Origin of the sequence: Geobacter sp., assembly GCF_027327745.1 — a bacterium.
GTDB lineage: Bacteria > Desulfobacterota > Desulfuromonadia > Geobacterales > Geobacteraceae > Geobacter.
Window position 1 is genome coordinate 1 of sequence record NZ_DAHVYG010000065.1, and the last position, 52,449, is coordinate 52,449.

General features: G+C 63.7%; 40 protein-coding genes, 1 tRNA gene, 2 pseudogenes and 4 riboswitches. Of the genes and pseudogenes, 11 read left to right on the top strand and 32 right to left on the bottom strand.

Annotation, left to right across the window (positions count from 1 at the left end; translation table 11 throughout):
* From M6689_RS12235 to recC, 17 genes and pseudogenes are all read right to left on the bottom strand, one after another.
* A pseudogene (locus tag M6689_RS12235) lies at nt 1-274 on the bottom strand (citramalate synthase); the annotation flags it as partial.
* A gap of 110 nt (nt 275-384) precedes the next feature.
* Entirely contained in the window at nt 385-1,602 is a 1,218-nt protein-coding gene (locus tag M6689_RS12240) for an aspartate kinase (RefSeq protein ID WP_298272125.1), read from the bottom strand.
* A gap of 78 nt (nt 1,603-1,680) precedes the next feature.
* Complete coding sequence (gene tsaE, locus M6689_RS12245; protein WP_298272213.1) at nt 1,681-2,148, bottom strand: tRNA (adenosine(37)-N6)-threonylcarbamoyltransferase complex ATPase subunit type 1 TsaE; 468 nt, start codon at nt 2,146-2,148, stop codon at nt 1,681-1,683.
* A gap of 14 nt (nt 2,149-2,162) precedes the next feature.
* Complete coding sequence (locus M6689_RS12250; RefSeq protein ID WP_298272127.1) at nt 2,163-2,612, bottom strand: CBS domain-containing protein; 450 nt, start codon at nt 2,610-2,612, stop codon at nt 2,163-2,165.
* Nucleotide 2,613: 1 nt separating this feature from the next.
* Nucleotides 2,614-4,170, bottom strand: a complete 1,557-nt coding sequence (locus tag M6689_RS12255) for an NAD(P)H-hydrate dehydratase (RefSeq protein ID WP_298272129.1) — start codon at nt 4,168-4,170, stop codon at nt 2,614-2,616.
* Nucleotides 4,167-4,547 carry a holo-[acyl-carrier-protein] synthase gene (locus tag M6689_RS12260; protein WP_298272131.1) on the bottom strand — a complete coding sequence of 127 codons (381 nt, stop codon included), beginning with the start codon at nt 4,545-4,547 and terminating at the stop codon, nt 4,167-4,169. The genes M6689_RS12255 and M6689_RS12260 overlap by 4 nt, the downstream gene beginning before the upstream one ends.
* A 7-nt stretch (nt 4,548-4,554) precedes the next feature.
* Nucleotides 4,555-5,274, bottom strand: coding sequence for a pyridoxine 5'-phosphate synthase (locus tag M6689_RS12265; RefSeq protein ID WP_298272133.1), 720 nt, complete (start codon nt 5,272-5,274; stop codon nt 4,555-4,557).
* Nucleotides 5,275-6,630, bottom strand: a complete 1,356-nt coding sequence (gene glmM, locus M6689_RS12270) for a phosphoglucosamine mutase (RefSeq protein ID WP_298272136.1) — start codon at nt 6,628-6,630, stop codon at nt 5,275-5,277.
* A 22-nt stretch (nt 6,631-6,652) separates the two neighbouring features.
* Nucleotides 6,653-7,048 carry a CdaR family protein gene (locus M6689_RS12275; protein WP_298272139.1) on the bottom strand — a complete coding sequence of 132 codons (396 nt, stop codon included), beginning with the start codon at nt 7,046-7,048 and terminating at the stop codon, nt 6,653-6,655.
* Nucleotides 7,045-7,809 (bottom strand): diadenylate cyclase CdaA, encoded by a 765-nt coding sequence (gene cdaA, locus M6689_RS12280; RefSeq protein WP_298272142.1) that lies wholly within the window; start codon nt 7,807-7,809, stop codon nt 7,045-7,047. Before cdaA ends, M6689_RS12275 begins: the two co-directional genes overlap by 4 nt.
* A gap of 65 nt (nt 7,810-7,874) precedes the next feature.
* Nucleotides 7,875-8,660 (bottom strand): dihydropteroate synthase, encoded by a 786-nt coding sequence (folP, locus tag M6689_RS12285; protein WP_298272214.1) that lies wholly within the window; start codon nt 8,658-8,660, stop codon nt 7,875-7,877.
* 95 nt (nt 8,661-8,755) lie between these two features.
* Nucleotides 8,756-10,582, bottom strand: a complete 1,827-nt coding sequence (gene ftsH, locus M6689_RS12290) for an ATP-dependent zinc metalloprotease FtsH (protein ID WP_298272145.1) — start codon at nt 10,580-10,582, stop codon at nt 8,756-8,758.
* A gap of 130 nt (nt 10,583-10,712) precedes the next feature.
* The gene (gene tilS / locus M6689_RS12295; protein ID WP_298272148.1) at nt 10,713-12,104 is read right to left on the bottom strand and encodes a tRNA lysidine(34) synthetase TilS; all 1,392 of its coding nucleotides are present in this window, start codon (nt 12,102-12,104) and stop codon (nt 10,713-10,715) included.
* 62 nt (nt 12,105-12,166) lie between these two features.
* A tRNA-Met gene (locus M6689_RS12300) sits at nt 12,167-12,243 on the bottom strand.
* Nucleotides 12,244-12,320: 77 nt separating this feature from the next.
* Nucleotides 12,321-14,123 (bottom strand): exodeoxyribonuclease V subunit alpha, encoded by a 1,803-nt coding sequence (recD, locus tag M6689_RS12305; RefSeq protein WP_298272151.1) that lies wholly within the window; start codon nt 14,121-14,123, stop codon nt 12,321-12,323.
* Nucleotides 14,113-17,730 (bottom strand): exodeoxyribonuclease V subunit beta, encoded by a 3,618-nt coding sequence (gene recB, locus M6689_RS12310; protein WP_298272154.1) that lies wholly within the window; start codon nt 17,728-17,730, stop codon nt 14,113-14,115. Before recB ends, recD begins: the two co-directional genes overlap by 11 nt.
* Nucleotides 17,731-17,733: 3 nt before the next feature.
* Complete coding sequence (gene recC, locus M6689_RS12315) at nt 17,734-20,913, bottom strand: exodeoxyribonuclease V subunit gamma (protein WP_298272157.1); 3,180 nt, start codon at nt 20,911-20,913, stop codon at nt 17,734-17,736.
* A gap of 366 nt (nt 20,914-21,279) precedes the next feature.
* Nucleotides 21,280-21,356, top strand: a riboswitch (cyclic di-GMP riboswitch).
* 61 nt (nt 21,357-21,417) lie between these two features.
* Nucleotides 21,418-21,494, top strand: a riboswitch (cyclic di-GMP riboswitch).
* A gap of 62 nt (nt 21,495-21,556) precedes the next feature.
* A riboswitch (cyclic di-GMP riboswitch) is annotated at nt 21,557-21,633 on the top strand.
* Nucleotides 21,634-21,794: 161 nt separating this feature from the next.
* On the opposite strand from recC, the gene M6689_RS12320 reads away from it, so the two are divergent.
* The 3 genes from M6689_RS12320 (at nt 21,795) to M6689_RS12330 (ending at nt 25,290) form a co-directional block, all read left to right on the top strand.
* Complete coding sequence (locus tag M6689_RS12320) at nt 21,795-22,292, top strand: cytochrome c (RefSeq protein ID WP_298272161.1); 498 nt, start codon at nt 21,795-21,797, stop codon at nt 22,290-22,292.
* A 42-nt stretch (nt 22,293-22,334) separates the two neighbouring features.
* Nucleotides 22,335-22,862 (top strand): cytochrome c, encoded by a 528-nt coding sequence (locus tag M6689_RS12325; RefSeq protein WP_298272163.1) that lies wholly within the window; start codon nt 22,335-22,337, stop codon nt 22,860-22,862.
* 163 nt (nt 22,863-23,025) lie between these two features.
* Nucleotides 23,026-25,290 carry a TolC family protein gene (locus M6689_RS12330; RefSeq protein ID WP_298272166.1) on the top strand — a complete coding sequence of 755 codons (2,265 nt, stop codon included), beginning with the start codon at nt 23,026-23,028 and terminating at the stop codon, nt 25,288-25,290.
* Nucleotides 25,291-25,385: 95 nt separating this feature from the next.
* Here the strand turns inward: M6689_RS12330 and gltX are convergent, their stop codons facing one another.
* From gltX to M6689_RS12360, 6 genes are all read right to left on the bottom strand, one after another.
* A complete protein-coding gene (gene gltX / locus M6689_RS12335) occupies nt 25,386-26,786 on the bottom strand; it encodes a glutamate--tRNA ligase (RefSeq protein ID WP_298272169.1) in 1,401 nt (466 codons plus the stop codon).
* Between the two features lie 11 nt (nt 26,787-26,797).
* Nucleotides 26,798-26,971 (bottom strand): DNA gyrase inhibitor YacG, encoded by a 174-nt coding sequence (locus M6689_RS12340; protein ID WP_298272171.1) that lies wholly within the window; start codon nt 26,969-26,971, stop codon nt 26,798-26,800.
* Nucleotides 26,972-27,110: 139 nt separating this feature from the next.
* The gene (locus M6689_RS12345; protein ID WP_298272173.1) at nt 27,111-27,278 is read right to left on the bottom strand and encodes a hypothetical protein; all 168 of its coding nucleotides are present in this window, start codon (nt 27,276-27,278) and stop codon (nt 27,111-27,113) included.
* 261 nt (nt 27,279-27,539) lie between these two features.
* A complete protein-coding gene (locus M6689_RS12350; RefSeq protein WP_298272176.1) occupies nt 27,540-28,787 on the bottom strand; it encodes a YfdX family protein in 1,248 nt (415 codons plus the stop codon).
* 72 nt (nt 28,788-28,859) lie between these two features.
* On the bottom strand, nt 28,860-30,290 hold the full coding sequence (locus M6689_RS12355; RefSeq protein ID WP_298272178.1) for a DegQ family serine endoprotease: 1,431 nt from the start codon (nt 30,288-30,290) through the stop codon (nt 28,860-28,862).
* Nucleotides 30,291-30,342: 52 nt separating this feature from the next.
* Complete coding sequence (locus M6689_RS12360) at nt 30,343-31,641, bottom strand: cyclopropane-fatty-acyl-phospholipid synthase family protein (RefSeq protein ID WP_298272180.1); 1,299 nt, start codon at nt 31,639-31,641, stop codon at nt 30,343-30,345.
* A gap of 236 nt (nt 31,642-31,877) precedes the next feature.
* Between M6689_RS12360 and M6689_RS12365 the strand changes: the two genes are divergently transcribed.
* From M6689_RS12365 to M6689_RS12400, 8 genes and pseudogenes are all read left to right on the top strand, one after another.
* Nucleotides 31,878-32,882, top strand: a complete 1,005-nt coding sequence (locus M6689_RS12365) for a methyltransferase (RefSeq protein ID WP_298272182.1) — start codon at nt 31,878-31,880, stop codon at nt 32,880-32,882.
* Between the two features lie 251 nt (nt 32,883-33,133).
* A pseudogene (locus M6689_RS16325) lies at nt 33,134-33,319 on the top strand (mechanosensitive ion channel family protein); the annotation flags it as partial.
* Nucleotides 33,320-33,481: 162 nt separating this feature from the next.
* Nucleotides 33,482-35,263: a potassium-transporting ATPase subunit KdpA gene (gene kdpA, locus M6689_RS12375; protein ID WP_298272186.1), complete on the top strand. Its 1,782-nt coding sequence runs from the start codon at nt 33,482-33,484 to the stop codon at nt 35,261-35,263.
* 109 nt (nt 35,264-35,372) lie between these two features.
* A complete protein-coding gene (gene kdpB / locus M6689_RS12380; RefSeq protein ID WP_298272188.1) occupies nt 35,373-37,442 on the top strand; it encodes a potassium-transporting ATPase subunit KdpB in 2,070 nt (689 codons plus the stop codon).
* Nucleotides 37,443-37,518: 76 nt separating this feature from the next.
* Nucleotides 37,519-38,088, top strand: coding sequence for a potassium-transporting ATPase subunit KdpC (kdpC, locus tag M6689_RS12385; RefSeq protein ID WP_298272190.1), 570 nt, complete (start codon nt 37,519-37,521; stop codon nt 38,086-38,088).
* Entirely contained in the window at nt 38,085-40,751 is a 2,667-nt protein-coding gene (locus M6689_RS12390; RefSeq protein ID WP_298272192.1) for a sensor histidine kinase KdpD, read from the top strand. Before kdpC ends, M6689_RS12390 begins: the two co-directional genes overlap by 4 nt.
* Before the next feature lie 25 nt (nt 40,752-40,776).
* Nucleotides 40,777-41,484, top strand: a complete 708-nt coding sequence (locus M6689_RS12395) for a response regulator (protein ID WP_298272194.1) — start codon at nt 40,777-40,779, stop codon at nt 41,482-41,484.
* Between the two features lie 132 nt (nt 41,485-41,616).
* Nucleotides 41,617-41,773, top strand: a riboswitch (cyclic di-AMP (ydaO/yuaA leader).
* 72 nt (nt 41,774-41,845) lie between these two features.
* Nucleotides 41,846-43,828 (top strand): APC family permease, encoded by a 1,983-nt coding sequence (locus tag M6689_RS12400; protein ID WP_298272196.1) that lies wholly within the window; start codon nt 41,846-41,848, stop codon nt 43,826-43,828.
* Nucleotides 43,829-43,847: 19 nt separating this feature from the next.
* Here the strand turns inward: M6689_RS12400 and M6689_RS12405 are convergent, their stop codons facing one another.
* The 9 genes from M6689_RS12405 to M6689_RS12445 form a co-directional block, all read right to left on the bottom strand.
* Entirely contained in the window at nt 43,848-45,185 is a 1,338-nt protein-coding gene (locus M6689_RS12405) for a radical SAM/SPASM family putative metalloenzyme maturase (protein WP_298272198.1), read from the bottom strand.
* Complete coding sequence (locus tag M6689_RS12410; RefSeq protein ID WP_298272200.1) at nt 45,142-45,360, bottom strand: ribbon-helix-helix domain-containing protein; 219 nt, start codon at nt 45,358-45,360, stop codon at nt 45,142-45,144. Before M6689_RS12410 ends, M6689_RS12405 begins: the two co-directional genes overlap by 44 nt.
* 19 nt (nt 45,361-45,379) lie before the next feature.
* Nucleotides 45,380-46,225 carry an FAD/NAD(P)-binding protein gene (locus tag M6689_RS12415; RefSeq protein ID WP_298272202.1) on the bottom strand — a complete coding sequence of 282 codons (846 nt, stop codon included), beginning with the start codon at nt 46,223-46,225 and terminating at the stop codon, nt 45,380-45,382.
* A 65-nt stretch (nt 46,226-46,290) separates the two neighbouring features.
* Nucleotides 46,291-47,307 carry a 4Fe-4S dicluster domain-containing protein gene (locus tag M6689_RS12420; protein WP_298272204.1) on the bottom strand — a complete coding sequence of 339 codons (1,017 nt, stop codon included), beginning with the start codon at nt 47,305-47,307 and terminating at the stop codon, nt 46,291-46,293.
* A 78-nt stretch (nt 47,308-47,385) separates the two neighbouring features.
* Complete coding sequence (locus M6689_RS12425; protein WP_298272207.1) at nt 47,386-48,297, bottom strand: 4Fe-4S dicluster domain-containing protein; 912 nt, start codon at nt 48,295-48,297, stop codon at nt 47,386-47,388.
* 77 nt (nt 48,298-48,374) lie between these two features.
* Nucleotides 48,375-48,878 carry a hydrogenase iron-sulfur subunit gene (locus M6689_RS12430; RefSeq protein ID WP_298272208.1) on the bottom strand — a complete coding sequence of 168 codons (504 nt, stop codon included), beginning with the start codon at nt 48,876-48,878 and terminating at the stop codon, nt 48,375-48,377.
* Nucleotides 48,879-48,934: 56 nt separating this feature from the next.
* Complete coding sequence (locus tag M6689_RS12435; RefSeq protein WP_298272210.1) at nt 48,935-50,932, bottom strand: CoB--CoM heterodisulfide reductase iron-sulfur subunit A family protein; 1,998 nt, start codon at nt 50,930-50,932, stop codon at nt 48,935-48,937.
* Nucleotides 50,933-51,817, bottom strand: coding sequence for a CoB--CoM heterodisulfide reductase iron-sulfur subunit B family protein (locus tag M6689_RS12440; RefSeq protein WP_298272211.1), 885 nt, complete (start codon nt 51,815-51,817; stop codon nt 50,933-50,935).
* Nucleotides 51,818-51,855: 38 nt separating this feature from the next.
* Nucleotides 51,856-52,440, bottom strand: coding sequence for a 4Fe-4S dicluster domain-containing protein (locus tag M6689_RS12445; RefSeq protein ID WP_298272216.1), 585 nt, complete (start codon nt 52,438-52,440; stop codon nt 51,856-51,858).
* Between the last annotated feature and the right edge of the window lie 9 nt (nt 52,441-52,449).

Here is a 52,449-nt window from a genome sequence, read left to right on the forward strand (position 1 = left end):
GCGTCTTCAGGTTGTGGTCCTTGTCGGGGGTAATCTTGGCCCGACGAGTGGAACCGAACGCCGCTATTTTCGCCTGCGAAAGTCTTTCCTTCTTGATGTCCTTGAAGAAGGCCACATCCTTGGGGTTGCTCCCGGGCCACCCCCCCTCGATGTAGTGAATGCCCAGCTCGTCGAGCTTGTGGGCAATACGCAGCTTATCTTCAACGAGAAACGAGATATCCTCCGCCTGGGTGCCGTCACGGAGAGTGGTGTCGTACAGTTTCACGAGGCTCATTGGTTCACCCTTTGAATGTATGAGATTAGATACGCAAATAGCGTTTAGCATCGCGATGGGCCACCGGACACTAGACGCTATCCGCAAAACGTTTCCTGACTGCGGTAGAGCTACTTGCCGGAGAGTCCGAAGGCGTCGTGCAGGACCCGGACCGCCAGTTCCGTGTACTTGGCGTCGATCACGACCGACACCTTGATCTCGGAGGTGGAGATCATCTGGATGTTGATCCCCTCCCTGGCGAGGGTCTGGAACATCTTCGTCGCCACACCGGCGTGGCTCCGCATCCCCACACCGACAATGGAAATTTTTGAAATGTTTTCGTCCTCGGCAATTTCCCTGGCGTTGATCTCCGCCGCCACTTCCCTGGTGATGGCGAGCGCCTTTTTGAAATCGGCCTTGGTAACCGTGAAGGTGAAGTCGGTTAACCCCCTCTCGCTCGCATTCTGCACGATCATATCCACCGAAATATTGGCGTCGGAAAGGGGCGACAATATCCTGGCAGCAATCCCCGGCTTGTCCGGCACACCCATGACAGCGATCTTCGCCTCGTTCTTGTCGTAGGCAATCCCTGAAACGAGAACAGCTTCCATGTCCTTATCCTCCTTGGTAACCATTGTCCCTGGATTATCATTGAAACTGGAGCGGACGTGCACGTCCACATTGTATTTCTTGGCAAACTCGACGGAACGGATCTGGAGCACCTTGGCGCCGAGGCTCGCCAGTTCGAGCATCTCGTCGTAGGAGATCTTCTCGATCTTTTGGGCGTCCTGGCAGATGTTCGGGTCGGTGGTGTAGACGCCGTAGACATCGGTATAGATCTCGCAGACATCGGCTTTCAGGGCGGCAGCCATAGCCACGGCAGAGGTATCGGAGCCGCCGCGGCCCAGGGTGGTAACGTTGCCGTCACGGTCGATCCCCTGGAAGCCGGCAACGACGACAATCGTTCCGTCCTTCAGATCGGCCCGGATCTTCGTGTCCGGAATCTCTTCGATGCGGGCCTTGCTGAAGGCACTGTCGGTAATCACCGGCACCTGCCACCCGTGGTAAGACTTCGCCTTGTACCCCATCGACTTGAGGCACATCGCCAGAAGCGCAATGGAAACCTGCTCCCCCGAGGCAACCAGCACATCGTATTCGCGGTTATCCGGAAATTCACAGATATCGTTGGCCAGGGCAACAAGCTTGTTGGTTTCACCGGACATTGCCGATACGACAATTACCATGTCGTTGCCGGCGTCGTATGTTTTGGCGACCCGCTTGGCAACGTTGCGGATGCGTTCAACCGACCCCATCGAGGTGCCGCCATATTTCTGGACCACCAGAGCCATCTACTGTTCCTCCTTTGCCGTGTTCAGTGCAGAAAGACGCCCGTTCGCATACAAAGCCAAGCGTATCCTGCCTTAATATCAGGATTCATTACGCCGGTCAAAACATTTTTTTAATAATGCCTCATAGTTCGGCCCGCGGGGAACAAAGTCGAGCCTGCGGGTGAACTCATCCACATGTTGGAGGGTCACATCCAGCCTTTCAGAAGGAAGCTCGTTCCCCAGGCGCTCAGGCCACTCGACGAGGCAGACCCCTTCACCGTGAAAGTATTCGTCAAAACCGAGTTCTACCGCATCGTCCCCCCCAGCCAGGCGGTAGAGGTCGAAATGATATAGAGGGATCCTCCCGACATATTCGTTCAGCAGCGTAAAGGTGGGGCTCGTGACGGGAACCGTCGCCTCGACACCGACTCCTGCCGCCACCCCCCGGGCAAAATGGGTCTTGCCGCTGCCGAGCTCTCCGTACAGGGCGACAAAAGCCCCGGCTGTCAGCACCCGGCCGAGGCGCTCGCCGAGACGCACCGTTTCGTCGACGCTGTGGGAAAGCATGGTAACCACGTAGTCTACTTCACCATGGTCTTGATGAGATCGATGCGCGAGACGATGCCGACGAGTTTCCTTCCCTCGACCACCGGCAGGGTGTGAACTTTCTTCGTGCTCATGATATCGGCGACATCGGAAACCGATGTCTCCGGCGTCACCGTTTCAGCCGAAGCGGTATAGATGTCCGCAACCGTCTGACCGGTCATCTTGTGCAGTTCCTTCTCGAATTTCTTCTCGCTCTCCAGGTAGAAGACCCAGTCGAAGAGGGAAATCACGGTCGGAATGTGCAGATTTCGATCCTGCTCGATCAGGTCGGACTCGGTAACGATTCCGATCAGGTTTCCCCCATCGTCCACCACCGGCACACTGCCGATGCGGCGGGATGTGAATATCTCGGCCAGTTCCCTGATGCTGGTTTCCAGCCTCACGGTGACGACGTCGGTCGTCATGATGTCCCGAACCTTCAGCATGTCATTCTCCCGTCTGTGAAATGAGATTGTGGAATGCCGAGGGGAGACATTCCTGCACATCGACCGCCGACATGCCGATCTCCCCCTTGCCGGCGGCAACGATGTCGGCTGCATGCCCGTGAATGAATACCCCCAGGCGACAGGCGGCAAAAGGCTCGTACCCTTGTCCCAAAAGCGCTGCAAGAACTCCGGTCAGCACGTCTCCCATCCCGCCCGAAGCCATGCCGGGGTTGCCGCTGCCATTGATCGCCATCCTTCCGTCGGGGGCGGCAACCACCGTCCTCGCCCCCTTGAGGATGAGATAGACGTCATACCGCGCTGCAAATTCACGGGCTACGCGAAGACGGTCCCCTTCCACTTCGGCCGTGGAGATACCGGCCAGGCGGGCCATCTCGCCCGGATGGGGAGTCAGGACTGTCACCGGCGCGCGTTTCCCCATCAGGACGTCAATCTGATCCGAGAGGGCGTTCAGACCGTCGGCATCGACCACGAGAGGAACATCGACCTCGGAGACGAGACTGCGAACCAGGCGGGCCGTCTCCGGATCCCACGAGATCCCCGGCCCGATGGCGACGGCGCCCTTACCTTCCGCCGCCTGCATTATGGCGGGACGGGCCCGCTCATCGAGCACCCCCCTCCCCCCGTCGTCCAGGGGAAGGGTCATCGCCTCGGTGGTCTTTATTTCCAGAATTGCATTGAGGGTTGCCGGTGCCGCCAGGGTCACGAGCCCCGCACCGCTTCGCACCGCGCTGTTCGCCGCCATGGCCGCAGCGCCGCTCTTCCCCGTGGAACCGGCGACGACGAGGCAGTGCCCGAAACTCCCCTTGTGGGCCTGACGGTCGCGCCTGCGCACAAGAAGCCGCGCCGCCTCGCGGTCGACATATTCGATCCCCGGCGCCCCATCGGCCACCTCGCGCGGAATGCCGATATCCACAATCCTGAGGACGCCGCAGTGATCGGTTCCCGGGAAGAGGACATGCCCGAGCTTTGCCAGGGCGAATGTCACGGTGAGATCGGCCCTCACCGCCACCCCGAGTACCCTGCCGGTCGTTGCATCGATGCCCGACGGGATGTCGACCGCCACGACGGGCTTCCCGGAGTCGTTGATCAGGGAAATGGCCTCGGCGTAGGCTCCCCGCACTTCGCTGCGCAACCCCGTCCCCAACAGGGCGTCGACCACGACGGTCGCCTGTTCCAGATTGGCGCGCCAGGGAGTGAGTCCCGAGGAAGGAGGAGTGAAAACGACCTCCGGGGGGGCGAGTCGATCCAGGTTCGCCCGGGCATCACCCGTGATCTCTTCCCGCGCGGCCAGAACGATCGTTTTGACCTGCCATCCCTGTTCCCTCAGGAGGCGGGCGATTACATACCCATCCCCTCCGTTGTTCCCCTTGCCCGCCACCACGAGAACCGTCCGCGGTCCCCCTATGCCGAAGGTCTCGATAATCGCATCGGCACAGCCCCGGCCGGCATTCTCCATGAGGACCAGCCCCGGCACGCCGCACTCCCGGATGGCGCGCCGATCCATCGCCTGCATGGTTTCGCCGGTAACAACCTTCATGCCCGCTCCAGTATCACCATCGCCACGGCGAAGGAGCCGTCGTGAGAAAGGGCTACGAACGTCTTCGTCAATTCGAGGTCCGTGAAGATCGTGAGCGCCTTGCCATGGAGTCGCAGTTCAGGCTTGCCGAGGCTGTCATTCACCACTTCCACATCGTGCCAGGTCATCCCCTCCCGCAAGCCGAGGCCGCAGGCCTTGAGGAACGCCTCCTTGGCCGCAAACCTGAGGGCATAGTGCTGGGCACTCCGCGCCTTGCCGGCGCAGTATTCGCGTTCATGCACCGTAAAGAGGCGTTCGAAGAGCCGCTCGTTCCCTTCCCCGAGCAAACGCTCGAAGCGGGTGATGTCCACGATGTCGACGCCGGTGCCGAAGATCACGTCATGCCTACGCGTACTTCACGAGATCGACCATGTCCCGCACCGCGCGGTCGAGCCCTGCAAAAACCGCCCGGGAGATGATCGAATGGCCGATATTGAACTCCTCGATGCCGCCCAGGGCCGCAACTTTCCGAATGTTGCAGTAGTTGAGGCCATGGCCGGCGTTGATCCCCAGACCGAGCTTGGTGCCGAGCTTGATGGCGTTCTCGATCCGCTCCAGTTCGGCGCGCTCGCTCTTCCAGTCCCGTGCCTCGGCAAAGGTGCCGGTATGGATCTCGATGTAGTCGGCGCCGGCCTTGCTGGCGGCCTTCACCTGGTCGGGATCGGGATCAATGAAGAGGCTGACGATGATGCCGCCATCCTGAAGCTTCCCGACGACCTCTGCGATCCCCTGGATATTTATCCGGACGTCAAGCCCCCCCTCGGTGGTCAACTCCTGCCTCTTCTCCGGAACGAGGGTGCACATGTCGGGCTTCAGCGTAAGGGCGATCCCTACCATCTCCTCGGTAGACGCCATCTCCAGATTGAGCCTGGTCTTCACGGTCTGGCGCAGCAGCTTCAGGTCCCGGTCCTGGATATGCCGCCGGTCTTCACGCAGGTGGACGGTTATGCCGTCGGCCCCGGCCATCTCCGCCAGCACGGCCGCAGCGACGGGGTCGGGTTCCACTCCTCCCCGCGCCTGCCGGATCGTTGCCACGTGATCGATGTTCACCCCGAGTTTTGCCACTTACTTCCCTCCGATATTATGCTCGACCAGATCGGCGATCTCCTTCGCCCAGCCGGTAATCTGGTACTTGTCCTGCCCCTCGAGCATGATCCGCAGCAGCGGCTCGGTCCCCGAATACCTGATGAGGATCCGCCCCTCGTCCTTGAGCTTTTCCTCGATCCCCCGAATGAGGGAGGCAACCTCGGGGATCGTCATGATGTCCTTCTTCTCGGCCACTCGCACATTCACCAGCACCTGTGGCAGGGGGATCATCACCTCGGCCAGCTCCGAAAGGGTCCGGCCGCTCCGACGCATGATGGCAAGGACCTGAAGCGCCGAGAGCACCCCGTCGCCGGTGGTGTTGTGATCGAGGAAGATCATGTGGCCAGACTGCTCTCCCCCGAGATTATACCCCTCTTTCAGCATCTCCTCCACCACGTAGCGGTCGCCGACGGCCGTCTTGACCACCTTTCCCCCCGCCCGTTTCACGGCGATATCGAGCCCCATATTGCTCATCACCGTCGCCACGAGGGTGTTCCCGCACAGCGTCTTGTTATTCAGCATATCGGTGGCGCAGATGGCCATGATGTGATCGCCGTCCACCTCGTTGCCGAACTCATCCACGAAGATCACCCGGTCGGCATCCCCGTCGAGGGCGATTCCCAGGTCAGCCCGGTGCTCCTTCACCGCCTCGCTGATGACCTCCGGGTGGAGCGACCCGCATCCTGCGTTGATGTTCGAGCCGTTGGGCTTCACGCCGATGGGTATCACCTCCGCACCGAGTTCCTCCAGAACCGCCGGCGCCACCTTGTATGCGGCACCGTTGGCACAGTCGAGGACTATCTTCATGCCGGTGAGATCCAGCTCTTTGGGGAAGGTGTTCTTGAGGAAGACGACGTAGCGCCCGACGGCGTCATCGATCCGGTATGCCTTGCCGACCTCGGTCGCAATCGGGCGGAGGGAATCGATTTTTTTCGAGAAAATGAGATCCTCGATCTTCAGTTCTATCTCGTCCGGAAGCTTGAATCCCTCGCGGGAGAAGAACTTGATCCCGTTATCCTGAAACGGGTTGTGGGATGCGGAAATGACGACCCCGGCGTCGGCGCGCATGGACGAGGTGATGTTGGCGATGCCGGGGGTCGGAAGGGGCCCCACCAGCAGGACGTCGACCCCCATGGAGCAGATCCCGGCGACCAGTGCGTTTTCGAGCATATACCCGGAGAGGCGGGTATCCTTGCCGATCACTATGCGATGACGCCGGTTGCCGTTCTTGAAGAGATAGGCGGCAGCCCGGCCGATCTGCATCGCCATTTCGGTGGTCATAGGGTAAACGTTTGCAACGCCGCGGACACCATCGGTGCCGAAGAGCTTTTTCATATGAACTCCTGCATAAACAGTCTCAGGGATTTTTTACGACAGGCCCCCGGGCGAGCACCACTTCGACCGAAGCGGGGCAAACCCGGGTCACTCGCACCCCGGTCGGGAGAGGAAGAGAGCGGTCGAAACCGGCGAAAAGCGCACGTCCTTCCCGGAGCCCCCTCATGTCGAGCGGCATGATAATCTTTTCACCCCGGAGCTTCAACAAAAGAATTTTCGGCCCCGAAATGGTCACCTGGAGAGCGGAGTGCTCCATGCGGGTAACAGCAACCCCGGGAGGAAGATTCCGGACGGCAAGGGGAACGGTGAGCGTCAGCTCGCCCGTGCGGTTACCGGCGACGGAAAGCCAGAGCGCAGCGGCGAGAACGAGCGACAGGATCTTGATGCCGGCATCCCTTGTCACAGTGGTCCATTTCATGTCAACCACCGCGGTTCGAGAAGACGTCTCAAGAGCTTGCGCAGCGCCCCGGCATCCGCTACCGGCGTTAGTTTCCCCCCGGCCGAGACCGACATCATTCCGGTCTCTTCGGAGACGACAAGCGCCACGGCGTCAGTCAGCTCGGTCAGTCCCAGGGCCGCCCTGTGCCTCGTCCCGAGCGACTTGCTGATGTTCGGATCCTGCGAAAGTGGGAGAAAGCAGCCGGCCCTGGTCAGTTTCCCCTTGCGCACGATGACCGCTCCGTCATGGATCGGTGAATAGGGAAGGAAAATGGAGGTGAGGATCTCGCTCGTGATCTTCGCGTCGATTTCCGTCCCGGTCTGAACGTACGGCATGAGCCCCATCTCACGTTCGACAATGACCAGGGCGCCGTGACGGCGGGCCGAGAGATTGGCCATGGCCCCCACCAGCTCGTCGAGCACCTCAGAGGCCTCCTCCTGATCCATTCCCCGCGCCGGGCGCGATCGCCCCAACGTGACAAGAAGACGGCGGATGTCGCTCTGAAAAACGATGACGAGAATCAGGACAAGCGAGCCGAAGAACAAGTCGAGCAGCCAGTGGAAGGTCTCGAGACCGGCCAGGGCGGATAAGGAGTAGAGGACAGCGAGGCAGGAGAGGACGGTCAGAAGGCGGACAGCCACCCCACCCTTCAAGAGCAGGATGAGCCGATAGATAAGGTAGGCGACTACGGCAATGTCGACGAGATCGCGCCATTCGAAAAATTGGAGAGAATCGGGCATCATTGCCACCAGACGGGAAGAGATACGATACGACCGTTTCCCGCCCGGCGAACCAGCGGGATGGCTCAGTCTGCAGGATACGCTATGGCATGGGCCATGTCGGCGACATCGCGCATCGCTTTGACGTCATGGACCCGGAAGATGGAGGCCCCCTCCGCAACACCGAGGGCCACCGTGGCCGCGGTCCCGAAGAGTCGCTCATCCACCTCGCGGCCTAGAACCCTGCCGATGAAAGCCTTGCGGGACGTGCCGAGAAGAACGGGGCGGCCAAGAGTGGCCAATTCCCGTATCCGGCGCAGAATTTCGAGGTTGCCCCCTTTGCTCTTCCCGAACCCGATGCCGGGATCGACAACCACCCGCTCGGCAATAATCCCGGCCGACTGGGCGATGGAAAGGGAATCACCCAGAAATGCGATGACCTCGGTGACGATGTCGCCATAGCCGGTACTGAGCTGCATCGACTCGGGCGTTCCGCGCGTGTGCATCACGACGAGGCCCGCCCCGGTCTCCGCGACGGTGGCGGCCATCTCCGCATCGAAGGTGAGGCCGCTGATGTCGTTCACGATTTCGGCACCGGCGTTCAATGCGGCGCGGGCGACGACGGCCTTGTAGGTGTCAACGGAAATGGGAATCGAGAGCCGCCCCGCCAGTGCCTCCACCACCGGAACAACCCTCCGCAGCTCCTCGTCGGCGTCAACCGGCGGAGCGAAGGGGCGGGTGCTCTCACCGCCGATGTCGATGATATCGGCCCCCTCGGCCTGCATCTCGAGCGCCCTCTCCACCGCACGGGAAGGGTCGAAGTACGCATTCCCGTCCGAAAACGAGTCGGGCGTCACATTGAGGATCCCCATGATGCCGGGGCGGCGCGAAAAATCGAAGGAACGCCGGCCAAAGGTCCACAAACGTGCTGTTTCGCTGCAAGACCGAGGGGATGGTACCGAAGGAGTCATGGGGATTCGAAAGAAGCCCCGGTGGCTGTTTTCGCACGTCCGGCGTCGATGACCCGGTCGACCTCTTCGCCACTCAGGTTTTCCTTCTCGATGAGCTGGAGGGAAATATCGTGAAGGAGGTCGACATTTTCCCGAAGCAGTGTCTTCACCCGACCGTAGCTCTCCTCGATGAGACGCCGGATCTCGACGTCGATCTCCACGGCGGTCGCCTCGCTGTAGTTCTTGTGCATCGACATGTCGCGGCCGAGGAAGATCGACTCCTCCTTCTTGCCGAAGGTGACGGGGCCCATCTTCTCGCTCATCCCCCACTCGCAGACCATCTTGCGGGCGATTTCGGTGGCACGCTCGATGTCGTTCCCCGCGCCGGTGGTGAGGCTGCCGAAGATGATTTCCTCGGCGGCGCGACCTCCCATGAGAACGGCGATCCGGTTGAGGAGCGCCTCCTTCGAGTAGCTGTGCTTGTCCTCGCTGGGAAGCTGCATCGTGACCCCCAGGGCGCGCCCGCGGGGGATGATGGAGACCTTGTGGACCGGATCGGTGCCGGGAATGAGCTTGGCGATGAGGGTGTGACCGGCCTCGTGGTAGGCGGTATTCTTCTTCTCCTCCTCGGAGATGACCATGCTGCGGCGCTCGACCCCCATGAGCACCTTGTCCTTGGCGTCGTCGATATCCTGCATTTCGACGACGCTCTTGTCCTTGCGGGCGGCAAGAAGCGCCGCCTCGTTCACCACGTTCGCCAGATCGGCGCCGGAGAAGCCGGGAGTCCCCCGGGCAATGACGGCGAGGTCGACGTTGGGCGCCAGCGGGGTCTTCTTGGTGTGGACCTTGAGGATCATCTCCCGTCCCTTCACGTCGGGCTGCGGCACAACCACCTGGCGGTCGAAACGGCCGGGACGGAGCAGCGCCGGATCGAGAACGTCGGGACGGTTGGTGGCGGCAATCAGGATGACACCCTCGTTGGACTCGAATCCGTCCATCTCGACCAGGAGCTGGTTCAGGGTCTGCTCCCGCTCGTCGTGCCCACCGCCGAGACCGGCACCCCGGTGACGGCCGACGGCATCGATCTCGTCGATGAAGATGATGCACGGAGCATTTTTCTTCCCCTGCACGAACAGGTCGCGGACCCGTGACGCCCCGACGCCGACGAACATCTCCACGAAATCGGAGCCGGAAATGGAGAAGAACGGCACCCCGGCCTCACCCGCCACCGCCCGGGCCAGAAGCGTCTTGCCGGTTCCCGGAGGACCGACGAGAAGCACTCCTTTGGGAATGCGGCCGCCGAGCTTGGTGAACTTCTTCGGATCCTTGAGGAACTGGATGATCTCCTCAAGCTCTTCCTTGGCTTCGTCAACCCCTGCCACGTCTTCGAAGGTGATCCGTCCCTGGGCTTCGGTGAGAAGCTTCGCACGGCTCTTCCCGAAGGCCATCGCCTTGCCGCCGCCACCCTGCATCTGCCGCATGAAGAAGATCCAGACCCCTACGAGGAAGAGAAGGGGGAACCAGGAGATGAAGATCGAGAACCAGGAGACCTTTTCCTCCTCCGGCTTGGCGGAGACGGTGATCTTCTTCTCGATGAGCTTATCGGAGAGCATGGCGTCCATCGGCTTGTAGCTGCGGAACTCCTTGCCGTCAGTAAACTTGCCGATGATGTCGCTTCCCTGGATGACGACCGAATTCACCTTCCCCGCATCAACGGCGGTGATGAAATCGCTGTAACTCAGGCGTTCGGCGGTGGTGCGCGGCTTGTTGAAGAGGTTGAAGAGGAGGATCATCATCAAGCTGATCACCAGCCAGAGCGCAAGATTTTTGTAAAATTGGTTCAAGGCTACCCCCGAGGAATGGATGGGACGATCGGCCCGGTGTCGGTCACCGCAGCGGACGCCCTCTGCGCGAAGTGTCTGAATAATTGAAAAAATCTATCATAACGGACACCGGTTGACAAGTGATTTCGGGTCACTGCAGGGGCCTGTGGCGGACTTCTGCGCGGGCCACGCGAGTGGTGTCGGCGGCGATCCGGGCGCCTTCGCCCACACGGTATCCACAGACCCAGATCAACTCGCCGCCGCTGAAGACGAGGGGGATCCTCCGCCGGCCCCCCCGGGGCACCTTCTCGTCGACAAAGAGGTCCTTGACCTTCCTGCTCCCGCTCATGCCGAGGGGATGGATGCGATCCCCCGGCCGGACCCCCCTCACCAGCCAGGGGAACGGCACGCGTTCGAGATCGAAGCACGCCGCGTGTGGGGGGAAATCGAAGACCTCGGGAGGAGGGCCAACCTCCACGAGCAACTCGCCCCCCCCCGGCAGAGGAAAGGATCCCGGCCCGTCGATGAGAACCTCGCCCTCGAACTCAGCCGTCTCCACAGCCTTACCGACGAAGAGTGTCCCGTATGCCCTGGTGACCGCTACCCCGTCCGGGAGCGTGCAGGAGAGATTGGGCCTCGGCGAACGGACGATGTCGTCAATCTGTCTCACATGGCTGAAGGCAAGGCGGGCGAGATCTCCCTTGACCATTTCTACGCAGCAACGGTAGATCCGGTAGCGGATCCCCCGCGGCTCGCGAAGCAGCGCCTCCAGATCGAGCGAAAGCCTCCCATCGACGTTCCCTCGGCTGATCCGCTCGAAGACGGTTGCCGTTGCACACTCCAGCACCTCCTCGTCGGCGGCCAGCAGATCGGCCGTCACCACCAGGCGGCGGGAGATTTCGGGATTGAACCGGGCAAGAGCCGGAATGAGCTCATGGCGTATCCTGTTGCGCAGAAACGTGATGTCGGCGTTGGATGAATCGATCCGGAAGGATAGCCCCCGGGCCTGGAGATAGCGCTCGATCTCATGGCGGGTGAGCGCGAGGAGTGGTCTAACGTAGCGGTCCGCCGTGTGCGGGGCCATGGCGGAGAGCCCCGTCACCCCCGCACCCCGGAGCAGGCGCAGCAACAGGGTTTCAGCCTGGTCGTCGGCATGATGGGCCAGGGCCACGGACGATGCTCCATAGCGCCCGGCAAGCCGGTCGAAAAATCCGTACCGGCAGCGGCGTCCGGCATCTTCCAGCGACAGGCGCTCACGGCGGCTGAAACCGCGCACATCGGCCGTCTCGCTCTCGAACGGGAGAGCGTAGGATGCGGCAAGACCGGCGACGAACCGCTCGTCTTCGTACGATTCATCCCCGCGCAGAGAATGGTTCAGATGGGCAACGACAAGCCGCAGGCGCAGTGCGGTAAGACCGGCGAGAATATCGAGGAGGGCTACCGAGTCGGGACCGCCGGAAACGGCGACGACAACCGTGTCTCCGGGGGAGAAGAGCGCATGCTCAGCGACAAAGGCGTGAACTTTCGAGAGGACCGTTTTCACCTGAATGCTCCAGGCTCACAACGAAAAAACCCCTCTTACGCAAAGAGGGGTTTGCTGAATATTGGTGGCGGTGCAGGGACTTGAACCCCGGACACTACGGATATGAGCCGTATGCTCTAACCAGCTGAGCTACACCGCCGCAAAGAGACGTGTTTAATAACCCACCTTTTCCGTCATGTCAAGAAAAAAGCTGCGACATCGGGACAAACCGCGACATCACGGGCCATCTCCTCCGCGCGGACTACCCCAGAGCGCTTCCCGAAGCCCCGAGCGGCGCTCGATCCGGCGCGAAACCGCGCGGCGGAAAATATCCTCGCCGCACCAGAGTTCCACCTCCGTGCGGGCACGGGTGATGCCGGTGTAGAGGAGCTCCCGGGTCAGCACGGGTGCTTCGAACGGCGGAATTACCAGCAAAACGGCAGCGAACTCGCTTCCCTGGCTCTTGTGGACGGTCATAGCAAACGCCGTCTCGTGGGGGGGGAGCCGCAGCGGCGAGAGCTTCCTGACCCCTCCCTCGGGCGAAGGGAAAAAGACCGCGAGTCCTCCGACAGTTTCGGGGTCGGGGAGCGCGATGCCGACATCTCCGTTGAAGAGCCGCACCGAATAGTCGTTCACGGTGATCATGACCGGTCGCCCCCGATACCAGCGCCGCCCGCCGTCGATGAGCCGTGCCGCGGAGAGGATCCGCTCGACGGCGTGATTGAGGCCGCCGACCCCATACCTGCCGTCGCGGACGGCGGAAAGGATCCGGAACCGGTCGAACGCGGCCAGGGCCGCGGCGGGATCATCCTGTTCCAGGTAGTGGTGATAGCCACTGAGCACCCGCTGTGCGAGGGCCTGGGGAAGCGCTTCGACCGACGGCGTTTCGCGCCAGCTCACCCCGGAAGAGCCTGCCCCGCGGAGGAGCGAGAGCGCCCCCACCCCGTCTCCCTCATTCACCAGCCGGCTCAGGCGGCCGATGCCGCTGTCGGTTCCAAACCGGTAGTTCTTCCGGAAGATGATGACTGAATCCGCCAGGGGACCTGGGTCGGGATCCGTTTCGTCAGGCGTGAACCCCTCGCCCGTCACCCCGGCGGCAAACTGGCGGAACGAGGAAGAAAAACGGTGCACCCGCCCCGTATCGCAGATGTCGCCCAGCACCGCCCCCGCCTCCACCGACGCCAGCTGGTCTCGGTCACCGAGGAGAATCAGGCGGGAGCGGGCGGCCATGGCGGCGACAAGTTTCGCCATGAGCGGAAGGGCCACCATGGAGGCCTCATCGACGATCACCACATCGAAGGGAAGGAGGTTTCCCGCGTTGTGGCGGAAACGAGTCGAGTTCGGGATGACACCGAGCAGGCGATGGATGGTCATTACCTCATCGGGAATCCGGCCCCGAACCTCCTCGGAAACGGCGAGACGGTCCTTCGCCCCGCGAATTGACTCCCCGAGCCGTGCCGCCGCCTTGCCGGTGGGGGCGGCAAGGGCGATGCGCACTGGCCTCTCCCCTCCCTGCTCCAGAAGGAGCGCCATGATCCTTGCCACCGTGGATGTCTTGCCGGTGCCGGGGCCGCCGGAGATGACCGAGACGCCACTGCGCACCGCCGCCGCGGCGGCCACCCGCTGCCAGTCGGTATCGCCACCCTGCGGGGGACCGAAAAGGCGGTTAATGCCGTCGGCAAGAAGCACCCTATCAATCTCAAGCTGCAATCCGGCTTTTTCCCTTAGCAATTCGGCAAGATCCCGCTCATACCTCCAGTAACGATAGAGGTAAAGGCGTCCCTCTCCGTCAAGGATCAGGGGGGCCTTTTCGCCCGGCATGCCGACGGCTCCCGAGGCCCGAAGCTCCTCCGCCCGCTGCTCCGTCCATCCTCCCTGACACCCCTCGGCCAGATTTATACAGGTGTGCCCCTGCCCGACGGCACTGCTCAGGGAAAGCGCGGCATCACGCAGTCCGTCGGTCGGACGGGTGGCGATGCGGCAGATGAAGTCTGCGAAGCGGTGGTCAATATCCCGAAGGAGCGTGGTTTCAGGCTGCATGGCTTCCTCCCGTGCCGGCAATCAGGAGCGATCCCAGTTCCTCCACCAGCGCGGCGGGGGGAGTGTCGCGGTAGATGCCGAGTTCGGGCCGCTCGGGGTCGACCCCCCGGAGAAAGACGTACAGGACCCCTCCGAAGTGCGTCTCGTAGCGGTAGCCCGGCACCCTGCCGGCGAGATGGCGATCCAGAGCCACGGCGTAGAGGAGATACTGCAGGGGGTAGAGCTCCCGCTCCATCTCGCGGACGAGGCGCTCCCGACGATACTCCTCCGGGCGGTTTCCGAGATGGTTCGACTTCCAGTCGATGAGGTAGTATCTGCCGGCGTGGCGAAAGACCATGTCGATGAAGCCACGCACCATCCCCCGTGCCGGCGAGAAATCGAGTCGGGCGGCGACCTCGGCCAGATCGGCACCGCCGGGGAGTCCGCCCCACCGTCGCAGCAGCTCCGCCACCCGCCCGGAGGTGACGAAGCCGAGGGGAAAGTAGAATTCCAGTTCGGGGATCCATTCTCCGCCCCTCAGGGAGGCCAGGGAGAAGTTCCCCTTTTCTCCCGCGAGGGGGACCCGCAGGACGTTTCTGACGAGGGAGCAGACCGCCTCGCACCACTGGTGGCCGAATCCGTACCGTTCGAGCTGCCGCGCCACAACCTCGCGGATTGCCCCGTTATCGGCATCGGCAAAGTCGAGTTGTTCGAAGATGGCATGGAGCACGATCCCTGCCCGGGCGCCGCGGGGAAAGGCGTAGATGGAACCGGGCGGGGGGACGGACGCCTCGGTCTCCGGCGGCTCGCCGGCACCGGTGGTCCCCTGGTCGCGGTCGGGCTGCTCCTCCTCCGGCCGGTGACGGGCGGCGAATGAGGTAAAGCTGGCAACGCGCCAATCGCTGCGGATCCGTCCCGTGAACCTCCGGCAGATGGCGGCGGGGAGGACGTCGCGGTCACCCTGGTACCGCTCTCCCCCCGGCTCGGGATCGACGGTGATGGAGAAGAGGGGCTCGTTTTCCTGGCGAAGCTCCGCCAGACGCTGCACGAGGGTGGCGTCGGGGAGCTGTGCGAACGCCTTCGCCAGGGCGGTGGTGACGTCGGCATCGTCGCCGTCGCCCGGGGCGTGCAGGAGGTAGGCGGGGGCCGACGTCTCGGCATGCCGGATTTTCCCCCAGGCGAGGTAGCAGCGGTATTTCGCCCGGGTGAGGGCGACGTAGAGGAGGCGGACGTTTTCGGCAAGGCTCTCGGTGCGCGCCCGCAGCCGGTGCTCTTCGAACCGCTCCGATCCGAAATCGGCCACCATCCGGTACCCGTCGTGACAGACCGCCACCCCGTCGTCGTCCCGTACCCCTCCCCAGGCGAAGGGGCAGAAGACGATCGGATACTCGAGCCCCTTGCTGACGTGGACGGTGACGATCCTGACCGCCTTTTCGTCCGATTCGAGACGGATCTGGTACTCCTCCCCCTCGGGGGGAACGCTCACCCGCTCGCCGAACCAGGCGCAGAGCCGCTCCATGCCGAGCCCCCCGGCGACGGCGGCGCCGTGGATCACCTCGCTGCAGTGGTTGATGTCGGTGAGGCGCCGCTCTCCGTCAACGAGCGGCAGCAGGCGCTCCCGCACCCCCTCGCGGGCCAGGAGCGTGCGAAACATCGTCATGAAGCCCCGCGTCCGCCAGAGCTCATGGTAGTCGCGAAAAGCCGTCAGCCGTGCCTCCCACTGGCGCTCGTCTTCCAGCAGCCGGGCAATCCCGTTGGCCGAGACGCCGAACAGCGAGGTGGCCAGCGCCGCACGAACCCCTGACTCCCCGGCCGGTTCGGCAATGGCCTGCATGACGCGCAGAACGTCCCGCGCCCCATCGGAGGCAAAGAGGCTGCCGCTGCTCTGCACCACCGATGGGATGCCGAGCCCCGCGAGGGCCTCGCGGACGAGCCCCGCCTGGTCGTGGCTCCGGACCACGACCGCGATATGCTCAGGCAGAAGCCTCTCTCCATCGATGGTAGCCTTCCCGGCGCGGCCGTCGGCCAGCAGGCCCGCAATCTCCCCCGCCACCGCCGCAACGATGCGCCGTGACGCCCTGGCGACACCGATGCAGGCCCCATCAGCCTCGGTCCGCCCCAGGAACCAGAGCTGAAGCGGCGCGGGGTCGCGCCCTTCGAGGGCGAGGGGATGCCCCTCCCGGGCCGCGGCAACCACGGGATAGCCGATGTTCTCCACCACGAAGGGGCGCCCGGGACGCTGGTCGAAGAGGTGGTTGACCGCTTGCACCATCTCCGGCGTGGAGCGCCAGTTTTCGGTCATGGTGAACCGCCTCCGGGGCGGCACATCCGCCCGGGCCTCCAGGTACGCGAAGATGTCGGCGCCGCGGAAGCCGTAGATCGACTGTTTGGGATCGCCGATCAGGAAGAGGGGGACGCTGCCGTCGGCGTAGACCCGCCGGAAGATCCGGTACTGGACCGGATCGGTGTCCTGGAACTCGTCGATGAGGGCCGCCCGGTACTGCCGGCGCAGACGTGACGCCAGCTCCGCGCCGTTATCCCCTTCCAGGGCGCGGTAGAGATCGGCGAGAAGGTCGTCGAAGAAGCGGATGTTCCGCCCCGCCTTCAGCTCGGCGAGCCGCTCGGCGGCAAAGGTCGCCAGGCTCCCCTTGAGGGCGAGGAGCCGCTTACCCACAACCGTTTCCATCGCCTCGCAGAGGTCGAAAAACCGGTGTTCGGGAGGATCGGCCTTCTTCATCCGGTTGTCGCGCAGGTATGCCGCGGAAAACTTCTCGAACCCGGCGGGAAGGTCGAAGGGATTCCCCCCCTCCAGGTAGGCGGCCATCGCCGCGATGAGGAGCGGGACGATGTCAGGATGATAGTTGTTCCGGGAGCGGCTGAGCCCCTTGTGCCCATGGAGGATCTCCTCGATCTCCCCGCGGCGTTGGCGCCACTGGCTCACCAGGGCCCCGTAGGTCCGTCCGGCTTCGGCCGAGAGGGCCGCCACCTCATCGGGGGTGAACCGCGGCACGAGAAGGAGCTCGGGATTGCCGACCTTCCCCCGGAGGAACGAGGCGAGCCCCTCGGGGGACCATCCGGCCCGCAGGGCCGCCGGCAACAGCTCGGCGCCTTCGCCGAAAAACGATCTGCGCCAGAAGTCGTCGGTGATCTCCTGCAGGAGCCCGCGCTGGTCGGTTACGAGCTCGGTGTCGTAGAGGGAGCCGCTTTCGAAGGCATTCTCCTTCAGGGCACGGAAGCAGAAGCCGTGAATCGTCGAGATGGCGGCGCAGTCGAAGGTCCGGAGGGCACGGTCCAGACGCTCCAGGGCCTCCATCGTCCCCGGCCCGACGCCATTGGCGTTGGCGACCAGCCCGTCGAGGAACGGATCGGTGCGCGCGGGCAGGAGCACGCCGGCAAAGGCGTCACGGGCATCCCGCAGCCGTTCCCTGATCCGGGCGCGCAGCTCCTTGGTGGCCGCCTCGGTGAAGGTGACCACCAGGATCTCTTCCGGCAGCAACCCCCTCTCCACCACGAGCCGCAGGAAGAGGCAGGCGATGGCGTAGGTCTTGCCGGTGCCGGCACTCGCCTCGATGAGGTTCACCCCGTCGAGCTCGATCCCCAGGTTGTCGTAGGTCAGCATGGCATCCATGAATCATTCTCCCCGGTGAAGCCCGAGGGGCTCGAAGATGGCGCGGGATATCCGCTCGAACTCCCCGCCGAGGGGATCTTCCCCCCCGAAGCAGAGCCTGTAGTAGGGGTCGTTATTTTCGGGATGGAAATCGCCTCCCCAGGTGGTGCGGGCGCTCCCCAGCTCCCACTTCTTCGCGTAGGCGGCGGCACTGCGGGGGAAAAACCGCAACGGCCTCCGGAGCCCCTCCCAGTAGAGGTGCAGCATCGTTTCGAGAGAGGCGAGGCTCTCCGCCGCCGGTATGAAGGCAAGGGTCCCGTCGGACATCGCCAGGACGCTGGCGGCCGGGTACCCGCTGGCGGCAACGGCGTTCAGCACCAGGTGCTCGATCCAGAGCCGCACCTGGTCGCGCCCCGAAAGCTTCGCACAGCGGTGGCGGACGAGACGCTCGCTCCAGATCCCGCCGAGGGTGCCCGTGACCCGGAAAGGACCGACACAGAGATCGACGGCAAGGGGCTCCAGGGAGGTTCCCCCTCCCCTCAGTCCGGCGACCCTGCCGGCAAATTCCGCGCTCTCCGCGGCCATGGCACGGAACGCGATCTCTCCCTGGCGGGCGGGGGGGAGAAGGCCCCGGGCGCGCGCCACGGGGAAAAGCGCCGCCGGATCTTCACCCGCCAGCGTCCTCTCTAACAGCTCGCGCCGCAGACCGTAGGCGTCGAGGGAGTCGAGACCAAACGGCTCCCGGTCCTCCAGGGGGGAAGCCGCTTCGTCGAGGGTGATCCCCAGGCGGGTACGGGCGAAGTAGCGGGCAGGATTGTCGAAAAAGGAGAGGAGGTTTCCGAGGGAGACGGTGCGCAGTTCGTCGGGAGGCTCCGGCAGGGGCTCCGCGACGAAGGGGGGAGCCGGCACGGTCCCCCCCAGCCGCTTCGTCACGGCGCGGCACTCCTCGTCGGCATAGCTGAACAGCTCCCCCTTCCCGGCGAAGTACGCCGGGCTGAACGGCTGGAGCCGGTGTCGCGTCGCGAGGGATGCCGGAAAATCGGAGGAGCCGTCGGTGTAACGGCGCTCCAGGTAATCGAGGAGTTCCTCCACCAGGACCGACGGCGGCAGGGGAGTGTTGTCCCGCACGCTCTGGCCGGTGTAGCTGATCAGAAGCCGCTCGCGGGCGGAGAGGAGCGCTTCGAGGAAGAGATAGCGGTCCTCGTCGCGCAGGGAGCGGTCGCCGGGGCGCCGCTCCGCGGCGATCAGGTCGAAGCCGGGGGGGCGGTTCTGCCGGGGGAAGGAATCGTCGTTCATCCCCATGATTGCGATCACCCGAAACGGAATGCTCCGCATCGGGAGCATGGCGCAGAAGGTCACGCCGCCGGACAGGAAGCCGGCCCCGGCCTGCTCCCGTTCCAGGCGGCCTTTGAGCCAGGAGCGGATCACCGGCAGCCCTACCTTCCCGGCAAATCCGGACATCCCCTGAAGCTCTCCCATATCAGCGAAGATCCTCTGGAGCGCCGCCAGCTCGAAGCCGCTCTCCTCTGCCGGTGCGAAGAAATCGTCCGGGATCCGCCGCAGGAGCTCTTTCCACTCCGACAGCAAACGGGGCCGTTCAAGATCGGCCAGAACTCCGTGCAGCCGTTCCACGAAGGTGAGGAACCGCCCGAGAACCGCCGGCCCCTCCCCTTCCATGGCGTCGTACGGGAGCATGCCGCCAAAGAGGGATCCACCTTCCTCGGGCATGGCATAGCCGAGGAGCAGCCGGTCGAGTCCCGCCCGCCAGCTGTTTTCCCGGAACGGAGGGAAGCCGGCGGCGCGCCGCTCTTCCTCGTCCATTCCCCAGCGGATGCGGGTCTCCTCCAGCCACCGGCGGACAAGGTCGAGCTCGGCGCCGACGACGCCGAACCGCTCGTGCACCCGGGTGGCGGCGAAGATATCCATGACCGCCGTGACCGGGAAGCGCCTCCCCGGGAGATCGAGGATGGCCAGAAAGGTGTCGACGATCCTCCCGCGCCTTCCGGGGCTGCGGTCGGCGATGGAGTATGGAATCCGCTTGCTCGGATCCTGGCAGCCGTCGAAGATGGCCGAGATGTACGGGGCATACGCCTCGATGTCCGGCGTCATGACGAGGACCTGACGCGGCTCCAGCTCCTTCATCTCCTCGAAAAGCGCCAGGAGATTGTCGTGGAGCACCTCTGTCTCGCGCATCGGGCTGTGGCAGGAGTGGATGCGGAGAGAGCGGTCCCCCTCGCCGATAACCCGTTTGGGGAGATGGGGCTCTCCTCCCCTGAGATTGAGGATGTCGTCCCGGATCATCTCCAGCAGGGTCGTACCGTCCGTCTCCCGGTAGAGGTCGGCCTCGCCGCCGGCGGTGGCGCTGAGGTCGACAATGGTATCCGAAAACTCCTTGCCGAGCCTGCCGAGGGAGGCAAGGAGCGGATTTCCCTCGATCCGCGCCGCGCGCTCTTCAGGTGAGAGCCGGGCAAGGACCCGCTCCGGGAGAATATCGGCCCAATACTCCCGGCAGGGACTCATGACAAAGAGGTTCACCTCGGTGAAGGGGGAGATGCGGGAGAATACCTCAAGATGGAATTTCGGCAGGTACGAAATCCCGAAAACCGCGATCCGCTCCGGCAGACCGGGATCGGCCACGTCGCGCCGGGCGAGGCGACTGAAAAACTCCTCGCGCAGCCGCTGGCGGTGCAGCCCTCCCGCTGCCACCAGCGCCCGCCAGAGCATCGCCTGCCAGTGCTCCTCGCGCCCCGCCTCCCACCCGGCAAGCATCTCGGGCCTGAAAATGGTGTACTGGTCGAAGGTATCGGCAATCTTCCCTGCCAGCTGGAACAGCTTCAGCTCCCGCTCGCCCCCTGCCAGATAGCCGCGAATGCTTGCGAAGGCCGAATGATCGAGAAAATCGGGGAGGAGTTCCATGATCCGCCAGGTCATTACCCCCGGATCGAAGGGCGAAAGGTCCCGGGCCTCGGGAACCGCCGCCGTGAAGAGCTCCTGCACGAACGCATTCGGAAAAGGGTAGCGGGCATTGGCCCAGACGCCGAACCGCGCCGCCAGCTCCATCGCCAGCCAGCGCTGCATCCCCCTGCTCTGGACGACCAGCACCTCCGGAGAAAAGGGATCGGCAAGGGACCGGGCGCCGAGAACATCGCCAAGACGCGTCACCAGCTCCTCAATCCGGTTGCTCGTATAGACATTAAGTGCCACGAAACGAATTCCCCCTCTATATTCCTCGCCGGTGCCGGAACGGAAAAACGGCTGCAGGGACACTCTGCACCATCAGCGGGACAGAATACGTCATATGGGCCACGGCCGGCAAGCATCTTTGCCCGGACGCCACCGACCGACAGTCACCCGGCCAGTGCAGGGCTGAAAGCTGTCTCACATGAGGCTCTCATGACTGTCAAATCACGCTTTGAGCTGGTATATTGTGGTCGAGATTGCTCACCTGAAATAATGTGATTCACTTCATGAAATTTATAATTGGGATAGTAATCTGTTTATTGTCTGCAAAAAAATTGTTGACAGATTTTTTCCGATCAAATAAAGTCACGTAAAACTTGTTGAGAAGATAGACGATAATACTAAACCATCCGCGAGGGTGGGGCGGAAAGCCTACAGGGTCTTACAGAGACAGCCGGGATGCCGAAATATCATTACTGATAATCGGCCCCGGCTGTTCTGTTTTCTCATCGTTTATCAACGCGCGATAGCCGATAATACTAAACCATTCGCGAGAATGGGACGGAAAGCCTACAGGGTCTCTCTGAGACAGCCGGGATGCCGAAGTGTCACGATGTGATATAGGCCCCGGTTTTTTTGTGAGTATCGTCGTCTGTCAAAAGGCGATAGCCGATAAGACTAAACCATTCGCGAGAATGGGGCGGAAAGCCCACAGGGTCTCTCTGAGACAGCCGGGATGCCGAAATATCACCTGATCTTCGGTCCCGGCTTTTTTGTGTCCGGACACAGACAAAGCCGGGGCAAACACAAGGAGGTGTATCTGAACAAGAGCGAAGACAGAGTGGATGTATTACCAGCAACAGAACTGAATCAAGCATCACACAAAATCGTTTCGGAGGAACAGCATGCTCAAAAAGTCTAAAAAATTCGCTTCGGTCTGTGGTATCACCAGCCTTCTCATCGCCGGTATCGTTACTGCCGGTTACGCCGAGTACGAGCGGGATCACGAAAGAAACGACGACGGCGTGAGAAAAATGCGGCGGGTACAGATTCCGAAGCCTGCTCCGGCTCCGAAGCCGACCCCGGCTCCGAAGCCGGTACCGATGCCGCCCGTACCGGCTCCGACCCCTGCCCCTGCTCCTGCTCCGACTCCGGTCCCGGCTCCGACCCCTGCTCCGGCTCCGACCCCTGCGCCTGCTCCGGCTCCTGCGCCGGCTCCGGCTCCGACCCCGGCCAAAACCTGGGCTACCTACAACCAGTACTGCGCCGGCTGCCACGGCTCGGGCAAGCAGGGCAAGTCTACCTCCGCTATCCAGAGCGCCATCAATAGCAACATCGGCGGCATGGGTTCCCTCAGCTTCCTGACCTCCGCCCAGATCACCGCCATCGCCGCTGGTCAATAAGCGGATACATCACGAAATAATCACAAAAAAGGAGTCAAAACGATGAAAAAGACGATGAAACTTGCCGCGCTGTTCCTTGCTCTCGCACTTGCTCAAACCGCTGTGATCCCTGCCGGTTATGCCGATGATTACGGCACCAGGATCCAGAAGGCGATGAAGGAAAGAGAGAATGAGATGAAGGAAAGAGTGAAGGAGATGAAGGAGCGCCTTGAAAAGCGGAAGGAGTGGAAGCAGCACACCTCGTCCAAGCCGACTCCGACTCCGACTCCGACCCCGACTCCGACCCCGACTCCGACCCCGACTCCTGCTCCTGCTCCTGCTCCTGCTCCGGCCCCTGCTCCGGCCCCTGCTCCGGCCCCTGCTCCGGCCCCTGCTCCGGCCCCTGCTCCGGCTCCGGCCAAGACCTGGGCTCTTTACAACCAGTACTGTGCCGGGTGCCACGGGACTTCGAAGCAAGGCAAGTCTGCTTCGGCTATCCAGGGCGCCATCAACAGCAACATCGGCGGCATGGGCTTCCTCAGCAGCACGCTGACCTCTGCCCAGATCAGCGCCCTTGCCGCGGGGCAGTAACCTCCGGCAAGTCCTAATAACCTGCCAGAAAGAGCCCTCTCCTCCCCGGAGAGGGCTCTTTTTTTTCTCCTGACATTTCTTGCATCGCCTTTTATCCACGGCCGCAGTGAGATTAGCCCGACAAATGATATACTTTGCCCAGTTATTCAATGGAGGTGATCATATGAACAATCGTGCCGACAACACGGCGGACAGCCACTTCAATGGCAGATGGAGACGTTTCCTGGGGCGGGCAATTCTTCCGCTTTCGCTCCTCGTTGCCGGTACCGCCCAGGGCGAAAACGCTCCGAGCACCATGAACCTCTCCCGCAAATCAGCAATTGAAATGGCGATCCGCAGAAACGTCGACCTGAAGAACGAAATTCTCAACTCTTCAATAGCGATAATCGATGTCAAGAGGAGCAGGGGGATCTACGACCCGCTCTTCGGCATCTCTGCCAACGGCGGGGTTTCATATACTCCGGGCGATCCGTTCTTCAGGACGAAAAGCGGGGTTGCCTCCATCAGCCTGAGTCAGCTCCTCCCGACGGGGGGAAGCCTTGGCCTCTCCACCCAGAGCGGTTTCACGACGGCCGAAATTTCCACCGGGGGCACCTTGACCACCGATTGGCAATCGTCGGTCGGCCTGAGCGCCTCCCAGCCGCTGCTCAGAAACGCGGGGAAGGAGACGACGGAACTTACCATCATCCTGGCCGAAAACTCCCGGCAGGATTCCGCGGAAAGGTTGCGCTCCTATATCACCGATACGGTTCTTTCCGTCATCACCGCTTACAACCGGCTCTATACGTTGCATCAGACGCTGGAGTCGAGGCTGGCGGCCCTCAACTCGGCCCAGAGCCTTCGGGACGAGATCCAGACCAAGATGAAGGCAGGGAAGAAACAGTCCCTTGAGATAGCAAACGCCGAATACGCGATCACCCAGCGGCGAAAGGACCTTGTCGATGCGGAACGAAATGTGCGGGACCAGGAGGCCACCCTTCGCTATCTGATCGGCATGGAAGCAAAGACCCAGATAATCCCGGTGGATCCACCTTCGCGCGAAGAGCCGCCCGAAACGGAAGAGCAGGCGCTGAAAAGCGCCATCGAGCTTCGCCCCGACCTGAAGCAGCTTATCCTGTCGCTGCAGTCGAGCCAGCTGCAGGAGCGGGTCGCACGGCATCAATCCCTCCCCGATCTCACCCTCTCTGCCGGCGGAGGGCTGACGGGAAACTCGGACAATTTCGGTAGAAGCTTCCGGCAGCTCGGGGAGCGTCCCGGAACTTACTGGTCGGTCGGCATGCAGTTCAGCGTTCCGATCGGCAATACCGCGTTGAGAAACGATTATCTCAGGAGCAGGATCCGGACTGAGCAGGCAGAAAACCAGATCAAGTCACTGGCATGGAGAATCCGCAACGATGTCGAAGCGGACATGCGGGCGCTCATCTCGGCGCGGCTCCAGATGCAAACGGCCGACAAGGCGCGCCAGTACGCCGAACAGCGGCGGGAGGAGTACCGGAAACAGAGCAGGGTCGGGACCACAACGGTACAGAATGTGATCAATGCGGACAACGACCTCACCGCGGCCCGTACCGCACAACTGGACGCCCTGGAGACCTTTTCCTACACCGTCGCCAAGCTCTGGCGGGACATCGGGGTACTCCTCGACCATCAGGGAATCCGCATCGATACGGCGCATCCGGATAAACTCCTGGAGGGAGAGGGTGAACCGGGAACACCGGGGCGGCGGACCGAAGGGAAGGAGACCGCTCCTCTCACGCACCGGCACCTGGCGTTCAACACCGTCCCCCCCTCCCCTGCCGCTTCCGACTCCGGGAGCAATCTGTTCACCGGACGGGAAATGCCATCAGGGTCAAAGGACGAGATGAGTACAGCAATGGCACACGGGGAAGTGCAATCGGAGCAGGCCCCTCTCCCTGGTGAAGCGGTGCCGAAGCGGGACGCCACGGCAGGCACCGCCGGCAGGGGAGAGAGATTCACCCTGAAGGTGGGAGAGTATGTAGCGAAGGGTGCACTGGAAGATGCCCGGAAGAAAATCGCCGGCGCTGGTTTCTCGGCGACGGTGGAACAGGGGGAGAAAAAACCGGTTCAAATGCTTCGGCTCTACTTCGGTGAATTCCCGAACGGGGAAGCGGCCCGGAAGGCGGCCGAAAAACTTCGCAGCCTCAATGCCGATCCCTTTGTTTTAACAAACGAAGACCACAAGTACCGGGTCTACGCCGGCTCATACATGGACCGGAAGAGTGCCGCAGAGGAGCATGCACGCCTCGCCGGCAAGGGAATGAGGGTAAGCCTGGTGGCCGCGCCCGTTTCGATGCCGTCGCTCGTGCTCCTTGCGGGCAGCTTTCCAACCGAAGAGGCCGCGGAGAAGGCGGCGGCGAGGCTCGAAGAACAGGGGATAAAGCCGACCATCGAAAAAAACGGCCGTTAGAGCGACTGCCGACTCGCCATCTTGCCAAAGCAGAAGGGGCGCCCGATCGTTGACCGAAACGCCCCCCCTTCCGGATCCCTGCCTGAAAGAAACCTTCAACCAGCGATGAACGCCACCGCCCGCCGGAGCCTGGCGATCGTCTCCTCCCGCCCCAGGGCCTCGATCACCTCGTAGATGCCGGGCGAAGCGGTCCCGCCGCACAGGGCGACGCGGACCGCCGGCCCCACCTGCCCCAGCTTGATCCCCTTCTCGGCGATGAATTCCTTGAAGAGCGCCTCGATCCCGGCCCGGGAAAAATCCGCCAGCGTTTCGAGCTTCCCGGCAAGCGCCTCCAGAAGCGGCGCCGCATCGGGGACGAGATGCCTGGCGGCCGCCTCCTCCTCGTAGGCGAAATCCCGGCGGTAGTAGAAGAGCGCGCCGTCGGCCATCTCCACCAGGGTCCGGGAGCGCTCCTGGAGGGTCTTCACCACAGGGGGAAGAGCCGGTCCGGTGGCGGGATCGACTCCCCGCTCCTTCAGAAACGGCACGAGGAGTTCCGCCAGCCGCTCGGGGGCGCTCTCCTTGATGTAATGGTGGTTCAGCCAGAGCAGCTTGTCGGGATTGAAGACCCCGGCCGATTTGCCGACCGCCTCGATGGAGAACTTCTCGATCAGCTCGTCGCGGCTGAAGATCTCCTGGTCGCCGTGGCTCCAGCCGAGCCGCACGAGGTAGTTGACCATCGCCTCGGGGAGAAAGCCCATGTCCCGGTAGGCCATGACGCTGGTGGCGCCGTGACGCTTCGAGAGGCGGGTCTTGTCGGCGCCGAGGATCATCGGCACGTGGGCGAACCGAGGCACCGGATAGCCCAGGGCCTCGTAGAGGAGGATCTGGCGCGGGGTGTTGTTCACGTGGTCGTCGCCGCGGATCACCGTGGTGATCCCCATGGTGGCGTCGTCGATCACCACGACGAAGTTGTAGGTCGGGGTGCCGTCGCTGCGCTGGATGATCAGGTCGTCGAGCTCTTCGTTATTGAAGGCGATCCGCCCCTTGATGAGGTCGTCGAAGGCCGTCACCCCCTCGTGAGGGGCCTTGAAGCGGACGGTGTAGGGACGGTCCGGCAGCTCTTCGGTCCGGTTGCGGCAGGTGCCGTCGTACTTCGGTTTCCGCCCTTCGCGCATCGCCTGCTCGCGCCGCTCTTCCAGCTCCTCCGGCGTGCAGTAGCACTTGTAGGCCTTCCCCTCGGCCAGGAGTTTCTCGACAAACTCCCGGTAGACGGGGAAACGCTCCGACTGATAGAAGGGTCCCTCGTCCCAGTCGAGGCCGAGCCACTCCATCCCCTGCAGGATGGCATCCACCGACTCCCGGGTGGAACGGGCCACGTCGGTATCCTCGATCCGGAGGACGAACTTTCCCCCCTGCTTCCGGGCAAGCAGCCAGTTGAAAAGTGCGGTCCGGGCGCCACCCACGTGGAGATAGCCGGTGGGACTCGGTGCAAAACGGAGACGTACGTCGGACATGTCAACTCCTTCTAGCGCTCATTCGATTCGTCATCTGCGGCAACCTCGTCGCCGGCAATGCGGTATTCCTCGTCGGCCCACGCCGCAAGATCGATGTTCTTGCACCTTGCCGAGCAGAACGGACGGTGTGGATTCCCCTCCCAGACGGTTTCGGTCCGGCAGCGGGGGCACTTTACTTTCAGCATCTTCTTTTCCATGATGTACCAACAAAAACCCCCAGGCGCTCACGCATCCCCAGGGGCTGATGTATCAACTCCGGCCACGTTTCCAGTACTGAATTTTACTGCCAAAAGCTCTGGCAAGTCAACGGGTAAACGGGTCCGTCTACTGGCAAAACTCGAAGCCGCGCAGCCGGAGCTCCTCTGCGATGCGGGCGGAGACGACCCAGTACATCAGGTCCGGCCCGAAGACGATGGAGACCGGCCCCTCCATGGCAAAGGAATGGACCTGGGAAAGGGAAAGAAACGAAAATTTGTATACTGCCTCTTCCACGGGCTACCTCGCGAAACCACAGGAGTCTGTCGGACTTAGGGAACCGTAGCGAGAGAATGGCAGATCGAGGACAGATTTTCGGGAATTTGAAGGCGAATAGTGGTTCTATTCGTCAAGAATTCCCGGAAATATGGACCGATTTGCCGTTCTCGCAGCAGATTCATTCCTAAGTCCGACAGGCTCCTAGATGCGGAAATCCGTATTACATTATCTACGGTATCGACAAGGTAGCCGGAAACTTTAGATTTTTTTCCCCGGCCGTTACAATGGGGTGAGCAGCCCGTTGATCCGACTCCTGAGCGCGTCGTAACGCTCCTCGATCCCGGGGCCCGTCTGGTCGATATGCTCCCCGAGGTAGAAGATCTCCCGGTCCGCCCACTGGAGGGCGGCGCGATCCGCGGAATCCGCCAGCAGGCTCTTCATCGCCTTGCCGATGAACTCGCGGGCGAGATCGAGCTCCCGCTTCGCCTTGAGCGGCTCACCGGTCGTCAGTTGGAACGTTTCGGCGTAAGCAAGATGAAGCCGCGCGTCGAGCAGCACGTCGTCGATCCGCAGGGTGGTCTCGGTCTCGTCCCAGTGGTAGGCGAGATCGGCGGCGGTCCTCTCCGCGAGGGCCGCCACCTCTTCACCGATGGCCCTGAGCGACGATTCCGACTTCTCCCGTTCCTTCTCGATCCTCTTCTCCAGTGCCCCCACCTCCTGCGAGAGCCAGGGCGCCTCGCTTTTCGTCACGGCACTCCCCTGTGCGGCAGCAGCGTCAAGGAAGGCGCGGGCCTGCCCGAGGGCGCGCCGGGCGTCGGCATAGTCGCCGTTTACGAACAGGAACCGTGCCCGCATGATGCTTGCCTGGGCCTGGCCGATGGGGGACCGCCGGGATGCAATCCCGGCCTGGAGGGTCGACTCCGCCTTCCGGAGGAGGACATCCGCCGCATCGACCTCCTTTTTCCCGATGGCACTCCGCGCCCTCTCCAGAGAGACAACAACCGTCATCATCGGCAGGGTGAATACCGGCAACGCCATCTCGGCAGAGCCGAGCTCGCGGGCCGCATCGTCGTTCCGGCCGGCCTTCAGGAACTCCGCAGCCCGGTCGACATGCCTGCGCGCCTTGTCGACGGGGATGTATACCTCGATCTCGTTCAACGAATCGTACACCGGCCCGAGATCCTTGAGGACCCGCTGCGGCGGATCGTACCCGGCATGTTCCCGGGCAATCCGGATCTGCTCCCGAACCACGCCGGTGGTCAGGTCGGTGCCGACGCTGCGGGCAAGGATGCGGGCCTCGTCCACCTTCCGGAGCGCTTCGTCGGACCTCCCCTCCCGCAGCTCCTTCCGGGCCTCGGCAATGTCGCCGAGCGCAAGGACGGCGGTCTGGATGACGGTCGACTCGACAGTCGGGGGAATTTCCCGGTAGAGACCGGCAGCGCCCCGGCCCCGGGCTCCGGATGCCGGAGTTCCGACAACGGAAATCATCGCGGCGGCTGTCAGCAACACAACGGTCAAGCGATTCATTACGACCTCCCCGGCTACTGCGGCGCGGCGCTCAGCTTCCGCCGTGCCGGCTTCTGAAGGCAGCTTTTACGGTCACTGCTGTTCGATGGTGACATAGAGCCCCTGGCCTTTCCTGTCGATCAGGAAGAGAATCGGCGCCCCCTTCTTTGCCCCGGCCATCGCCTGGCGGTACTCCGCCAGCCCCTTCACCCTTTTCCGGTTCACCTCCACGATCACGTCGCCAGGCTCGATCCCCGCTTCCTCGGCAACGCTCCCCTGCTCCACGTTCAGGACGACGACACCGGATTTCGCCCTGATGCCGAACATCTCGCGCACGCGCGGAGAGAGTTCGCCGACCTTCATCCCGAGGGCCTGCTCGGTCCCTCCGGCCTGGGCCGCCAGTTTCTCCTCGGTCAGCTCGGCAATCTTCACGGTGAGCGTAATCTCTTTGCCGCCCCGCACCACCGTGAGCGGCACGGTGCTCCCGACGGGGGTTTCCGCCACCATCCGCGGCAGCGCAATGGAGGTATCAACACTTTTGCCGTTGAACCGGACAATGACGTCCCCCTGCTTGACACCTGCCACCTCGGCGGGCCCCCCCGCCGCCACATCGCTCACCAGGGCCCCCTTCGCTTCCTTGAGCCCGAAGGACTTCGCCAACTCGGGGGTGACGCTCTGGATGGTGACCCCCAGCCACCCCCGCACGACCTTTCCGTGTTCCCTGATCTGCGCGACCACCGACTTCGCCAGATTGCTCGGGATGGCGAAACCGAGCCCCTGGCCGCCCGGGACGATGGCGGTGTTGATCCCGATCACCTCCCCCTTCAGGTTGACCAGCGGCCCGCCGCTGTTGCCGGGGTTGATGGGGGCATCGGTCTGGAGGAAATCATCGTAGGGGCCGGAGCCGATCACCCTGCCGGTGGCGCTGATGATCCCCTGGGTAACGGTCTGGGCAAGGCCGAACGGATTGCCGACCGCCATCACCCAGTCGCCCACCCGGATGCTGTCCGAGTCCCCCAGGGTCAGGACCGGCAGATTCTCGAAGGGGGAGGAAATCTTGATGAGCGCCAGATCGGTCTTCGAATCCCGGCCGATGACCTTCGCCTTCATCTCGCGGCCGTCGGAAAGCTTGACCTTGATCTCCTCGGCCTCGTCCACCACGTGGTTGTTGGTGACGATATAGCCGTCCCGGTCGATGATGAAGCCGGAGCCGAGGCTCTGCTGCTTCATCTCCCGGTCGGGGACGTCGTTGAAGAAGCGGCGGAAGAAATCGCCGAAGGGTCCCTGGTCGTCGTGACCGAAAAATTGCCGGAACGGGTTCCCGGGGACCTTGACCGTCTTGGTGGTGCTGATGTTCACCACCGCCGGTTTCACCTTCTCGGCAAGATCGGCAAACGACGGCGGGAAGCCGACCACCTCCGTCTTTGTCCTGCTCTCGCACCCCCCCTGGCTGACGCCGGCAATGACGAGCGCAAGCGTGATCAGCAGCACCTTTGCAAACCGATTCAGCACGAATCCCTTCATTGCTCCACTCCTTTCCGCCTTGTTTCATGCAAGGTAACCGATCGAATTCAGGTCACGGCTTACCCCCCGGATAGAGATGGCTGCGGGTCAGGGGAAAACGGCTCTCCCCCCGGTCGGGCTTTACGAGAAGCAACTGGTAGAGGTTCAGTCGCCCGGTGGCGAAGCCGTGGGCCGAACCCGCCATGTAGAGGCGCCAGATACGGCAGGTGACCTCGTCTATGCAGCGGCGGGCCTCGTCCCAGGCGGCGTCGAGCCGCCCCACCCAATGCCGCAGGGTCAGGGCATAGTGCTCGCGCAGGCTCTCCAGGTCCCGCACCTCAAACCCTGCCGCTTCGGCAGCGTGGGCGGTCTCGCTTATGGGGACGAGCTCGCCGTCAGGGAAAACGTACTGGTCGATGAACGAAGGCCCCCGGGTTGGAGGGTTGGTGAGGCTTTCGGCGATGCCGTGGTTGAGAAAGATCCCCCCAGGCCGCAGGAGCCGCCAGGCCCGGGCAAAGTACTCGTGCAGACGCCGGCGCCCCACGTGTTCCACCATGCCGATGCTGACCAGCTTGTCGAACGTCTCCGTTTCCTCCATCTCGCGGTAGTCCCTGACCTCTGCCCGGCAGCCCCCGGAAAGGCCCTCGTCGACAATCCGCCCGGTGGCCAGGGCCGCCTGGGCCCCACTGAGGGTGATCCCTGTTGCGTCCACACAGTAGCGCTGGGCCGCATGCATGATCAGCGCTCCCCACCCGCAGCCGATGTCGAGGAGCCGCTCTCCGGGCTGCAGCAGAAGCTTTCGGCAGATGTAGTCGAGCTTCCGCTCCTGGGCCGTATCGAGATCCTCGCCCTCGTCGGCGAAGTAGGCACAGGAATAGACCATCCGCCGGTCAAGCCAGAGCCGGTAAAAGTCATTGGAAATGTCGTAATGGAACCTTATCGCCTGACGGTCCCGTTCCCGGGAGTGGAGCGGACCGGTGATGAGAGCCCCCCCGCCTTCGTGGCGCCCCGGCGCCGGCAGTTGCAGCAGCAGGCGCCCGAGGGCGAGGCGCTCCCGCCAGCGCCAGGTGCGGTCGAGGAGTGCGTCGGCAAGATCGAAGGCCGCCACCCTGTCTCCCTCGATGTCGAAATCGCCGTAAACATAGGCGCTGCCCAGGGAGAGCTGGTTCAGGGGGAGAAACATGCGGCGCAGGGAGGCGGGGTGGTGCAGGACGAGGGTGAAGCGGGGCACGGAGTGGGGGGTGGGACTCCAGAGGGTGCCGTCCCAGAGGCGGACCGCAAACGGTGTCCGCACGTTCCCCATTGTCGTTTCAAGAAGCTCCAGGGCGACATTCAGCCCGTGAGACCCTGCTTCCATGACCCGTTCGTGCATGCCGTCCCTCCCTGGCCGTCATGTGGACCGACAACCTAAGACCGGCAGTTGGATGGGGTCTGCTCCGCTCAACTACCGAATTCAGGATAAATTTTACGACGTGCTGAGCCCCTTGCAAGCGTGGCCGCCGTTTTCCCCTGCGCATCCACAGCAGCCGGGATTTTCCGTAGCAAATCGGTGGCATGCTCCCCTCGGTTCTGGTAGAACTTTTGAAAACCATCATCGAGGAGGCCCCCATGGAAAAGAACGAATGGACACCCGCCGACCTGCTCCAGCTCTCGGGCAGCTACTGGAACACCTGCGCCCTTCATGCCGGCGTGAAGCTCGACCTCTTCACCCCCCTGGCGGAAGAAGCGCTCAGCGCTTCGGTACTGGCGGCACGGCTTGCGTATGCTGAGCGCGGCCTGGCCATGCTTCTGAACGCCCTGACGGCCATGGGACTGCTGGAGAAGGATGGGGAGCGCTACGGCGCCACCCCCTTTGCCGCCCGGTTCCTCGCCCGCTCCTCGCCGGACTATCTCGGCCACATCATCCTCCACCATCACAATCTGATGGCGGGCTGGAACCGTCTCGACGAAGCGGTGCGAAGCGGCGGTCCGGTCCGGGGACAGCTCTCCCGCACGGACGATGCGGCAGCAAGGGAGAGTTTCGAGATGGGGATGTTTAACCTGGCCATGCTGGTGGCTCCCCGCATCGTTCCCCGCATCGACCTCTCCGGCCGGCGCCGGCTCCTCGATCTGGGAGGCGGTCCCGGCACCTACGCCATCCACTTCTGCCGGCACAACCCCGGCCTCACCGCCGTCGTCTACGACCTTCCCTCCACCCGTCCCTTCGCCGAAAAGACCATCGCCCGCTTCGGCCTCATGGACCGGATCGAATTCAGGGACGGCGATTTCATCACGGGAGATATCGAGGGACGCTACGACGTGGCCTGGCTCTCCCAGATCCTCCACGCCGAAGGGCCGGAGGGGTGTGCGGTGATCCTCGGCAAGACGGCGGCAGCCCTGGAGCCCGGCGGCATGCTCCTGGTGCAGGAGTTCATCCTCGACGACACAAAGAACGCCCCCCTCTTCCCGGCGCTCTTCTCGCTGAACATGCTCGTCGGCACCGAGGCCGGGCGCTCCTATTCCGAGGGTGAACTGGTGGCCATGCTGGAGCAAGCCGGGTTCGAGAACGCCCGGCGCCTCCCCCTGGACCTTCCCAACGGCGCCGGCGTCGTCGCGGCAACGGCTCCCGGTTGACAAGGAGGGACGCACCTTTACACTTTTCGCTGTGGAAACCGGACATCCCCATGGGGGAACGAGAACACCTCTTCAGCATTCTCTTCATCGCCGTCACCAGCTGGCTTTTCATCAACGCCACCATTGCCACCCGCGACATCATCCTGAGCGGCTACGACTTCGAGGCAAAGGACAACCTCAAGGCACGGGCCGTCCATACCCAGCTCACGGTTCTCGTCAAGATCGTCGTGGTGATCGTCATCATCTTCGCCGTGGCGCAGGTGACGAAGGTCAGCGAACAGACCATGGAACTGCGCGCCCTGATGAGCGCACCCGATTCATCGACGGCGTGGGACCTCCGCTGCAAAGTGCGGGAGAAGCTCGTGGCGTTTCTCCAGGAGAATTATCCCGACAGCCTCCCCCGGGTCCGGGCGGAACTCAATCGCCAGAGCACTTAAAGATATTACTCGATTTACTCCCTTCCTTTTCCGAATTACGGTAATCGTTGCACTCCCTGGTCAACAGACGGCAGCAGGGAATTATGCCCCCACCGTTAACCTCCTCGTGGATTGCAGTATACTTCGTTGAGAGACCGATCGTACCAACCGGAGATAGAAATCATGACCCTCCATGAATGGGCGGAGACGCTGATCTTCTTTCTGATTCTGCTCGCCGCCGTCAAGCCTTTCGGGACTTACATGGCTAAGGTCTATCAGGGGGAGCGGACTTTCCTGTCGCCCATATTACTCCCCTGCGAACACCTTCTCTACCGGCTTTGCGGTGTCAACGGGGAGGAGGAAATGGGCTGGAAGAGATACGCCACCGGGCTTATCCTCTTCAACCTGCTGGGTGGCGCCGCCCTCTTCGCCATCCTGCTCCTCCAGGGAGTCCTCCCCCTCAACCCCCAACGGTTCCCGGCCTTTTCCTGGAGCCTTGCCCTCAACACCGCCACGAGCTTCATGACCAACACCAACTGGCAGAACTACAGCGGAGAATCGGCGGCCAGCTACTTCACCCAGATGTTCGGCTTTGCGGTGCACAACTTCGTCTCCGCCGCCACCGGGATGGTGGTTGCCATCGCGCTCATCCGCGGCTTCGTGCGGCGCAGGACCTCGGCCATCGGCAACTTCTGGGTGGACCTGACGCGAAGCACCCTCTACATACTGCTCCCGCTGGCGCTTGTCTTTGCCCTGTTCCTCGTCTCCCAGGGGGTGATCCAGAACTTCAGCGCTTACAGAACCGTGCCACTGGTCCAGCCGGTCACCTACGACAGGCCGAAACTGGACGACAAGGGTAATCCGGTAAAGGATGCAAAAGGAAACCCGGTGACCGAGCGCGTGACCGCCAAGGAGGTCACCATCCCCATGGGGCCGGTTGCCTCCCAGGAGGCGATCAAGGAACTCGGAACCAACGGCGGCGGCTTTTTCAACGCCAACTCTGCCCATCCGTTCGAGAACCCGACCCCCATATCCAACATGGTGGAGATCTTCCTGATCCTCCTCATCTCCGGCGCCCTTACCTACACCTTCGGCAGCATGGCCGGGAATACCCGGCAGGGGTGGGCGCTGCTGGCGGTCATGCTCGCCATCCTCGTCTTCTCCATGGGTGTCCTCTACTGGGCCGAAGCGGGCGGCAACCCGCTGCTGGCGAAACTCGGCGTGCAAGGGATCAACATGGAGGGCAAGGAGACCCGTTTCGGCCTGGCCGGGAGCTCTCTCTTTACCGTCTCCACCACCGGTACCTCCTGCGGCGCGGTGAATACCATGCACGATTCCCTCACCCCTCTCGGCGGGATGATGCCGCTCTCCCTGATCCTCCTCTCCGAGGTGATCTTCGGCGGGGTCGGCACCGGGCTCTACACCATGCTCGCCTTCGTGGTGATCGCGGTCTTCGTGGCGGGACTGATGATCGGCCGGACCCCTGAATTCCTCGGGAAGAAGATCGAGGTGCGGGAGATGTGGATGTCGATCGTCACGGTCCTCGCCTCCGGCATCCTGGTGCTCATCTTTTCAGGGATAGCGATGATTGTGCCGTCAGCGGTCGCCTCCATGAACAACCCGGGCGCCCACGGCCTCACCGAGGTGCTCTACGCCTTCGCCTCCATGTCCAACAACAACGGGAGCGCCTTCGCGGGGCTGAACGGCAACACCCTCTTCTACAACCTGACCGGCGCGTTCTGCATGTTCATCGGCCGCTTCGCCCCGATTCTTGCGTCCCTCGCCATGGCCGGATCACTGGCGCAGAAGAAGTACGTCCCCCCGAGCCTCGGGACCCTCCCCACCGACAAGGTGCCGTTCGCCCTCTGGCTCGCCCTGGTCATCCTGATCGTCGGTGCCCTCACCTTCTTCCCGGCCCTGGCGCTGGGGCCGATCGTGGAACAGCTGCAGATGGTGGGGGCGTAGTCGTAGGGGCGAATCTTGTATTCGCCCGAAGAATCTTGTATTCGCCCGAAAGATAGGGCGATCACAAGGATCGCCCCTACAGAATGAAGAAACGACGGAGAACAGAATAATGTCCAAACACGCACCCGAGCCGATCTCCATCTTCGATCCGCGGATCATGCGTCCGGCGCTCCTCGAATCGTTCAAAAAGCTCGATCCCCGGGTGCTCTGGCGCAACCCGGTCATGTTCGCGGTGGAGATCGCAAGCGCCATCACCCTTGTGACCTTCGCCCTGTCCCTTGCCGGCGCAAACCGGGAGCCGGCCTGGTTCACCGGCCTAGTTTCGGCCTGGCTCTGGCTGACGGTCATCTTCGCCAATTTCTCCGAGGCCCTGGCCGAGGGACGCGGCAAGGCGCGCGCCGCCTCTCTGCGCAAGACCCGCACCGATGTGACAGCCAAGCGACTGACGAAGCCGGAGTTCGGCGCCCCCTTCGAGACGGTCCCCGCCACGGCGCTGCGCAAGGATGACTACATCCTCGTGGAGGCCCACGACATGATCGCCGGCGACGGCGACGTGGTGGCCGGCGCGGCCCTGGTGAACGAGGCGGCGGTGACCGGCGAGTCCGCCCCGGTGGTGCGCGAGTCGGGGGGGGACCGGAGCGCCGTCACCGGCGGCACCACGGTGATCGCCAACTCGATCATCGTCAGGATCACCGCCAACCCCGGGGAGACCTTCCTCGACCGGATGATCTCGCTGATCGAGGGGGCCAGGCGGCGCAAGACCCCCAACGAGATCGCCCTGGAGATACTGCTCATCGCCCTCACCCTGGTATTTCTCCTGGTCTGCGCCAACATCAGCCCCCTCTCCATTCACAGCGTGAAGGCAGCCGGCCGGGGCACCCCGGTGTCGCTGACGGTCCTGGTGGCCCTCTTCGTCTGTCTGGCACCCACCACCATCGCCGCGCTCCTCCCCGCCATCGGCATCGCGGGGATGGACCGGCTCTTCCAGAAGAACGTCATCGCCCTGTCGGGACGCGCCATCGAGGCGGCAGGCGACGTGAACGTGCTGCTGCTGGACAAGACCGGGACCATCACCCTCGGGAACCGCGAGGCGGTGGAGTTCGTGCCGGCGGGAGGACACGGCGAAAAGGAGCTGGCCGAGGCCGCCTTCATGGCGTCACTGACTGACGAAACCCCGGAGGGGCGCAGCATCGTGGCGCTGGCGAAGAGCAAATACGGCCTGCAGCAGGAGCTTCCTGCCGGCGCCGAAAACATCCCCTTCAGCGCCGACACCCGTCTCTCCGGGCTCAACACGGGGGGGAGGCAGTACCGCAAGGGGGCTTCCGACTCCACGATCGCCTTTGTCAAAGGGCTCGGCGCAACATCGATCCCGAGCAACCTGGCCGGCATCGTCGACAAGATCGCCCGCGCCGGGGCTACCCCGCTGGTGGTCAGCCGTGACACCGAAATCCTCGGTGCGGTGAATCTCAAGGACATCATCAAGGGTGGCATCCAGGAGCGTTTCCAGCAGCTGCGGAGCATGGGGATCAAGACCGTGATGATCACCGGCGACAACCCCCTCACCGCCGCGGCCATCGCCGCCGAGGCCCAGGTGGACGACTTCCTGGCCCGGGCAAAGCCGGAGGACAAGCTCAGGCTGATCAAGGAGAACCAGGAGGCGGGCTTCATGGTGGCGATGACCGGCGACGGCACCAACGATGCCCCGGCCCTGGCCCAGGCGGACGTGGCGGTGGCGATGAACACCGGCACCCAGCCGGCCCGGGAGGCGGCCAACATCATCGACCTGGACTCGAACCCGACCAAGCTCCTCGACATCGTGGAGGTCGGGAAGCAGATCCTGATGACGCGGGGAAACCTGACCACCTTCAGCATCTCCAACGACGTGGCGAAGTATTTCGCCATCATCCCGGCGATGATGCTCTCCATCTACCCGCAGCTGAACGTGCTGAACGTCATGCACCTGGCGACGCCGCTCTCCGCGATCCTGTCGGCGGTCATCTTCAACGCCCTCATCATCCCGTGCCTCGTGCCGCTGGCCCTCAAGGGGACCAGGTTCCGCCCCATGCCGGCCGAAAGGCTCCTCATCCACAACCTCCTCATCTATGGGGTGGGGGGGATGATTGCACCGTTTGTCGGGATCAAGGCGATCGATCTGGTGGTGGGGATGTTTACGGCGTGAGACGTGAGATGTGAACGCAGAATGTGCTGGGTTTACGTCTCACGTCTCACGTCTCACAATATTTCGGAGAAACCGCATGAAAGACCTGAAACCTGCAATCCTCCTCTTCATCGCCTTCACCATCATCTGCGGCGGGATCTATCCTCTGGTGGTGGCCGGCATCGCATCCGTCGCCTTCCCGAAGCAGGCCGGGGGGAGCTTCATCACCGACAGGAGCGGTCGCGAGCTCGGTTCCAGGCTCATCGGCCAGCCCTTCTCCGCCCCGAAATACTTCTGGCCCCGCCCCTCCGCCACCACCGATTTCGCTTACAACCCGGCGGCATCGGGGGGCTCCAACCTGGGCCCCACCAACCCCGACTACCTGAAGACGGTGGCCGGGCGGGTGAAGGCGCTCAGGGATGCGGGAATCACCGGCAGCGTCCCGGCAGACCTCGTGCAGGCGTCGGCGAGCGGGCTCGACCCGCAGATCTCGCGGAAAGCGGCCATGATCCAGATTCCCCGCATCGCCAGGGCACGCGGGATGAGCGAAGAAGAGCTGACAGGGGTCGTCGCCGCCCACACCGAAGAGCGGCAGCTCGGGTTTCTGGGGGAGCGGCGTGTGAATGTGCTTGCATTAAATCTGGCGCTGGATAACATCAAGCCATGAGCGAAAACGACGACGACAAACGCCCCTCGCCGGAGGCCCTGCTGAAGCTGGCCCTTGCGGAGGAGAAGGAGGCGAGGCGGGGAAAACTGAAGATCTTCCTCGGCTATGCCGCCGGGGTCGGGAAGACCTACGCCATGCTGGAGGCGGCAAGGCAGCGGAAGCTGGAAGGCCGCGATGTGGTGGTGGCGTACGTGGAGACCCACGGCCGGGTTGAGACCGACTCGCTCCTGACGGGACTGGAAATTCTCCCCAGGGGACAGGTCGAGTACCACGGGGTGGCACTTCCGGAGCTGGACATCGATGCGGTGCTGGCCCGCAGGCCCCAGATCGCCCTGGTGGACGAGCTGGCCCATACCAATGCCCCCGGCTCCCGGCACGAGAAACGCTGGCAGGACGCGGAAGAGCTCATCGCGGCCGGGATCGACGTCTACACCACGGTCAACGTCCAGCATTTCGAGAGCCTGAACGACATCGTCGCCCAGATCACCGGGGTCAAGGTGCGGGAGACCATTCCCGACCGGATCATGGACGAGGCGGCCGAGATCCGGCTCGTGGACATCCCGCCGGAAGAGCTTCTGCAGCGTCTCCACGAGGGGAAGGTTTACATCCCGAAACAGGCCACCCTGGCGGCAAAGAAGTTCTTCAAGCCGGGGAACCTCATCGCCCTGCGCGAGCTGTCGCTACGCCGGACCGCGGCCCGCGTCGACGAAGAGATGCGGGCCTACATGGAATCGCGCTCCATCATCGGACCGTGGCCGGCGGCGGAACGGCTTCTGGTCTGCATAAGCGGCAGCCCCTTCAGCGAGCAACTCCTCCGGACGACCCGACGCCTGGCCGATGATCTCAAGGCTCCGTGGCACACAGTCTACGTCGAGACCCCCGGCGGCGGGAGGCATCTCCAGGAAAACCGGGAGCGGGTCTGGAAGGACCTGCGGCTCGCCGAGAGCCTCGGGGCCCAGGTGGCGAACGTCACGGGGGTTTCGGTGGCCGAAGCGGTGATCGACTTCGCCGTCCGTCACAACGTCACGAAGATCGTTATCGGCAAGCCGACCAAGCCCCGCTGGCGGGAGCTGCTCCACCCTCCCCTCGTCGACCAGGTCATCCGCCGCAGCGGTACGATCGACGTCTACGTGGTGAGCATCGAGCATGCCGAGGCGAAACGCGGTGCGGCAGCTGCGAGACGTGGGAAACCGGTCCCCTGGCTGAAATATCTGTACAGCCTGGCGCTGGTGGCCGGTGCAACGTGTGCCAGCCAATTGGTCCGTCCGTTCCTCACGCCGACCAACATGGTGATGATCTACCTCCTGGTGGTGGTCCTGGCGGCGATCCGGCTCGGCCTGAGACCGGCCATGCTCACGGCGTTTCTGGGGGTCCTCGCCTTCGACTTCTTCTTTGTCCCCCCCCGTTTCACCTTTACGGTCGCCGACACCCAGTACCTCTTCACCTTTGTCGGCCTCTTCACCGTCGGGCTCGTAATCGGAAAGCTGGTCGCCACGGCAAGCGAACGGGCCGACGCGATCCGCAAGCGCGAAGTCCAGACCGCCACCCTCTACTATCTGAGCCGGGACCTGGCCGCCGCGGCTGATATCGACGCCATCCTGGATGCCGTGGTCAGGAATTTCGACCAAAGCTTCAACGGCCGCCTGGTGATCCTCCTCCCCGAAGGGGAACGGCTGGAGGTCGCAGTCGCGAGCGAAGGGCTTCATCTGGGTGACAAGGAGCATGCCGAGGCCGACTGGGCCTTCCGTAACCGGCATCCGGCCGGGCACGGCACCGAAACTCTCAGTTCCGCCGCGTTCCTCTTCCTTCCCATGCAGACCCAGGCACATGCGCTCGGGGTGCTCGGCGTGGAGTTCAGCGATGAGACCGACTATACGAACCCCCTGAGCCGCAGGCTCCTCGATGCCTTCGCCATCCAGTCGTCCCTCGCCATCGAACGGGTCAATCTGGTCAAGGATGCGGAGCGGGCCCAACTTCTCCTGGCCCGGGAGAGCCTGGAACGCGCCCTCCTCAACTCCGTCTCCCACGACCTCCGCACGCCACTCGTATCCATCACCGGTGCCCTGGGGACGCTGCGGGACCGAAGCAGCAGGCTGGGCAAGGAGGCCCGGCGCGACCTCCTTGAGGGAGCGTGGGAGGAAGCGGGGCGGCTGAACCGCTTCGTCGGCAACCTCCTCGACATGACCCGCCTGGAGGCCAATGCGATCAAGCTGCGGGAGGAGCCGTGCGACATCCAGGACCTGGCGGGGTGCGCCCTCGCGGCCATCGAGCAGCGGCTCGGCGCGCGGAAGGTGGAGGTGTTCCTCCCTGACGGTCTCCCGCTGGTGAGGATGGACATGGCGCTGATGACCCAGGTGCTCGTGAATCTGCTCGATAATGCGTTGAAGTATTCCCCTCCGGAGAGTAGCATCTCTCTGGCTGCCTGGGCGGACGGCACCCACCTCACGATGGAGGTTGCGGACCGCGGCCCCGGCGTTCCGGAGTCGGACCTGATGCGGGTCTTCGACAAGTTCTACCGGATCCCCGTCCCCGAGGGGGCGGGCGGGACCGGGCTGGGGCTTGCAATCTGCAAGGGGATCGTGGAGGCGCACGGCGGAAAGATCCGGGCAGAAAACCGTGCCGGCGGGGGGCTGCGGGTGATCGTCACACTGCCGCTGAAATAAATCACGAGAAAATAGGAAGCATGCAATGACGAATGAAAAGAGCGGCGCCAATCTGCCGCGCATTCTCGTGGTGGACGACGAGGCGGCAATCCAGCGGTTCCTCCGGACCGCCCTCGCCACCGGGGAGTTTTCCCTCCACCAGGCGGAGAGCGGCCACGAGGCGCTGGCCGCGGCGGCAACGGTCCGGCCGGACATCATCCTTCTCGACCTGGGACTTCCCGACCTGGACGGGATCGAGGTGATCAGGCGGGTCCGCGAGTGGTCGCAGGTGCCGATCATCGTCCTTTCCGTACGGGAGCGGGAGGACGACAAGGTGGAGGCGCTGGACGCCGGCGCGGACGATTACCTGACCAAGCCGTTCGGCGTGGCGGAGCTCGTGGCGCGGATCAGGGTGGCGCTCCGCCGCTCCTTGCAGAAGGCCCCCGAGCCGGTTTATCGGGTCGGCGAGCTGGAGGTGGACCTGGCCCGCCGGCGGGTGCTGGCGGGGGGGGCCGAGGTGCAGCTGACGCCGACGGAGTACGAGCTGCTCCGCCTTCTGGTCACCCACGCCGGGAAGGTCATGACACACCGCCAGATCCTCAGCCGGATCTGGGGGGTCGCCTACCTGGAACAGCCCCACGTACTGCGGGTGAACATCAGCAACCTGCGCCACAAGCTGGAGGCGGACCCCTCCCGTCCCCGCTACATCCTGACCGAACCGGGGGTGGGATACCGCCTGCGCGCGGATTCGTGATCCCCCGGCCCCATCGTCATCCCCCCCGCCCCATGCTCCGATCTTGATACGATCTTGATCCCTTCCCCTACAGTCTTGATACTTTCTTGATGTCCCTCGCTTCATAATGGACTTGCTGCAGGATTACCCGAATTGAACAGGCAGCCGAGACCCGCTCTGAAAGGCGGGTGCGGGGGACCCGATCAGATGGGGCGAATTCTTCACCGCCGTTTCGACAAGGCGGTTGGAGATAGGATACTTTCAAGTCCGAGCCCGTCAGCTAACCTCGTAGGCGTGTGAAAGGGCACGAAGAGCGGAGAAGCCGCCGGTCGTTTGCCGGCGGCTTTTCTCGTTTTCAACCAACCGCGAGCAAAGAGGAACTATGCCGTCAACTAACCCATCGAATGACAATCGCCTGCTGCAGAGGATTTCCCGCGCCATCTTCGGCGCCCCCAAGCACCTGCAGGACACCCACCTCTTCCACAAGATGGCGCTCATCCCGGTCCTCGCGTGGGTGGGGCTGGGGGCCGACGGGCTCTCCTCGTCGGCCTACGGTCCGGAAGAGGCGTTCAAGGCGCTCGGCGCCCATACCTACCTGGCGCTCCTCCTGGCCCTGGTGATGACCATGACGGTCTTCATCATCTCCTACGCCTACTCCCGGATCATCGAGCACTTCCCCCACGGCGGCGGCGGTTACATCGTCGCCACGCACCTCCTGGGCGAGAAGTCGGGGGTAGTTTCAGGGAGCGCGCTCCTGGTGGACTACGTCATGACCATCACCATCTCCATCGCATCGTGCGTGGACGCGGTCTTCAGCTACCTCCCGGTCGCGTACCACCAGTACAAGGTCCCCGTCGCCTGCGTCCTGATCGTCCTCCTCATCATCCTGAACGTCAGGGGGGTGAAGGAATCGGTCACGGTACTGGCGCCGATCTTCATGGTCTTCGTGGTGACGCACATCATCATGCTCCTCTATGGGGTCTTCATCCACAGCGACCGATTCGCCCCGGTGATCAGCGACTTCGGCGCCGGTGTCCACCGGGATGTGTCGAGCATCGGGGTGCTCGGCATCTTCCTTCTCTTCCTGCGGGCCTACTCCCTGGGGGGCGGGACCTACACCGGGATCGAGGCGGTCTCCAACGGCCTGCAGATCATGCGGGAGCCCCGGGTGCAGACGGGGAAGAAGACCATGATCTATATGGCCACATCCCTTGCCTTCACCGCCTCGATCCTCCTCCTCTGCTACCTGCTGCTGGCACTGAAGCCGGTGGAGGGGAAGACCCTCAACGCGGTGCTGGCCGATGCCCTCTTCGCCGGCTGGCCCATGGGGAAGGCGATCGCCTTCGTCACCATCTTCTCCGAGGGGGCGCTCCTGCTGGTGGCCGCCCAGGCCGGCTTCGTGGACGGGCCGCGGGTCATGTCCAACATGGCCATCGACTCCTGGTTCCCCCACCGCTTCGCCGCCCTCTCGGAGCGGCTCACCATGCGAAACGGCATCCTCCTCATGGGGACCGCCGCCATCGCCCTCCTCTTCTATACCCAAGGGTCGGTCTCGGCCCTGGTGGTCATGTACTCGATCAACGTCTTCATCACCTTCTCGCTGTCGCAGCTGGGGATGTCGCGTTTTTTCATCCAGCGGCGAAGAGAGGACCCACAGTGGCTGCGGCACCTCTCCGTCCATCTGGTGGGGCTCGCCCTCTGCGTCACCATCCTGGTCATCACCACCTTCGAAAAATTCACCGAAGGGGGGTGGATGACGCTTCTCATCACCTCCGTCGTGATTGGCCTCTGCTACCTGATCAAGGGACATTACCTGAAGGTGCGGGCGGGGATCGCCCAGCTGGACGAGACTCTCCTCGACTTCCCCACCGCGGGGCCGGTAAACACCGATCCCGTCAACCGCAACGAGCCGACCGCCATCCAGCTCGTCTCGGGGTACAGCGGCTTCGGGGTGCACACGCTCCTCTCCATCCTCACCACCTTTCGGAATACGTACAGGAATGTGATTTTCGTTTCGGTGGCAATGATCGATTCGGGGTCATTCAAGGGGGCCGAGGAGATGGCGGCCCTGGAGAAGTCTACGAGGGAAAGTCTGGAGAGGTACGTGGAACTGGCCCGCAGGCTCGGCGTCGCCGCGGACTACCGGATGGCCGTCGGGACCGACGTGGTGGAAAGCGCGACGGAACTGTGCCATCAGCTGGCCGAGGTATTCCCCCAATCGACGGTCTTCACCGGCCAGCTCACCTTCCGCCTGGAGAAGTTCTACCACAGGATGCTCCACAACGAGACCGCCTTCGCCATCCAGCGCCGTTTGCAGTGGAGCGGGCTCACCACCGTCATTTTGCCGATCAGGGTGAGGGTTTGATTACCGATCCGGGCTCATGTCACTGCAAGCATTGAAACACCCCCATGCACCAGAGACATGACCCGCACGGCTCTGACCTGATGTGGCAGTCCTGCTCGAATCTGTCGCTCTGGACATAGTCGCAGGGGGCGAGCTTACAGCTGAAGCAAAGGGGGTAGTCGTAGGTGAGGACACTCTCCCGGAATCCCCGGAATGCCGGGTCGTTCCAGATGGCGAGGATTCCGCGCTCCGCCACGCTGCCGAAGACCTTCGGGCTCACCGTCTGGCTCCACCCCTGGACGTAGCAGTGGTACCGGTGCCAGAGGAAATAGCAGGGATGGACGTTCCCGTCCCATGAAACGAAGGCGCCACCCCCCTCCACGAACTCGCACCGCCGCTTCTCCCGGGGGAGCAGCTCCGGCAGCTTCAGGTCGACTCCCTCCTCTGCCGCGACGGTGCGGGCCTCCTCGAATATTGCGGCCGCCTCCGCGAACCACCGCTCATCACGGCCCATGAGTTTCTCAAGGTTCAGGAAGACGTTTCGCGATAGGGCATCCTCCTTCATCCGGGTGACGAAGTCGACGACCCGCTGCTCATCGGCGGTTCGGGAAAATCTGAACGCCACCTCCCGGTAGCGCCCGAGGTCGATCCCCTCCTCTGCCGCCGTTCGTTTCCAGCTCTCGAAGATCGCCACCGCCTCGTCGGTGTTGCAGTCGTAGGCGACCTGCCCCGTATGGGCCTCGTCGTAGGGGACGACCTGGGTCGCCAGGGCGAAGGTGGCCCCCCGCCGGGCGGCCCAGCGGATCGCCTCGGGAAGCTCGCGAATATTGTCGCGCATGACGACGAACTCGATCCCGATCTCCAGCCGGGAGGCTGGATCCGCTCCGCGGGCAGCGGCGAGGGCGCTGAAGGCCCGCTCCATGTCCCCCACCTCCCCTCCCTCCCGAAGCCTGCGGAAGGTCTCGGGAGAGGCGGCGTCCATGGAGATGCAGATCCGGTCGAGCCCCGCCGCCACCAGGGACGCCGCCCTCTTCTCGTTCACCAGGAGGCCGTTGCTCTGGAACCCGATCCATCCCGCCGCAGGCATCAGTTCCCGAGCCTTGCGGATGAACAGTTCCAGCCGGGGATGCAGAAGCGGTTCGCCGATGCCGTTGAGGATGAGGGCTTCGAGGTGGGGAAAGGCGGGAGTCAGGGAGGAGAAGGTTTCGTCGGCCATGATCCCGTCGGTCAGGCCATGGTGGCGGGTCTGCTTGACGCACATGGCGCAGCCGAGGTTGCAGTGGGTCGTCACCTCGACGGACAGTTTCGAGGGATGGTCGCGACGCGCAGGTATTTCAACCCGAGTGTGGTTCATGGCATTCGGAGCCGGCTGATTCATGACAGCGGGCCTCCTCCGGAAAACGGTACTGTTTGAGATAGCTTCTGAAAGCCACCTTCAGAAGCTCCGAAACGCTCTTGCGGGAAGAGGCGCCGACCTCCCGGAGCGTCTCCAGCTCATCGTCGCTTATCCGCACGGAGACTATGTTCTGCAGCCGCTTCATTGTACTCCTCATGGCATCCTGTCGTCGCCCCTTAGAACTCCTGCGGCATCGCCTTCACCTGGGCGGCGGTAAAGACCGGACCGTCCTTGCAGACGTAGACGTTGCCGACGTTGCAGCGGCCGCATTTGCCAAGCCCGCACTTCATCCGGTTCTCCAGGGTCGTGTAGATGGCGGAGTCCGCAAAGCCGAGCCGCTCCAGCACGGGGAGCGTGAACTTGATCATGACCGGGGGACCGCAGACGAGCGCGATGGTGTTCGCCGCACTCGGGGCCGCCTCTTCGAGAATCGTGGGGACGAAGCCGACCCTGCCGTCCCACGCCGGGGAGTTCCCCCCCGGGTCCACGGTCTTCACCAGCCGCACGTCGCTTCTTTGTTCCCACTCCTTCAGCTCCCGCTTGTAGACCAGGTCGGCTTCGGTGCGGGCGCCGTAGACGATGGTGATCTCGCCGAACTTATCGCGCCAGTCGAGGCACTGCCAGATGAGGGTCCGCAAGGGGGGGAGCGCGATCCCCCCCGCCACGAAGACCAGGTTCTTCCCGAAGAACTCCTCGATCGGAAAGGAGTTGCCGTAGGGACCGCGCACGCCGATGGCGTCCCCCACCTCCAGTTGCCGCAGCGCCTCGGTGACCCGTCCCACGGCCCGGAAGCAGCACTCGATGTACCCTTTGCGGGTGGGGGCCGAGGCGATGCAGAAGGTCGACTCCCCGGCCCCGAAGGCCGAGTACTCGGCGAACTGGCCGGCCCGGAAGCTGAATTGCTCCCGCACCGTCTCGTCCTGGAAGACGAGCCGGAAGGTGCGGATGTCGGCGGTCTCGTCCACGATCTCTTCAATCGTGGCAAGCCGGGGGAGGTAGATGTTGTTGCTGTGGTCGCACATGGTGAAAACAGGGGCTAGGGGCTAGGGGCCCGGGGCTGGCAAAGGCCTTCCCAGGTCCCGAGCCCCTAGTCCCGAGCCCCTTTCCTGTCTATTTCTTCCAGCACCGCCGCGATGTCGATCCCCACGGGGCAGGCGCGGATGCAGCGGCCGCAGCCGGTGCAGAGGCGCTCTCCGAACTTGTCGACGTAGTACTTGAACTTGTGCATGATCCGGTTTCTGTAGCGGCTTGGCTGGACGTCGCGGGGGTTGTGGCCCGAGGCGTGGTTGGTGAACTTGCCGAAGCCGCAGGCGTCCCAGGATTTTCTCCGTACCCCCTTCTTCTCTCCCCCTTCATCCACGATGTCGAAGCAGTGGCAGGCGGGGCAGAGGAACGCGCAGGCGCCGCAGCCGGCGCAGCGCTCTGCGATCTCCTCCCAGAGCGGGTCCTCGAAGTGGAGATCGAGCCAGCTCCTGATTTTTTCCAGGTCGAGCTTCCCCAGGGTCGGCTCGGCTAACGGCAGGGGTTCGGCCGCCGCCGCATCGGCAAAGAGGGGGCCATGGGCAGCGAGGAGCGCCTCTCCCTTCTCGGTGATGACATCGCAGCGGTAGCCACCCTCCTTTAGGGGGGAGAGAAAGAGGTCGCTTCCCTTCGTATCATTGGGGGCGAGCCCCACCGCGGTGCAGAAGCAGGCGTCGTCGGCTTTTGTGCAGGCGAGGCCGATGATGGTGGTCTTTTTTCTTCTCTCCAGAAAAAACTCGTCCCGATAGTCCCAGGAAAAGACCGCGTCCAGAACCGGCGCGGCGGCCACGTCGCAGGGGCGGGCGCCGATGAGGACCGTCTCGGGGATGGCGCAGGAGTCCACGTCGCTGACCCGCACCCCCTCCTTGTCCCGTTCGTAGGCGAGGATAGTCTCGCACAGGGGAAAGAAGCACTCCTTGGCGGAGCGGCGGGGAAGCTCCCCCGGGCTAAGCTCCTCCCCCGTGGTGAGCGGCCCGTAGAGGGTCATGGTGCCGGCGGCCCGAGGGCCGATGACCCGCTTTCCCTCGCTTACCAGCGCGTCGATGAGGAGGCGGAGGTTCTGTTCGGAAATCGATTTAGCCATTGACGGTCCTGTAGGGGCGAATCTTGTATTCGCCCAGACTTTCTGCGGAACGGGCGATCACAAGGATCGCCCCTGCAATTATTTTATAAAACTCTGATCGTCGTCTTCCCGGTACTGCGCCAGGGGTCCCTTCTCCTGCACCTCAAAGCCCGCCTCGTGCCCGTAGAGCTCTTTCAGCTCCTTCGCCATCTTGCGGTTCAGGAGATTGAGCGGAATGTCCATGGGGCAGGCCCGCTCGCACTCGGCGCACCCGGCGCAGCGCCCCGCCAGATGCATGGCGCGCACGATGTGCCACGCCATGTTCCCCGCCGGCCGCGGCGTGGTCTCCACCGCCTGGGGGCGGTTGCGGTCGCACAGGCACTGCTCGCAGTAGCAGAAGGGGCAGAGCTGGCGGCAGGCGTAGCAGCGGATGCAGCGGGCAAAGTGCTCCTTCCAGAAGGCCCAGCGCTCGGCCGGGGTCATGGCCTCCAGCCGCGCCAGTTCCTCGCTTTCGACCGGGGTGAAGCGGGGGAGGTCGGGCAGGCTCCCGACGGTGACGTCGGTCCCTTCGGGGGTATGCACCGCGCACTCCCGGCACTTGGCCGCCATGGTCGCCTCGCCCCTTCCCTGCACCCCGGGGCAGACCACGCCGATGATGTGGAGCTCCTCCCTTTTCAGCTGGTTCTCCCCCATGAGTCCCACCAGGGCCCTGAGGTCGCACCCCTTGACCACGATGGCGAGCCGCCCCTTCTGCCGGATCTCCTTCTTCGCCTTGGTGAGGTAGAGGGCCAGGTTGTTGACGCAGGCCGGGGAAAAGACGAGAGTGTCGGCCTTCGTCGGGTCGGTGACGATGGCCGGCAGGGCGCTCCCTTTTCTGCGGCCCGCCTGCCAGCCGACCACGGCGGCCACGGTGCCGGCCTCCAGGACCCGCTTCGCCTCGGCCCGGATGGCTTCGGTGGCCGTGGCGTAGAGCGCGGGATCGATACTTTGTGTCTGGGCGCTGTTGTTCATGCAGTCATGCCTTTGTAGGGGCGCCGCAAGCTTGCGCCCTTGCTGTTTCGGTTGACGGGCGCAAGCTTGCAGCGCCCCTACGGAATGGTCTCGTACGCCTCTTTGAGCTCCGGGGTGTCGATGGCCCCGGACCAGCACTCCTCGGCCTCCAGCTCCCGGAACTCGGGCATGGGCCCCATGGCCCGCACCCGCTCGGTGAGCTCCGTCACCACCTCGACCCACTTCCCCCCCTCGGCGGCGGAGACCCAGGAGAACTGCAAGCGGTTCAGGTCCACCCCGATGAAGTCCAGAAGCTGCCGGAAGGCGGCAAAGCGTCTGCGGGCGTGGAAGTTCCCCGCCATGTAGTGGCAGTCGCCGGGATGGCATCCGGAGACGAGCACCCCGTCGGCCCCCTTCTGGAACGCCCGCAGGATAAAGACCGGGTCGATGCGGCCGGTGCAGGGGAACTTCACCACCCGGGTATTGGCCGGGTACTGCAGGCGTGAGGTTCCCGCCAGGTCCGCCCCGGCGTAGGTGCACCAGGTGCAGACGAAGGCGACTATCTTCGGTTCGAATGCGTGTTTCTCTTTGTGTCCGTGCATTGGTTCCCCGTAGGGGCGATCCTTGTGATCGCCCAAGGCGAATACAAGATTCGCCCCTACAATGATTCGATCATCGCCATGATCTGCTCGTCGGTGTAGCCGTCCAGTTCTACGCTCTTGGAGGGGCAGGTGGCCTGGCAGGTGCCGCAGCCGCCGCAGACCCCGGGGTTGACATAGGCGACGACCCGGATGAGGTTGCCCTGCCGGTCCCGGAGCTCCTTCTCCTCCACGGCGCCGTAGGGGCAGACCTTCCGGCAGTAGAGACACGCCACGCAGGTCCGCTCGTTCACCTTGGCGACGATCGGTTCGCGCTCCAGCTCGCTCTTGGCGAAGAGGGTCATCACCTTGGCCGCGGCGGCGCTTGCCTGGCTCACGGTGTCGGGGATGTCCTTCGGCCCCTGGCAGGCGCCGGCGAGATAGATCCCGGCGGTGGCGCACTCGACAGGTTTGAGCTTGGCGTGGGCCTCGGAGTAGAAGTTGTACCGGTCGTAGGAGATGCCGAGCTTCTGGGCCAGGGTGTCGGCCCCGGTTCGCGGCTGGACGGCGGTGGCAAGGACCACCAGGTCCGCCTCGATCTCCACCTGGAGTCCCACGGCGATGTCGCTCCCCATCACCACGACCTTGTCCCCCTTCTGGTAGAGGCGGCTTACCATGCCGCGGATGTAGACCGCTTCCTCTTCCTCCACGGCCCGGCGCCAGAACTCGTCGTAGTTCTTCCCCGGGGTGCGCGCGTCCATGAAGAAGACGTAGGCCTGGCCGTCGTGGACCTTGTGCCGGTAGAGCATGGTGTGCTTGGCGGTGTACATGCAGCAGATCTTGGAGCAGTAGCTGATCCCCTTCTCCCGCGCCCGGGAGCCGACGCACTGGACAAAGACCACCTGCTTGGGCTCTTTGCCGTCGGAGGGGCGCAGGATCTTGCCGCCGGTGGGACCGGAGGCGCTGGCCAGGCGCTCGAAGGTGAGGCCGTCGATGACGTCGGGGATGGTGCCGTGGCCGAATTCGCCGTACCCCTTGATGGGGGAGCCCTTCGGCTTTTCACTGATACTGTAGAGCTCGAAGCCGGTGGCGACCACGATGGCCCCGACGGGCTCCACGATGAGGCTATCCTCCTGCCCGTAGTCGATGGCGCCGGGGCCGCAGACCTTCTGGCAGACGCCGCACTTGCCGCTTCTGAAGTACGTGCAGTTCGCCCGGTCGATGACCGGGGTGTTGGGGACCGCCTGGGGGAACGGGACGTAGATGGCGGGACGCAGGCCCAGGTTTTTGTCGAAGGAGTTGGGGATCTTTTTCTGGGGACACTTGGCGGAGCAGATGCCGCAGCCGGTGCACCGCTCCTCGATGACGCTTCGGGCCTTCTTGCGCACCGTGATCTGGAAGTTGCCGATGTAGCCGTCAACGCTCTCGATCTCGCTGTAGGTATGGAGGGTGATGTTCGGATGGTTGGCGGCGTCGACCATCCTGGGGGTCATGATGCACTGGGAGCAGTCGAGCGTCGGGAAGGTCTCGGAGAGTTGCGCCATGTGGCCGCCGATGGAGGGCTCGCGCTCCACCAGCACCACCTGGTGGCCGGCGTCGGCGATGTCCAATGCGGCCTGGATCCCGGCGATGCCGCCGCCGATGACCAGCGCCCTTTTGGTGACCGGGACGGTGATCGGGACGAGCCTTTTGTCCTTCTTGACCCGGGCCACCATCATCGCGACGATGTCGCTCGCCTTGGCGGTGGCCTCCTCCCGGTCCTCGTGGACCCAGGAGCAGTGCTCGCGGATGTTGGCCATCTCGCAGAGAAAGGGGTTCAGGCCCGCGCTCTTCGCGGCGCTGCGGAAGGTCTTTTCGTGCATGCGCGGACTGCAGGCGGCCACGACGACGCCGTCGAGACCATGCTCGGCCACGGCCTTCTTCAACAGGCTCTGGCCGGGATCGGAGCACATGTACTTGTAGTCGCAGGCGTAGGACACTCCGGGAAGCCGCGCGGCCTCGGCCGCGACCTTTTCCACGTCAACGGTTCGGGAGATGTTCTCGCCGCAGTGACAGACAAAGACGCCGATTCGGGACATTTACACTAATCCTTTTTCCCGCAGAAGCGGCAGCGGGTTCACGATCATGCTGTCAAAGCCGAGTTTCGAGGGCGCTACCCCCACGGCCAGGGCCAACAGTTGCGTCATGTAGAAGACCGGCATGCCGAAGCGATTCCCCGTGGCCTCCTCGATCTCCTTCTGCCGGATGTCGAGGTTGCCGTGGCACAGGGGGCAGGCGACCATGAGGCAGTCGGCGCCGGCCCGCTTGGCAGAGGCGAGGATGTCGCCGGAGAGCTTCAGGACCACTCCGGGGCGGGAGAGGGTGAAGTTGGCGCCGCAGCACTCAAGGCGGTGGCTCCAGGCTACGGTGGCGGCCCCGGCGGCCCCGATCACCCGCTCCATGATGGTGGGGGCCTCGACGCAGTCAAGCTGCGGCACTTCGGGGGGGCGGGTGAGGAGGCAGCCGTAGTAGCAGGCGACCCTCAAGCCCGCAAGGGGTTTGCGCACGGCGGCGGCAAGCCGGTCGAGGCCTAGGTCCGTGGCGAGGATCTCCAGCAGGTGCTTCACCGGCTTGGCGAAGGAGACCTCGCCGTCGATGGCGTACTCCACCTGCCGGCGCTTGGTTTCGCTCTCGGCCAGGTGGTGCTGGGTCGCTTTCAGCCGCGAGAAGCAGGCGGCGCAGGCCACGGCCAGGTCCCCCGCCACGCGTTCGGCCAGGGCGAGGTTCTTGGCGCACAAGGAGAGCGACAGAAGCTCGTCCACGTTGTGGGCCGGGGTCGCCCCGCAGCAGAGCCAGTCGGGGACCTCCACGAGCCCGATCCCCAGGGCATGGAAGAGCCCCCGGGTCGATTCGTCGTATTCCCTGGCCGAGGCGTGCAGCGAGCAGCCGGGGTAGTAGGAGTAATTGAGGTCGTGTTTCGTCATGGTCTTCCAGTCCCTTTACGAGTCCCGAGTCCCCGCCTTTACGGCGCTTCCCCCTTTTTGCGCAGCTCTTCGATCCGGGAGAAGATCTTCTCTATTTCACCGATATTGCGGTTCTTGCGGTGGAACATCTTGAGCTTCCCCCTGGTGAGGAGCGTCGGCCCGAGCATGAAGTCCTTCAGAAGCTTGCCGCTGCGCAGGTTGAACACCGCGGCGAGCCGCATCTCGTACTGCCGGCCGTAGGTCCGGATGTTGTCGAGAAAAAGCCGGTTCGCCAGCTGCACGAGACTCTCCTTGGACGGCCCCCGGGCGTCCCATGAGCACTTGCGCAGCGCATCCATGATCGCCGCCAGATCCACCTTGTTGGGACAGCGGGTGGTGCAGGTCTCGCACGAGGCGCAGTACCAGATGGAGCGCCCCGCCAGCACCCGCTCGTACTGCCCCAGCTGCAACAGCCGCACGATCCGGTTGGGGGGGTGCTCCATGAAGCTTCTCATCGGGCACCCCGCCGAGCACTTCCCGCACTGGAAACAGCGCCGAACCGAACTCCCCGACAGGGCCTCCACTTTTCTCACGAACCCGAGATTCATCGTCTCGGTCGATAGCTGCATCTTGGTGTGTTTCACGGTGCCTCC

Bases quoted from the DNA above. Each gene is read 5' to 3' on its own strand.
- M6689_RS12320 (WP_298272161.1), top strand. From the start codon at position 21,795: ATGCTCAAAAAGTCTAAAAAATTCGCTTCGGTCTGTGGTATCACCAGC.
- M6689_RS12400 (WP_298272196.1), top strand. From the start codon at position 41,846: ATGCCGTCAACTAACCCATCGAATGACAATCGCCTGCTGCAGAGGATT.
- M6689_RS12425 (WP_298272207.1), bottom strand. From the start codon at position 48,297: ATGAACAACAGCGCCCAGACACAAAGTATCGATCCCGCGCTCTACGCC.
- M6689_RS12355 (WP_298272178.1), bottom strand. From the start codon at position 30,290: ATGAAGGGATTCGTGCTGAATCGGTTTGCAAAGGTGCTGCTGATCACG.
- M6689_RS12240 (WP_298272125.1), bottom strand. From the start codon at position 1,602: ATGGCTCTGGTGGTCCAGAAATATGGCGGCACCTCGATGGGGTCGGTT.
- gltX (WP_298272169.1), bottom strand. From the start codon at position 26,786: ATGTCCGACGTACGTCTCCGTTTTGCACCGAGTCCCACCGGCTATCTC.
- M6689_RS12435 (WP_298272210.1), bottom strand. From the start codon at position 50,932: ATGTCCCGAATCGGCGTCTTTGTCTGTCACTGCGGCGAGAACATCTCC.
- kdpA (WP_298272186.1), top strand. From the start codon at position 33,482: ATGACCCTCCATGAATGGGCGGAGACGCTGATCTTCTTTCTGATTCTG.
- M6689_RS12415 (WP_298272202.1), bottom strand. From the start codon at position 46,225: ATGTGCGACCACAGCAACAACATCTACCTCCCCCGGCTTGCCACGATT.
- kdpC (WP_298272190.1), top strand. From the start codon at position 37,519: ATGAAAGACCTGAAACCTGCAATCCTCCTCTTCATCGCCTTCACCATC.
- M6689_RS12420 (WP_298272204.1), bottom strand. From the start codon at position 47,307: ATGGCTAAATCGATTTCCGAACAGAACCTCCGCCTCCTCATCGACGCG.
- glmM (WP_298272136.1), bottom strand. From the start codon at position 6,630: ATGAAAAAGCTCTTCGGCACCGATGGTGTCCGCGGCGTTGCAAACGTT.
- tsaE (WP_298272213.1), bottom strand. From the start codon at position 2,148: ATGCTTTCCCACAGCGTCGACGAAACGGTGCGTCTCGGCGAGCGCCTC.
- folP (WP_298272214.1), bottom strand. From the start codon at position 8,660: ATGGGGATCCTCAATGTGACGCCCGACTCGTTTTCGGACGGGAATGCG.
- M6689_RS12430 (WP_298272208.1), bottom strand. From the start codon at position 48,878: ATGCACGGACACAAAGAGAAACACGCATTCGAACCGAAGATAGTCGCC.
- M6689_RS12360 (WP_298272180.1), bottom strand. From the start codon at position 31,641: ATGCACGAACGGGTCATGGAAGCAGGGTCTCACGGGCTGAATGTCGCC.
- M6689_RS12440 (WP_298272211.1), bottom strand. From the start codon at position 51,817: ATGACGAAACACGACCTCAATTACTCCTACTACCCCGGCTGCTCGCTG.
- M6689_RS12325 (WP_298272163.1), top strand. From the start codon at position 22,335: ATGAAAAAGACGATGAAACTTGCCGCGCTGTTCCTTGCTCTCGCACTT.
- M6689_RS12350 (WP_298272176.1), bottom strand. From the start codon at position 28,787: ATGAATCGCTTGACCGTTGTGTTGCTGACAGCCGCCGCGATGATTTCC.
- M6689_RS12330 (WP_298272166.1), top strand. From the start codon at position 23,026: ATGAACAATCGTGCCGACAACACGGCGGACAGCCACTTCAATGGCAGA.
- M6689_RS12255 (WP_298272129.1), bottom strand. From the start codon at position 4,170: ATGAAGGTTGTTACCGGCGAAACCATGCAGGCGATGGATCGGCGCGCC.
- M6689_RS12390 (WP_298272192.1), top strand. From the start codon at position 38,085: ATGAGCGAAAACGACGACGACAAACGCCCCTCGCCGGAGGCCCTGCTG.
- recD (WP_298272151.1), bottom strand. From the start codon at position 14,123: ATGCAGCCTGAAACCACGCTCCTTCGGGATATTGACCACCGCTTCGCA.
- M6689_RS12410 (WP_298272200.1), bottom strand. From the start codon at position 45,360: ATGAGGAGTACAATGAAGCGGCTGCAGAACATAGTCTCCGTGCGGATA.
- M6689_RS12395 (WP_298272194.1), top strand. From the start codon at position 40,777: ATGACGAATGAAAAGAGCGGCGCCAATCTGCCGCGCATTCTCGTGGTG.
- M6689_RS12340 (WP_298272171.1), bottom strand. From the start codon at position 26,971: ATGCTGAAAGTAAAGTGCCCCCGCTGCCGGACCGAAACCGTCTGGGAG.
- M6689_RS12365 (WP_298272182.1), top strand. From the start codon at position 31,878: ATGGAAAAGAACGAATGGACACCCGCCGACCTGCTCCAGCTCTCGGGC.
- M6689_RS12405 (WP_298272198.1), bottom strand. From the start codon at position 45,185: ATGAATCAGCCGGCTCCGAATGCCATGAACCACACTCGGGTTGAAATA.
- M6689_RS12275 (WP_298272139.1), bottom strand. From the start codon at position 7,048: ATGAAATGGACCACTGTGACAAGGGATGCCGGCATCAAGATCCTGTCG.
- kdpB (WP_298272188.1), top strand. From the start codon at position 35,373: ATGTCCAAACACGCACCCGAGCCGATCTCCATCTTCGATCCGCGGATC.
- M6689_RS12250 (WP_298272127.1), bottom strand. From the start codon at position 2,612: ATGCTGAAGGTTCGGGACATCATGACGACCGACGTCGTCACCGTGAGG.
- recB (WP_298272154.1), bottom strand. From the start codon at position 17,730: ATGGATGCCATGCTGACCTACGACAACCTGGGGATCGAGCTCGACGGG.
- cdaA (WP_298272142.1), bottom strand. From the start codon at position 7,809: ATGCCCGATTCTCTCCAATTTTTCGAATGGCGCGATCTCGTCGACATT.